This is a genomic window from Amycolatopsis stemonae (genome assembly GCF_054781455.1).
On the sequence record NZ_BAAGUJ010000016.1, the window covers coordinates 56436 to 112856 of the forward strand.

The 56421-nt window shown below is 71.9% G+C and carries 54 protein-coding genes (2 of these 54 running past the window's edge); 38 read left to right on the top strand and 16 right to left on the bottom strand.

The window, feature by feature from the left end; translation table 11 throughout:
- Both ACYVLJ_RS39095 and ACYVLJ_RS39100 read left to right on the top strand, forming a co-directional pair.
- Window positions 1–175: the end of an alpha/beta fold hydrolase gene (locus ACYVLJ_RS39095; protein WP_460442440.1), read on the top strand. Its footprint begins 602 nt before the window's first position; 175 of the gene's 777 nt are visible here — the last part of the coding sequence; its start codon lies beyond the left edge, outside the window; its stop codon occupies window positions 173–175.
- A complete protein-coding gene (locus ACYVLJ_RS39100; protein WP_460442441.1) occupies window positions 172–1266 on the top strand; it encodes a glycosyltransferase in 1095 nt (364 codons plus the stop codon). Before ACYVLJ_RS39095 ends, ACYVLJ_RS39100 begins: the two co-directional genes overlap by 4 nt.
- A 115-nt stretch (window positions 1267–1381) precedes the next feature.
- Here ACYVLJ_RS39100 and ACYVLJ_RS39105 read toward each other — a convergent pair whose 3' ends face one another.
- Complete coding sequence (locus ACYVLJ_RS39105; protein WP_460442442.1) at window positions 1382–2221, bottom strand: ABC transporter permease; 840 nt, start codon at window positions 2219–2221, stop codon at window positions 1382–1384.
- Window positions 2218–3147, bottom strand: a complete 930-nt coding sequence (locus ACYVLJ_RS39110) for a DrrA family ABC transporter ATP-binding protein (protein ID WP_460442443.1) — start codon at window positions 3145–3147, stop codon at window positions 2218–2220. The genes ACYVLJ_RS39105 and ACYVLJ_RS39110 overlap by 4 nt, the downstream gene beginning before the upstream one ends.
- Before the next feature lie 245 nt (window positions 3148–3392).
- Here ACYVLJ_RS39110 and ACYVLJ_RS39115 point away from each other — a divergent pair, with 245 nt between their 5' ends.
- From ACYVLJ_RS39115 to ACYVLJ_RS39175, 13 genes are all read left to right on the top strand, one after another.
- Window positions 3393–4946, top strand: coding sequence for a DUF6801 domain-containing protein (locus ACYVLJ_RS39115; RefSeq protein ID WP_460442444.1), 1554 nt, complete (start codon window positions 3393–3395; stop codon window positions 4944–4946).
- Between the two features lie 112 nt (window positions 4947–5058).
- A complete protein-coding gene (locus ACYVLJ_RS39120; protein ID WP_451967485.1) occupies window positions 5059–5778 on the top strand; it encodes a hypothetical protein in 720 nt (239 codons plus the stop codon).
- A complete protein-coding gene (locus ACYVLJ_RS39125) occupies window positions 5775–6560 on the top strand; it encodes an MlaE family ABC transporter permease (RefSeq protein WP_460442445.1) in 786 nt (261 codons plus the stop codon). Before ACYVLJ_RS39120 ends, ACYVLJ_RS39125 begins: the two co-directional genes overlap by 4 nt.
- Window positions 6561–7376, top strand: coding sequence for an MlaE family ABC transporter permease (locus tag ACYVLJ_RS39130; RefSeq protein ID WP_451967481.1), 816 nt, complete (start codon window positions 6561–6563; stop codon window positions 7374–7376).
- Window positions 7373–8569: an MCE family protein gene (locus ACYVLJ_RS39135; protein ID WP_451967479.1), complete on the top strand. Its 1197-nt coding sequence runs from the start codon at window positions 7373–7375 to the stop codon at window positions 8567–8569. The genes ACYVLJ_RS39130 and ACYVLJ_RS39135 overlap by 4 nt, the downstream gene beginning before the upstream one ends.
- Entirely contained in the window at window positions 8566–9582 is a 1017-nt protein-coding gene (locus ACYVLJ_RS39140) for an Mce/MlaD family protein (RefSeq protein WP_460442446.1), read from the top strand. The genes ACYVLJ_RS39135 and ACYVLJ_RS39140 overlap by 4 nt, the downstream gene beginning before the upstream one ends.
- Window positions 9579–10589, top strand: a complete 1011-nt coding sequence (locus tag ACYVLJ_RS39145; protein ID WP_460442447.1) for an Mce/MlaD family protein — start codon at window positions 9579–9581, stop codon at window positions 10587–10589. Before ACYVLJ_RS39140 ends, ACYVLJ_RS39145 begins: the two co-directional genes overlap by 4 nt.
- Window positions 10589–11587: an Mce/MlaD family protein gene (locus ACYVLJ_RS39150; protein ID WP_460442448.1), complete on the top strand. Its 999-nt coding sequence runs from the start codon at window positions 10589–10591 to the stop codon at window positions 11585–11587. Before ACYVLJ_RS39145 ends, ACYVLJ_RS39150 begins: the two co-directional genes overlap by 1 nt.
- Complete coding sequence (locus tag ACYVLJ_RS39155; RefSeq protein ID WP_460442449.1) at window positions 11584–12555, top strand: Mce/MlaD family protein; 972 nt, start codon at window positions 11584–11586, stop codon at window positions 12553–12555. The genes ACYVLJ_RS39150 and ACYVLJ_RS39155 overlap by 4 nt, the downstream gene beginning before the upstream one ends.
- On the top strand, window positions 12555–13661 hold the full coding sequence (locus tag ACYVLJ_RS39160; RefSeq protein ID WP_460442450.1) for an MlaD family protein: 1107 nt from the start codon (window positions 12555–12557) through the stop codon (window positions 13659–13661). The genes ACYVLJ_RS39155 and ACYVLJ_RS39160 overlap by 1 nt, the downstream gene beginning before the upstream one ends.
- Entirely contained in the window at window positions 13658–14155 is a 498-nt protein-coding gene (locus tag ACYVLJ_RS39165; RefSeq protein WP_460442451.1) for a hypothetical protein, read from the top strand. The genes ACYVLJ_RS39160 and ACYVLJ_RS39165 overlap by 4 nt, the downstream gene beginning before the upstream one ends.
- A complete protein-coding gene (locus ACYVLJ_RS39170; protein ID WP_460442452.1) occupies window positions 14152–14739 on the top strand; it encodes a hypothetical protein in 588 nt (195 codons plus the stop codon). The genes ACYVLJ_RS39165 and ACYVLJ_RS39170 overlap by 4 nt, the downstream gene beginning before the upstream one ends.
- Entirely contained in the window at window positions 14736–19157 is a 4422-nt protein-coding gene (locus ACYVLJ_RS39175) for an acyltransferase domain-containing protein (RefSeq protein WP_460442453.1), read from the top strand. Before ACYVLJ_RS39170 ends, ACYVLJ_RS39175 begins: the two co-directional genes overlap by 4 nt.
- Before the next feature lie 179 nt (window positions 19158–19336).
- Here the strand turns inward: ACYVLJ_RS39175 and ACYVLJ_RS39180 are convergent, their stop codons facing one another.
- From ACYVLJ_RS39180 to ACYVLJ_RS39195, 4 genes are all read right to left on the bottom strand, one after another.
- The gene (locus tag ACYVLJ_RS39180) at window positions 19337–20530 is read right to left on the bottom strand and encodes a PucR family transcriptional regulator (protein ID WP_460442454.1); all 1194 of its coding nucleotides are present in this window, start codon (window positions 20528–20530) and stop codon (window positions 19337–19339) included.
- 24 nt (window positions 20531–20554) lie between these two features.
- Window positions 20555–21745 (bottom strand): helix-turn-helix domain-containing protein, encoded by a 1191-nt coding sequence (locus ACYVLJ_RS39185; RefSeq protein WP_460442525.1) that lies wholly within the window; start codon window positions 21743–21745, stop codon window positions 20555–20557.
- A 382-nt stretch (window positions 21746–22127) separates the two neighbouring features.
- Complete coding sequence (locus ACYVLJ_RS39190; RefSeq protein ID WP_460442455.1) at window positions 22128–23051, bottom strand: alpha/beta fold hydrolase; 924 nt, start codon at window positions 23049–23051, stop codon at window positions 22128–22130.
- A gap of 324 nt (window positions 23052–23375) precedes the next feature.
- Window positions 23376–24584 carry a PucR family transcriptional regulator gene (locus ACYVLJ_RS39195; RefSeq protein ID WP_460442456.1) on the bottom strand — a complete coding sequence of 403 codons (1209 nt, stop codon included), beginning with the start codon at window positions 24582–24584 and terminating at the stop codon, window positions 23376–23378.
- A 224-nt stretch (window positions 24585–24808) separates the two neighbouring features.
- Between ACYVLJ_RS39195 and ACYVLJ_RS39200 the strand changes: the two genes are divergently transcribed.
- Together ACYVLJ_RS39200 and ACYVLJ_RS39205 are read left to right on the top strand one after the other, a co-directional pair.
- Complete coding sequence (locus ACYVLJ_RS39200) at window positions 24809–26014, top strand: CdaR family protein (RefSeq protein ID WP_460442457.1); 1206 nt, start codon at window positions 24809–24811, stop codon at window positions 26012–26014.
- 56 nt (window positions 26015–26070) lie between these two features.
- The gene (locus tag ACYVLJ_RS39205) at window positions 26071–26775 is read left to right on the top strand and encodes a GNAT family N-acetyltransferase (RefSeq protein WP_460442458.1); all 705 of its coding nucleotides are present in this window, start codon (window positions 26071–26073) and stop codon (window positions 26773–26775) included.
- Here the strand turns inward: ACYVLJ_RS39205 and ACYVLJ_RS39210 are convergent.
- Window positions 26665–27198, bottom strand: a complete 534-nt coding sequence (locus ACYVLJ_RS39210; RefSeq protein WP_451967452.1) for a GtrA family protein — start codon at window positions 27196–27198, stop codon at window positions 26665–26667. The two genes, ACYVLJ_RS39205 and ACYVLJ_RS39210, sit on opposite strands and share 111 nt — an antisense overlap.
- Before the next feature lie 40 nt (window positions 27199–27238).
- Between ACYVLJ_RS39210 and ACYVLJ_RS39215 the strand changes: the two genes are divergently transcribed.
- Entirely contained in the window at window positions 27239–27826 is a 588-nt protein-coding gene (locus ACYVLJ_RS39215) for a hypothetical protein (protein WP_460442459.1), read from the top strand.
- Here ACYVLJ_RS39215 and ACYVLJ_RS39220 read toward each other — a convergent pair whose 3' ends face one another.
- Complete coding sequence (locus ACYVLJ_RS39220) at window positions 27827–29011, bottom strand: alpha/beta hydrolase family protein (protein WP_460442460.1); 1185 nt, start codon at window positions 29009–29011, stop codon at window positions 27827–27829.
- Window positions 29008–29571 (bottom strand): hypothetical protein, encoded by a 564-nt coding sequence (locus ACYVLJ_RS39225; RefSeq protein ID WP_451967448.1) that lies wholly within the window; start codon window positions 29569–29571, stop codon window positions 29008–29010. Before ACYVLJ_RS39225 ends, ACYVLJ_RS39220 begins: the two co-directional genes overlap by 4 nt.
- Window positions 29572–29889: 318 nt before the next feature.
- Between ACYVLJ_RS39225 and ACYVLJ_RS39230 the strand changes: the two genes are divergently transcribed.
- The 4 genes from ACYVLJ_RS39230 to ACYVLJ_RS39245 all read left to right on the top strand — a co-directional run bounded on the left by ACYVLJ_RS39230 (window position 29890) and on the right by ACYVLJ_RS39245 (window position 33859).
- Complete coding sequence (locus ACYVLJ_RS39230; protein ID WP_451967446.1) at window positions 29890–31116, top strand: DUF6801 domain-containing protein; 1227 nt, start codon at window positions 29890–29892, stop codon at window positions 31114–31116.
- A gap of 61 nt (window positions 31117–31177) precedes the next feature.
- Complete coding sequence (locus tag ACYVLJ_RS39235; RefSeq protein WP_460442461.1) at window positions 31178–32221, top strand: DUF6801 domain-containing protein; 1044 nt, start codon at window positions 31178–31180, stop codon at window positions 32219–32221.
- 79 nt (window positions 32222–32300) lie between these two features.
- Window positions 32301–32639: a YciI family protein gene (locus ACYVLJ_RS39240; RefSeq protein WP_460442462.1), complete on the top strand. Its 339-nt coding sequence runs from the start codon at window positions 32301–32303 to the stop codon at window positions 32637–32639.
- Window positions 32640–32689: 50 nt separating this feature from the next.
- Window positions 32690–33859: an RNA polymerase sigma factor gene (locus ACYVLJ_RS39245; RefSeq protein ID WP_460442463.1), complete on the top strand. Its 1170-nt coding sequence runs from the start codon at window positions 32690–32692 to the stop codon at window positions 33857–33859.
- Here ACYVLJ_RS39245 and ACYVLJ_RS39250 read toward each other — a convergent pair.
- Window positions 33856–34194, bottom strand: coding sequence for a hypothetical protein (locus tag ACYVLJ_RS39250; protein ID WP_460442464.1), 339 nt, complete (start codon window positions 34192–34194; stop codon window positions 33856–33858). The genes ACYVLJ_RS39245 and ACYVLJ_RS39250 overlap by 4 nt on opposite strands.
- 195 nt (window positions 34195–34389) lie before the next feature.
- Between ACYVLJ_RS39250 and ACYVLJ_RS39255 the strand changes: the two genes are divergently transcribed.
- Genes ACYVLJ_RS39255 through ACYVLJ_RS39275 form a run of 5 tightly spaced genes read left to right on the top strand, consistent with a single transcriptional unit; the run spans window position 34390 to window position 38363 of the window.
- Window positions 34390–35586, top strand: a complete 1197-nt coding sequence (locus ACYVLJ_RS39255) for a PP2C family protein-serine/threonine phosphatase (RefSeq protein WP_451969784.1) — start codon at window positions 34390–34392, stop codon at window positions 35584–35586.
- Window positions 35583–37103, top strand: coding sequence for a sensor histidine kinase (locus tag ACYVLJ_RS39260; RefSeq protein WP_460442465.1), 1521 nt, complete (start codon window positions 35583–35585; stop codon window positions 37101–37103). Before ACYVLJ_RS39255 ends, ACYVLJ_RS39260 begins: the two co-directional genes overlap by 4 nt.
- On the top strand, window positions 37100–37540 hold the full coding sequence (locus ACYVLJ_RS39265) for a response regulator (protein ID WP_451967439.1): 441 nt from the start codon (window positions 37100–37102) through the stop codon (window positions 37538–37540). Before ACYVLJ_RS39260 ends, ACYVLJ_RS39265 begins: the two co-directional genes overlap by 4 nt.
- A 47-nt stretch (window positions 37541–37587) precedes the next feature.
- Window positions 37588–37947 (top strand): STAS domain-containing protein, encoded by a 360-nt coding sequence (locus tag ACYVLJ_RS39270; RefSeq protein WP_451967438.1) that lies wholly within the window; start codon window positions 37588–37590, stop codon window positions 37945–37947.
- Between the two features lie 8 nt (window positions 37948–37955).
- Complete coding sequence (locus tag ACYVLJ_RS39275; RefSeq protein ID WP_460442466.1) at window positions 37956–38363, top strand: ATP-binding protein; 408 nt, start codon at window positions 37956–37958, stop codon at window positions 38361–38363.
- A gap of 58 nt (window positions 38364–38421) precedes the next feature.
- On the opposite strand, the gene ACYVLJ_RS39280 is transcribed toward ACYVLJ_RS39275, so the two are convergent.
- The 5 genes from ACYVLJ_RS39280 to ACYVLJ_RS39300 form a co-directional block, all read right to left on the bottom strand.
- Window positions 38422–40044, bottom strand: coding sequence for a phospholipase C (locus tag ACYVLJ_RS39280; protein ID WP_460442467.1), 1623 nt, complete (start codon window positions 40042–40044; stop codon window positions 38422–38424).
- Between the two features lie 30 nt (window positions 40045–40074).
- Entirely contained in the window at window positions 40075–41232 is a 1158-nt protein-coding gene (locus ACYVLJ_RS39285) for a Dyp-type peroxidase (RefSeq protein WP_460442526.1), read from the bottom strand.
- Between the two features lie 136 nt (window positions 41233–41368).
- Window positions 41369–42526, bottom strand: a complete 1158-nt coding sequence (locus ACYVLJ_RS39290; RefSeq protein ID WP_460442527.1) for an EfeM/EfeO family lipoprotein — start codon at window positions 42524–42526, stop codon at window positions 41369–41371.
- A gap of 205 nt (window positions 42527–42731) precedes the next feature.
- A complete protein-coding gene (locus tag ACYVLJ_RS39295) occupies window positions 42732–43514 on the bottom strand; it encodes an ArsR/SmtB family transcription factor (protein ID WP_460442468.1) in 783 nt (260 codons plus the stop codon).
- 77 nt (window positions 43515–43591) lie between these two features.
- On the bottom strand, window positions 43592–43972 hold the full coding sequence (locus tag ACYVLJ_RS39300; protein ID WP_460442469.1) for a hypothetical protein: 381 nt from the start codon (window positions 43970–43972) through the stop codon (window positions 43592–43594).
- Between ACYVLJ_RS39300 and ACYVLJ_RS39305 the strand changes: the two genes are divergently transcribed.
- The 4 genes from ACYVLJ_RS39305 to ACYVLJ_RS39320 all read left to right on the top strand — a co-directional run bounded on the left by ACYVLJ_RS39305 (window position 43965) and on the right by ACYVLJ_RS39320 (window position 47414).
- Window positions 43965–44198, top strand: a complete 234-nt coding sequence (locus tag ACYVLJ_RS39305; protein ID WP_460442470.1) for a hypothetical protein — start codon at window positions 43965–43967, stop codon at window positions 44196–44198. The two genes, ACYVLJ_RS39300 and ACYVLJ_RS39305, sit on opposite strands and share 8 nt — an antisense overlap.
- Window positions 44199–44324, top strand: a complete 126-nt coding sequence (locus tag ACYVLJ_RS39310; protein ID WP_460442471.1) for a hypothetical protein — start codon at window positions 44199–44201, stop codon at window positions 44322–44324.
- Window positions 44325–44553: 229 nt separating this feature from the next.
- On the top strand, window positions 44554–45345 hold the full coding sequence (locus ACYVLJ_RS39315; protein WP_460442472.1) for a hypothetical protein: 792 nt from the start codon (window positions 44554–44556) through the stop codon (window positions 45343–45345).
- Window positions 45342–47414: a serine/threonine-protein kinase gene (locus tag ACYVLJ_RS39320; RefSeq protein WP_460442473.1), complete on the top strand. Its 2073-nt coding sequence runs from the start codon at window positions 45342–45344 to the stop codon at window positions 47412–47414. The genes ACYVLJ_RS39315 and ACYVLJ_RS39320 overlap by 4 nt, the downstream gene beginning before the upstream one ends.
- On the opposite strand, the gene ACYVLJ_RS39325 is transcribed toward ACYVLJ_RS39320, so the two are convergent.
- The gene (locus ACYVLJ_RS39325) at window positions 47392–47814 is read right to left on the bottom strand and encodes a hypothetical protein (RefSeq protein WP_372664324.1); all 423 of its coding nucleotides are present in this window, start codon (window positions 47812–47814) and stop codon (window positions 47392–47394) included. The genes ACYVLJ_RS39320 and ACYVLJ_RS39325 overlap by 23 nt on opposite strands.
- A gap of 282 nt (window positions 47815–48096) precedes the next feature.
- On the opposite strand from ACYVLJ_RS39325, the gene ACYVLJ_RS39330 reads away from it, so the two are divergent.
- The 7 genes from ACYVLJ_RS39330 to ACYVLJ_RS39360 form a co-directional block, all read left to right on the top strand.
- Complete coding sequence (locus tag ACYVLJ_RS39330; RefSeq protein ID WP_460442474.1) at window positions 48097–48651, top strand: AAA family ATPase; 555 nt, start codon at window positions 48097–48099, stop codon at window positions 48649–48651.
- Between the two features lie 419 nt (window positions 48652–49070).
- Window positions 49071–50840, top strand: coding sequence for a chitinase (locus ACYVLJ_RS39335; protein ID WP_460442475.1), 1770 nt, complete (start codon window positions 49071–49073; stop codon window positions 50838–50840).
- Window positions 50841–50883: 43 nt separating this feature from the next.
- On the top strand, window positions 50884–51621 hold the full coding sequence (locus ACYVLJ_RS39340) for an IclR family transcriptional regulator (RefSeq protein WP_451984189.1): 738 nt from the start codon (window positions 50884–50886) through the stop codon (window positions 51619–51621).
- 69 nt (window positions 51622–51690) lie between these two features.
- Window positions 51691–52842, top strand: coding sequence for a 4-hydroxybenzoate 3-monooxygenase (locus tag ACYVLJ_RS39345; RefSeq protein WP_460442476.1), 1152 nt, complete (start codon window positions 51691–51693; stop codon window positions 52840–52842).
- Between the two features lie 228 nt (window positions 52843–53070).
- Window positions 53071–54690, top strand: a complete 1620-nt coding sequence (locus tag ACYVLJ_RS39350) for an FAD-dependent oxidoreductase (protein WP_460442477.1) — start codon at window positions 53071–53073, stop codon at window positions 54688–54690.
- A gap of 48 nt (window positions 54691–54738) precedes the next feature.
- Complete coding sequence (locus ACYVLJ_RS39355; RefSeq protein WP_451984195.1) at window positions 54739–55794, top strand: LacI family DNA-binding transcriptional regulator; 1056 nt, start codon at window positions 54739–54741, stop codon at window positions 55792–55794.
- 74 nt (window positions 55795–55868) lie between these two features.
- Window positions 55869–56421, top strand: partial view of an ABC transporter substrate-binding protein gene (locus ACYVLJ_RS39360; protein ID WP_460442478.1) — the beginning only. Its footprint extends 737 nt past the window's final position; 553 of the gene's 1290 nt are visible here — the first part of the coding sequence; it begins with the start codon at window positions 55869–55871; the stop codon falls past the right edge of the window.

Here is a 56421-nt window from a genome sequence, read left to right on the forward strand (position 1 = left end):
ACTGTCCATTTTGGGCAGTCACGGCTACCAGGCGGACGACCTCGAAGCGCTGACGTCGTTGCTGCCGCACGGCGAGCTGCACGTGTTCGAAGGCCAGGGGCACTCGGTGCTGGTGGAGCAGCACCGGGAGGTGCGCGAGCTGGTGCTGCGCTGGATCGAACGGCACGCGGCGTGAGGTTCCTGCTGGTCGTGCCGCCGCTGACCGGGCACGTCGCGCCGTTGCGCCGGGTGGCTGCCGTGCTGGCGCGGCGGGGGCATTCCGTGGCCTGGTGCGGGCCGGAGCTGTCCACTTTGGTCTCCGGCCCGGTGTTCTCCTCGGGTCCGTTTTCGCCGGCGCCGCGGCCGCCGGAGCTGCGCGGGTTCGCCGCGCTGAAGTACCTGTGGGAGTCCTACCTGGTCCCGCTGGCCGACGCGATGGTGCCGGGGGTGGCCTCGGCGGTCTCCTCGTTCGCCCCCGACGTGGTCGTCGCGGACCAGCAGGCGATGGCGGGGGCGCTGGTGGCGGCGCGGTGCGGGCTGCCGTGGGCGACGTCGGCGTCGACGTCGACCGAGCTGGCCGATCCCTTGGGCTCACTGCCGAAGATCGCCTCGTGGGTGTCCGGCCTCCAGGCCGGGCTGCGGGCCCGGCACGGCGTCCTGCTGGGTGACCTGCGGTTTTCCCCGCACCTGGTGCTGGCGTTCACGACGCGGGCGCTCGCCGGCGAGTCCCGGCTGGCGGTGCCGGTGTCCTACGTCGGGCCGTCGCTGCCCGAGTCGTCGGGTGAGTGGGCTCCCGCGGACGACCGGCCGCTGGTGGTGGTCACCCTGGGGACGTCGAACGCGTCGGCGGGTGGCCGGTTCTTGGCCGAGAGCGTGGACGCGCTGGCGGGCATGCCGTCCGTGCAGGGGCTCGTCGTGGACCCGTCCGGCGGGCTGGTCAGCGAGAGCGTCGCGCTGGCTCGGCGGATCCCGCAGGTGGCGGCGTTCGCGCACGCCTCGGTGGTCGTCTGCCACGGCGGCCACAACACGGTGTGCGAAGCGTTGTCGGCCGGCGTCCCGCTGGTGGTGGCCCCGATCCGGGACGACCAGTCGATGCTGGCCCAGCAGGTGACCACGGCGTCGGCGGGCGTACGGATCCGCTTCGACCGCGCAAAGGCGGCGGACATCCGCAAGGCGATCGAGTCAGCGGCCGAGTGCCGCGACGGCGCGGCCCGGATCCGCGAGTCGTTCGCCGCGGCCGGAGGCCCCGAGGAGGCCGCAACCCACCTGGAGTCCCTGGCCCTGTGACCAGAGAGGCATCACGTGTGTCTGGAGGGGCATCACGTGTGTCTGGAGGGGCATCACGTGTGTCTGGAGGGGCATCACGGTGATGCCCCTCCAATCACGTGTGATGCCTGCTCAATCACGTGTGATGCCCGTTGCGGAAGGTGTGGGCCGCCAGGGTTGAGCCCGCGACGGCGGCCGCGGCCGCGATCAGCAGGGCCGCGGCCAGGGACCAGCCGATCGGACGGGCCAGGGCCAGGGCGCGGGTCGCGTCGATCGCGTACGTCAGGGGGTTCACCGCCGAGACCGCGCGGACCCACGCCGGCATCGTGTCCAGGGGCATGTACGCGCTCGAGGAGAACATCAGCGGGAACATCACGATGAACGACGCCGCCTGCAGTGTCTCGGCTTTGCGCAGCCACGTCGTGATCGCGACGAACACCCAGCTCAGGCACCAGCCGACCACCAGCGTCAAGACCAGCGCCAGACCCAGGCCGAGCACCCCGCCGGCCGGGCGGAAACCCAGGAAGACCACGCTCGCCAGCGCCGTCACGACCAGCTGGACGCCCAGGCGGGCCGAGTCGGCCAGCGTCCGGGCCACCAGCACCGAGAACAGCGAGATCGGCAGGCAGCGCAGCCGTCCGGTGAAGCCGCCGTAGATCTCCGCCAGCAGGCCCGCGCCCGAGCTCATCGCCGTCGTCATCGCGATGTTGACCAGCGTCGCCGGCACCAGGAAGTTCACGTAACCCTGGTACGCCGCGACCCCCGGCAGCGCCCCGACGCCGCTGAACACCTGGCTGAACAGCAAAAGCAGCACCACCGGCTGCGCCAGTCCGAAGAAGACCAGCCGCCGGTCGCCGAACGCCGTCCGCAGGGACCGGGCCGCCAGCACGCGGACCTGCGTCCAGAACCCCGATTCCGGCCACGCCGCGGGATCGGCGAGCGCGCTCACGGCCGCACGGTGCCGGGCCTGCGTCACGACGCCGTCCGGTGCAGGGAAAGGTAGACGTCGTCGAGCGTCGGCTCGGTCACGGTGAGGTCCCGCAGCGGGGCGCCGGCCGCGTCGAGCGCGCGCACCACCACCGGGATGTCGCCCGGGCCGCTCAGCGGCACCGAGAGCACCAGCCCGGCACGGGCCGCCACGAGCCCGAGGTGGGTCAACGCGTCCGCCGCGCGCCGCAACGCGAGTTCGGTGCCGAAGGCCAGCGCCGCCGTCCGGTTGCCGAGGCGGGCCTTGAGCTGCGCCGGCGTCCCCGACGTCGTGATGTGCCCGAGGCCGAGGACGACGACGTGGTCGGCCAGCCGGTCGGCCTCTTCGAGGTACTGCGTCGTCAGCACGACCGTCGTGCCGCGGGCCGCGAGCCCTTCGACGACCGTCCACAGCCCGGCGCGGCTCACCGGGTCGAGGCCGGTGGTCGGCTCGTCGAGGAACAGCACCTGCGGTGCGCCGACGAGTCCCGCGGCCAGGTCCAGCCGCCGCCGCATGCCGCCGGAGTAGGTGCCGGCGGGCCGGTCGGCCGCGTCCTCGAGCCCGAACGCCGCGATCAGCTCGGCGGCCCGGGCCTGCGCTTGACGCGGCTTCGCGCCCAGCAGCCGGGCGATCAGGACGAGGTTCCCGCGCCCGGACAGCGCGTCGTCGACCGCGGCGAACTGCCCGGTGACGCCGATCCGCCGCCGGACCGCGCGCCCGCGCTGCACGACGTCGTAGCCGCAGACGCGGGCGCTGCCGGCACTCGGCCGGACGCGCGTGCTGAGGATGTCGATCAGGGTGGTCTTCCCGGCGCCGTTGTGGCCGAGGACGGCCAGCACGGTGCCGCGGGCGACGCTGAGGCTGATCCCGGCGAGCGCGGTGACTTCACCGTAGGTTTTCGCGAGATCCGTCACGGCGATGACCGGCTGGTTCATGGTTCCCTCCGTGGAAAAAGGTATCGGGAAGCGGCCGGAAAGAGCAAGAAGATCGCCGCCGTCCGCCGTGCGCGTGACAATTTTCGCGAAGCGGGACCGCACGCGCGTGATAAAGGCTGACCTGCGTCAACTTTCCTGGTGAGGGCGATCCCTCGCGCGTGACAAAGAATTCACGGCCGCTTGTCCGTGTGGAAACACGGAGGTACTTTTCGCAGAAATTCCCCCATTCCCCGAGGTGACGAGCCGTGAGATTTTCGTGGAAGTCGAGAAAGCCCGCCTACGGCCTGGCCGCCGCGACGGTCGCGGGTGTGGCGGCGACCGTGGCGCTGGTCGGGGCGGGGCCGACCCAGGCCGCGCCGGTGAGCCTGACGCTGAACTACAACTGCCCGTTCCCGCTGATCGGCGACCAGGTCCTGGCGGTCAAGATCGACACCAACCTGCCCGACGACGCCGTCGCGGGCGCGTCGTCGACCCCGATCACCTTCGACGTCGACGTCACCGTGCCGGAGACCGCGACCGAGGGCCTGGCGCTCGTCGGAGCGACCTCTTTGGACGGTTCGGCCAAGGCCGCGGCCCAGCTCAAGTACCCGGTCGACAAGACGCTGAACCTGAACCTGCCGTTGACCATCGCCTCGACGCCGGTGCCGCCCTCGGGCGCGTTCCACGTCAAGAGCAGCGGCAAGGCGCCGGCCGTGACGTTCCCGAGCCCCGGCACCGCGTCGGTGACGGTCGGGAACTTCAGCACCACGATGACCCCGCGCACCGCGGCCGGCCAGCCGACCGACCTCGGCACGTTCACCTCGGACTGCGTCGCGGTCCCGGGCCAGAACCAGCAGCTGGGCACGTTCGAGATCAAGCCGGCGGGCGGCACGACGACGCCGACCACCCCCACCACGCCGACGACCCCGACGACTCCCACGACCGAGCCCACGACCCCAACGACGGAACCCACGACTCCGACCACTGAGCCGACGACGCCGACCACGCCGACAACGGAACCCACCACCCCGACCACGGAGCCGACGACTCCGACGACTCCGACGACTCCGACGACGGAGCCGACGACCCCGACCACGGAGCCGACGACCCCGACGACGGAACCCACGACTCCGACGACTCCCACGACGGAGCCCACGACCCCGACCACGGAGCCGACGACTCCGACGACCGAGCCGACCACTCCGACCACCGAGCCCACGACGCCGACCACGCCGACGACGGAGCCGACCACCCCGACGACGCCCACCACCGAACCGACCACGCCGACGACCCAGCCGACCACGCCGCCGGGCGGCATCGAGGTCAAGTACTCGGTCAAGGGCAAGTCGGCGCTCAAGCAGCTGCACGCGACGCTCCCGCTCGGCCCCGGCACGCTCGACGCGAAGCTCGACGCCGCGTCCGGCAGGTTCGGCGCCCAGCTCGCCCTGCCGAAGTCGGACGTGAACTTCCGCGTGCTCGGCTTCATCCCGGCGTCGGCGACCGTGAAGCTCGACCAGGTCGGCGCGATCGACGGCACGCTGACCGGCGGCGCGGTCAAGGCGAACGCGCAGATGGACGTCCAGCTCACCAAGGTCCGCGTGTTCGGCTTCCCGATCCTGACGTCGAACTCGTGCCACACGGTCAGGCCCGCGGCCGTGCCGCTGGTCTCGGCGGCCGGGTTCGACCCGCTCAAGGGCGGCAAGCTGACCGCGACCTACGACATCCCGCGGTTCACCGGCTGCGGCTTCCTGACCGGGCTCATCACCGGCCTCACCTCCGGCCCGGGCAACAAGCTGGAGGTGACCCTCACCAAGAAGTGAACTCGTCACGCGGAAACGCAGACCCGCGTGACAAGAATACGAAAAGCCTTGTGGCGCAACGAGAATCGTCAGTAGCTTCGGAAAGGACCGCTCCCTCGATGAGGTATTTCGGATGCTGACCCGGTTCTCGTTGCCCCTCGTGCTGGTGCTCGCGGCGTTCTCGCTGGGGGCGGCGCAAGCCGCGCCCGGCGAGACGCCGTCCCAGCCCGCCGCGGCGACGGAGATCCCCTTCGGCTTCACCCTCGGCGACGCCCAGCAGCCGACCACGAGCCACGTCGCCAAGCTCGGTTCCGACATCGCCTTCCCGCCGGGCACCTTCGACGGCACCCTCGGCGGGCTCACCAGCACCGTGCCCATCAAGGGGAAGCTGGCCATCCCGCCGGCCGACGGCTACTTCGTCGCGTTCCGGTTCATGGCCACCACGGGCCGGGTCGAGATCGTCCCGGACGGTGACGCGACGGGCACGGCCACGGTGAAGACCGGCAAGGACACCAACTGCAAGGCCACGCAGACGAACATCTGCGCCGACACCGACGTCACCGCGAAGGTGTTCATCAAGCTGTCGGACGTCGCAGTGGACGGCAAGGCCCTGGACGTCGGAAGCGACTGCCGAACGGCGCAGCCCGCCGCGGTGACCATCAAGGCCCTGGTGCCGATTTCGCTGCCGGCCCCGCCGGTGAAGGTGACCTCCACCTTCACCACGCCGTCGTTCGCCGGGTGCGTCGGTCACGAAGACGTCAGCCGGCTGCTGACCGGGCTCGTTTCGGGGCCGGGCAACACGTTCGTTTCGAACCTCACCCTGCGGTGCTTCAGCAGCGGGTGCACGGCATGACGGTCCAGGTGCAGCAGCGGGCCGCGAACGGCCTCCGCGAATTCGGCCGCATGTGCGCCATGGGCCTCGACATCGTCCTCGCGATGGCCCGCCGCCCGTACCAGGTTCGCGAGTTCGTCCAGCAGTTCTGGTTCATCGCCAGCGTGTCCATCACGCCGGCGATCCTCGTCTCGATCCCGTTCGGCGCGGTGATTTCGCTGCAGCTCGGCTCGCTCACCAGCCAGATCGGCGCCCAGCAGTTCAACGGCGCGGCGAGCGTGCTGGCCGTCGTGCAGCAGGCGAGCCCGATCGTGACGACGCTGATCATCGCGGGCGCCGGCGGCAGCGCGATCTGCGCCGACCTCGGCGCACGCAGCATCCGCGAGGAGATCGACGCGATGGAGGTGCTCGGCGTCTCGCCGATCCACCGGCTGATCGTGCCCCGCGTGCAGGCCGCCGTCGGCGTGTCCGTGCTGCTGAACGGCCTGGTCAGCGTGGTCGGCGTGCTCGGCGGCTACTTCTTCAACGTGATCATCCAGGGTGGGACGCCGGGTGCGTACCTGGCCAGCTTCAACGCACTCGCGCAGCTGCCCGACCTCGTCGTCAGCTCGGTGAAGGCGGTGATCTTCGGCTACCTCGCCGGGGTCGTCGCCTCCTACCGCGGCCTCAACCCCAAGGGCGGGCCGAAGGGCGTCGGCGACGTCGTCAACCAGTCCGTCGTCATCACCTTCCTGCTGCTGTTCTTCGTCAACACCGTGCTGACCGCGCTGTACCTGCAGCTCGTCCCCGCGAAGGGAACCTGAGTGGCCATCCTCGGCAAACCCGGCGACCGGCTGTTCGACCTCGGCGACCAGCTGCTCTTCTACGTCCGCGCGCTCGCGGCGATCCCGCTGGCGGTGACCCGCTACTTCCGCGAGGTGGTGCGGCTGCTGGCCGAGGTGACGTTCGGCAGCGGCGCGCTCGCGGTGATCGGCGGCACCATCGGCGTGATGGTCGGGCTGTGCGTGTTCACCGGCGTCACCGTGGGCCTGCAGGGCTTCAGCGCGCTGAACCAGATCAACATCTCGGCCATGACGGGCTTCCTCACCGCGTACTTCAACACGCGCGAGATCGCGCCGCTCGTCGCCGGGCTCGCCCTTTCGTCCACTGTGGGCAGTGGGTTCACCGCGCAGCTCGGCGCGATGCGGATCTCCGAAGAGATCGACGCGCTCGAAGTCATGGCCGTGCGGAGCATGCCGTACCTGGTCACCACGCGGATCGTCGCCGGGTTCATCGCGATCATCCCGTTGTACGTCATCGGGTTGCTGATCTCCTACCTCGGCTCGCGGCTGACCACGGTCGTCTTCTTCGGACAGTCCGGCGGCACCTACGACCACTACTTCACGCTGTTCCTGCCGCCGGGTGACGTCCTGTGGTCGTTCGGCAAGGTGCTCGTCTTCAGCGTCGGCGTGATCCTGACGCACTGCTTCTACGGCTACCGCGCGTCCGGCGGGCCGGCCGGGGTCGGGGTCGCGGTCGGCCGGGCCGTGCGGACGTCGATCGTGCTGATCAGCGTGCTCGACCTGTTCCTGTCGCTGGCCATCTGGGGTGCGACGACGACGGTGAAGGTGTCCGGATGAGCCGGCTGCGGACACAGCTCGCCGGGGTCGCGTTCCTCGGCGTGCTGGTGCTGCTCGGCTACCTCGCCGTGGCGATCTACGACAAGGACTTCGACGACTCCGAGCTGGTGACGCTGCGGGCGGACCGGGTCGGCAACCAGCTCGCGCCGACCGCCGAGGTCAAGGTCAAGGGCGTGCCGTTCGGGGAGGTGCGGGCGGTGCGCAGCTCGGGCACGGGTGCCGAGATCGACCTGGCCCTCGACCCGGCGAAGATCGGGATGCTGCCCGAGAACGTCTCCGCGCGGCTGCTGCCGAAGACGGTGTTCGGCGAACGGTACGTCAACCTCGTGCTGCCGGACCGTCCACAGGGGACGCTCCGGGCCGGGGACGTGATCGGGCAGGACCGCTCGGCGAACGCGATCGAGCTGGAACGCGTCCTCGGCGACCTGCTGCCCCTGCTGCGCGCGGTCCAGCCGCAGAAGCTGAACAGCTCGCTCGGCGCGATTTCGCAGGCCCTCGACAACCGCGGCGAGCCGATCGGCGACAGCATCGTCAAGCTGCAGGACCTGCTGGCCCAGGTGAACCCGCTGATGCCGCAGTTCAAAGCGGACATCACCGGCCTGGCGAACGCGGCCGACGTCTACACGACCGCCGCGCCGGACATCCTGCAGGCGCTGACCGACCTGTCGACCACGGCGAAGACCATTGTGGACACCCGGGCGGACCTCGACAACCTCTACACGAGTGTCACGAGTGCCACCGGGCACCTGAACGACTTCCTCCGCAAGAACAAGGACAACATCATCGGCGTCTCCGTCGAAAGCCGTCCGTCGCTGGAGCTGCTGGCGAAGTACTCGCCGGAGTTCCCCTGCCTGTTCGACGCGGTGAACCGGCTCAAGCCGCTGATGGAGAAGGCCCTCGGCAAGGGCACGAACGAGCCGGGCCTGCACGTGACGCTCACCGTGCAGGACCCGCGCGCCAAGTACGTGCCCGGCCGCGACAACCCGCGGTACGACGCCACCGGCGGCCCCAAGTGCTACGGCGGCGGAGCGGCGGCACCGGGGGCGACCGACGGCGACCTCGGCCCGGCGAACTCACCGGGGGAACGGCAGCTCGTCGCCGAGGTGCTGAAGCCGACGCTCGGGGACGTGCCGGACTGGAGCAGTGTCCTGATCGGACCGGCGTTGCGCGGAACGGAGGTGACCGTCCGATGAGGAGCGTCACGGGCCCCGCGATCAAGGGGCTGATCTTCTTCGTGGTCACGGCCGTCGCCACCGGGGTCCTGGCGATCACGATCGCCAACTCGAGCGTCGGCGCGACCATCGGGTACACGGCCCGCTTCACCGACGCGACGTCCGTCAACCCCGGCGACGAGGTTCGCATGGCCGGCGTCCGGATCGGCCAGGTCGACGACGTGCACGTCGTCGAACACCGGCTGGCCGACGTCGCGTTCTCCGTCGACCGCACGCACCGGCTGACGGCGTCGGCCTCGGTCACCATCCGCTACCGCAACCTCGTCGGGCAGCGGTACCTCTCGGTCGACCCGGGCGCCACCGACACGTCGCCGACCCTCGCCGAGGGGGCGCAGATCCCCTTGGAACGGACCAGGCCGGCGCTCGACCTCACCGCGTTGTTCAACGGCTTCAAGCCGCTCTTCCAGGCGCTGTCGCCCACCGACGTCAACCAGCTGTCGTTCGAGATCATCCAGGTCCTGCAGGGCGAGGGCAGCACGATCGAAAGCCTGTTGCAGCACACGGCTTCGCTGACGTCCACATTGGCCGGCAAGGACGCCGTGATCGGCCAGGTGATCGGCAACCTCAACACCGTCCTCGACACCGTGAACGCCCAGGGCGACCAGTTCGACGCGCTCGTCGACACGACGTCGCAGCTGGTCACCGGCCTGGCCGCGGACGCGAAGCCGATCGGGCAGGCGATCGGCGGTCTCGGCGAGCTGACCACGGCGACGGCCGGTCTGCTGCAGGACGGGCGTCAGCCGCTCAAGGACAGCATCACCGCGCTCGGCGACCTGTCGAAGAACCTGGCCGACAACACCCCGGTGTTCCAGCAGTTCATCGACAACCTGCCGAAGAAGCTCGACCGCATCGGCACGCTCTTCTCCTACGGCTCGTGGGCCAACTTCTACCTGTGCTCGGTCGACACCGACGCGAAACCGGCGCCGGGCGGCCCGCCGCCGGGTATCCCCGTCACGGCTGCGAGGTGCCGGTGAAACCGCCCCGCATCAAGCCGTTCCGCAGCCGCAACCCGATCGCCGTCGGGGCGGTGACGGCGCTGGTCATGGCGCTCGTCGGCAGCGCGACGTTCTTCTCCGACGACCTGCCGATCATCGGCGGCGGCACGACGTACAGGGCGGAGTTCCACGAGGCCGCCGGCCTCAAGCCGAACGACGAAGTCCGCGTCGCCGGAGTGAAGGTCGGCGAGGTCAACGACGTCCGGCTGGCCGGTGACCACGTCGAGGTGCTGTTCCGGGTCAAGGACACCTGGGTCGGCAACCGGACGACGGCGGCGATCAAGATCAAGACGCTGCTCGGCCAGAAGAACCTCGTGCTCGACCCGGTCGGCAACGCCGAGCTGAACCCGGACCAGCCGATCCCGGTCGAGCGGACGAGCTCGCCCTACGACGTCACCGAGGTGTTCAACGACCTGGCCAGCACGGTCGGGGCGATCGACACGAACCAGCTCGCGCAGGCGTTCCGGGTGCTGTCGGACACGCTCGGCGCGTCGGCGCCGCAGGACGTGCGCACCGCGTTCGACGGCATCGCCGCCTTGTCGCAAACGCTTGCGTCCCGGGACGACGAGCTCGTGAAGCTGTTCCAGAACACCAACCAAGTGTCCAAGACGCTCGGCGAACGCTCCGACCAGATCCAGGCGCTGATCCGCGACGGGAACACGCTGCTCACCGAACTCAACGCCCGCAAGGACGCCATCGCGAAGCTGTTCACCGGCATCAAGGACCTGGCGATCCAGCTGCGCGGGCTCGTCGCCGACAACCAGAAGACACTCGGCCCGGCGCTCGACCAGCTCGACCGCGTCGCCACCGTGCTGCAGCAGAACCAGGGGAAGCTGGAGGACAGCCTGCGCCTGGCCGGCCCGTTCTACCGGTTGCTCGGCAACGCCGTCGGCAACGGCCGGTGGATCGACACCTACATCTGCGGGCTCATCCCCACCGGCACCACGCCGGGCAGCTGCCTGCCGCCCAAGAACGGGGGACGCTGATGGCGCACCAGCTCATCGACCTGGGAGCCCGGGCACGACGGCGCACGCGGATGCGAGCCCTCACCCTCGGCGTACTTCTCGCACTGGTCGTCTCGGCCGCTTGGCCCGTGGTCACCGCACCCGCCGAACGCACGCTGACCGCGTACTTCGCCGCCGCCGTGGGGATCTACCCGAACTCCGACGTCCGGGTGCTGGGTGTCGCCATCGGGTCGGTGTCCGAAGTGGAGCCGAACGGCACCGACGTCAAGGTGACCATGACCTTGCGGCCCGACGTCCAGCTCCCGGCCGACGCCGGGGCCGTCGTCATCACCCCGAGCCTGGTCGCCGACCGGTACGTGCAGCTCACGCCCGTCTACCGCGGTGGGCCGCGGCTGGCCGACGGCGCGTCGATCCCGCGGGAGCGCACCGCGACGCCGGTCGAGGTCGACGACCTGCTGCACAGCCTGAACCAGCTGATGACGGCGCTCGGCCCGCAGGGCGCCAACAAGGACGGCGCGGTCAGCGAGGTGCTGACCAAGTCGGCCGAGTACCTGAACGGAAACGGGCAGACCATCGGCACGGCGATCAAGAACCTCGGCGAGTTCGCCCGGGCGGCAAGCGACTCGAAGGACGACCTGTTCAGCTCGGTCGACAACATCAGCAAGTTCACCGCGATGCTCGCCGCGAACGACGGGCAGGTGAAGCAGGCCATCTCGCAGATCGCGTCGCTGAGCAAGGTTCTCGCCGACCAGCGCGACCAGTTCTCCGGCGCGCTGACCGAGCTGACCCAGGCGCTGGGCGTCGTGCAGGGCTTCATCAAGGACAACCGCGGCAAGGTCCAGTCCGATGTGGACAAGCTCGTCGGCGTCACCAAGGTGCTGGTCGACCAGAAGGACTCGCTTTCCGAGGCCCTCCAAGCCGCCCCGAACGCCCTGACGAACCTCCTCGGCGCCTACGACCAGGCCAACGGGACCATCGACGGCCGCGGCAACCTCCTCGAGTTCGCGGAGCCGAAATGAAGTCCCTGGTCAAGTTCGCCGCGGTGGTGACCCTCGCGCTGGTCACCACCGGCTGCGGCCGCGGCGTGAGCGTCTACGACATCCCGCTGCCCGGCGGCGCCGCGCTCGGCGACCACCCGATCCACGTCACCGCGAGCTTCACCAACGTGCTCGACCTGGTGCCGCAGTCCGGGGTCAAGGTCAACGACGTCCCGGTCGGGCAGGTCGTCAAGGTCGAACTGGCACCGGACGGGCACAGCGCGCTCGTCGACCTGCTCGTCAACGGCGACGTCGACCTGCCGGGCAACGCCGTCGCGCGGCTGCGGCAGGCGAGCATCCTCGGCGAGAAGTTCGTCGAACTGGCCCCGCCGGACGACGCGACGCCGTCGGGCCGGCTGCTCGACGGCGCGAACATCCCGCTCGACCGGTCCACGCTGACCCCGGAGATCGAGGAAGTCTTCGGCGCGCTTTCGTTGCTGCTCAACGGCGGTGGGGTGGCGCAGGTCCAGAACATCAGCCACCAGCTCAATGCCGCCCTCGGCGGCCGCGAAACCGCGGCCCGCAGCCTGCTGTCCAGTTTGGACGCCTTCGTGAAGGGGCTCGACGGGCACCGCACGGAGATCACGCGGGCCATCGAGAGCGTCAACAAGCTGGCGCAGACGCTGAACGCGCACACCGGCCAGATCACCACGACGCTCAACGGCCTCACCCCCGGCATCAGCGTCCTCGACCAGCAGAAGGAAGCCCTGGTCGGGATGCTCAAGTCGCTCGACGGCCTGACGTCGGTCGCCGTCGACACGGTGAACCGGAGCAAGGACGACCTCGTCGCCGACCTCAAGGCGCTCGAACCCCTGCTCCGGCGGCTGGCCGACTCCGGCGACAAGCTGCCGAAGGCCATGGAGATGATCTTCACCTTCCCGTTCGCGGACGCCGCGCTCGACACCATCCGCGGCGACTACCTCAACGGCTTCCTCAAGGTGGGGCACTGATGCTGACCCGGTTCGTGCGCGTGCAGGTGACGATCTTCGTCGTCATCGCCGTGGTCGGCGTCGCGTACGTCGGCGCGACGTACGCGGGTCTCGACAAAGTTTTCTTCGACCGCGGCTACACCGTGACGGCCCAGTTCCCGACCGGTGGCGGCATCTTCACCAACGCCGAGGTGACCTACCGCGGGGTGCCGATCGGCCGCGTCGGCGAGCTGCGGCTGACCCCCGCCGGGATGGAGGCCGACCTCGAGATCGACTCCGGCACGGCGCCCGTCCCGGCCGACACCGAAGCCGTCGTCGCCGACCGCTCGGCCGTCGGCGAGCAGTACGTCGACCTGCGGCCGCGTACCGACGGCGGGCCGAAGCTGCACGACGGGTCGGTGATCACGCAGGCCGACACGAAGATCCCGTTGCCGGTCGACGTCGTTTTGTCGACAGTGGACACCTTCGCCGACTCGGTGCCGAAGCCGGCGCTGCGCACGGTCGTCGACGAGCTGTACAACGCGACGTCCGACGCCGGCCCGGCGCTGGACCAGCTCGTCGGCCGCGGCATCGAGTTCGTGCAGGCCGCGAGCGCGCACGTCGCGCCGCTGACCCGGTTCGTCACCGACGCGCACGTCGTGCTCGACACCCAGGTGCAGCAGGCCGGCGCGATCCGCAGCTTCGGCGCGAACGCGAAGCTGCTCGCCTCGACGCTGAAGCAGTCCGACGGCGACCTGCGGACCCTCATCCCCGCCGTGCCCGCCGCGGCGAACGAGGTCGGCGCGCTGATCCGCGACTCCGGCCCGCAGCTGGGCGTCCTGCTGGCCAACCTCCTCACCACGGCAGACGTCCTCGAGGCCCGCCAGGACGGGCTCCGGCAGCTGCTGATCACCGCGCCGCAGGCGGTCGCCGCGGGCACCGCGGTGGTGCGGCCGGACGGCGCGCACTTCGGGCTGTCGCTGACCTTCTTCGACCCACCGCCGTGCACCACCGGATACACGACGCCCTACCGCGACGGCCTCGACACCTCGGTCCGCCCGCTGAACACGGCCGCGCGCTGCGCGTTGCCGAAGGGTGACCCGACGGGCGTCAAGGGCTCGCAGAACGCACCAGGAGGACGGCCGTGAGAATCGTCGCGTGGCTGGCCGCGGTCGTGGCGACCGCCGCGGCCGGGTGGTCCGGGTTCACGTGGTGGCAGGCGGCACACGACGACGGCGTCGCGCGGGCCGTGGTCCGGGAGGAAGCCCTGCGGGCGGGGCGAACTGCCGTAGCCGGACTGACCACTTTGGACTACCACCGGGCGGCGCCGGGGTACCAGCGCTGGCTGGATCTCTCCGGTGGCGCCCTGCACGACGAGCTGGCCGCGGACCGTCAGGGCAGTCTCGACCGGATCGCGCAGGCGAAGACCGTCACCACCGGCAAGGTGACCGACGCGGCGGTGACCGAAGTGGACACCGGCGCGGGCACCGCGAAGCTGATCGCTTCGGTCGAGCTCGTGGTGACACCGGACGGCGGGGACGCCGTGACCAAGCGCAACCGCTTCCAGGCCGACCTGACGCGCGGGCCGGACGGCTGGCACGTCACCGGCCTCGGCCAGGTCCCGACCGGGGAGGCACCGTGACCGTTCCGACGAAGAAACGCCTGGTGAAGGTCGCGGGCCGGCACCACGAACCGGCACCCGAGCCGGCAGAAGACCCGCCGGCGAAGCCGAACCGCCGAGCGCGGTGGGTGCCCGCGTTGATCGTCGTGGTGATGGCGGGGCTCGCCGTGTGGTTCACGCTCGAGGCGCGGGCCACCAACGCCGTCGTCGCGCACAACACGGCGCTCTCGGACGTCGCGGGCACGGCGGAGGCCGGGAAGCAGATCAGCGCGGCCCTCGGCACGCTCTTCTCCTACCGCTACGACCAGCCGGCGAAGAACGAACAGGCCGCGAAGGACCTGCTCACGGGCCCCGCGCTCGCGCAGTACGACCAGCTCTTCGGCCAGGTCCGCAAGCTGGCGGCCGACCAGAAGCTCGTGGTGACGTCGAGCGCCGTCGCGTCCGGGGTGAAACTGCTCGACGGCGACCGCGCGGCGCTGCTGGTGTTCCTCGACCAGACCGGCACGAGGGGCGACGGGCAGCACAGCACCGGCGCCGCCCAGCTGAGCGTCACGGCCGAACGCGTCGCGGGGAAGTGGCGCGTGACCGGGATGTCCGCCGCGTGAACGACCCCGCGGAGCTCCGGCGGTGGCTCACCGAGCGGCTCGCCGGCCTCGCCGGGGTCGCGCCGGAGGTCGTCGACGCCGGGGTCCCGATCGCCGAGCTGGGCCTGTCGTCCCGGGACGCGGTGACCGTCGCGGCCGAGCTCGGCGAGCTGCTCGGCCGCGAGCCCGACCTCGGCCTGCTCGGGCGGTACCCGTCGATCGCCGCGCTGGTCGCGGCCCTGGCCCCGCCGGTCGCCCGGCCCGCGGAGCCGGTCGCGGTGCTCGGCGTCGGCGGCCGCCCCGAAGTGGCCGGCCCGGGCGCGTTCGACGCCGAGTTCTTCGGGGTCGGCCCGGCCGAGGCCGCGGCGATGGACCCGCGGCTGCGGATCCTCCTGGAGACGACGTGGGCCGCGCTCGAACACGCCGGCCTCCCGCCGGGCACGCTGCGCGGCAGCCGCACCGGCGTCTTCGCCGGCATCACCGGCCCCGCGTGGTTCGCGACCGGGCCGGGCATCGCCGACGGGGTGGCCGAGCGGTTCGACCTGCGCGGTCCGAGCCTGACCCTCGACGCGTCCGCGCTGGCGGCCGTGCACCAGGCCGTCCGCGCGCTGGCCGCGGGCGAGGCCGACCTGGTGCTGGCCGCCGGGGCGCACGTGATGTTCACGCCACCATCCGACGGCGAGGGGTGCGGCGTGGTGGTCCTCAAGCGGCTCGCCGACGCCCGGCGGGACGGCGACCGCGTGCTCGCCGTGGTCCGGGACAGCGCGATCGGCCGTTCGGCCGCACTCGGCCCGCGGGACTCCATCGACGTGAGCGGATCCGGTGCTGCGCAGGAGATCTTGGGCCTGATCGAAGTGGTGCGGTCGCTCTGGCACGACCGGCTGCCCTCGGGGATCGCGTGCGCCCGCGGCACGAACGCGCACGTCGTGCTCGAGGGGTGGCCGAAGCCCCTCGCCGCCACGCCCGGCTCGCGGTGGAACGGCCGGCCGCAGATCTTCACGGTGTCGGCCCGGTCGGAAACCGCGTTGCGCCGCCGCGCCGGCGATCTGGCGGACTGGCTGGCCGCGCCGGGACGCGGCACCGCGCCGGGCGACCTCGCGGCGACGCTCGCCCGGCGGCGCGACCAGCTGCCGTTGCGGGCCGCGGTGGTGACGTCGTCCCGCGGGGCGCTGATCGCGGGTCTGCGTGCGATGGCCGAAGGTGGGACCACAGTGGACGTTGTGCGCGGTACGGCCGGGCGCGGGCTGCCGCGCCCGGTCTTCGTCTTCCCGGGGTACGGCTCGCAGTGGCCGGCGATGGGCCGGCGGATGCTGGGCGCCGAGCCGGAGTTCCGGGCGGCGGTGGCCGCGCTGGAGCCGGTGTTCCTGGCCAAGGCCGGGTTTTCGCTGCGGGGCGCGTTGCGCCGGCCGCTCGGCGATCCCGCCGTGGTGGCGCCGCTGGTGTTCGGCCTGCAGGTCGCGCTGGCGGAGTGGTGGCGTGCGCACGGCGTCGAGCCCGCCGCCGTGGTCGGCCACTCCTCGGGGGTGGTCGCGGCCGCCGTCGTCGCGGGCGTGCTGGACGTCGGCGCGGGGCTCGACATCGTCGTCGGGGCGAAGCCGCCGCCGTTCCGCGCCCGGCCGCCCGCGGTTGCCTGGTACTCGAGCGGGCTCGACGACCCCCGTGCGGTGCCGGACTTCGACGCGGACTACCGGATTCTTCCGCCGGACCGGCCGGCGGCCCTCGCCGAAGCCATCGCCGCGGCGGTGGCCGACGGGTACCGGTGGTTCGTCGAGATCTCGCCGCACCCGATCGCGCTCCCGGTGGCCGAGCGGACCGGGGTTCGGACGCTGGCCACGCTCAGCCGTCGTGACGGTGAAGAAAACGCTTTCGCACGCTCGCTCGCCGAGCTGCACGTCGCCGGGCACCCGGCGGCCCTCGACCGGCGATACCCGGAGGCGCCCGTGCTCGACCTGCCACCCCCGCCGTGGGAGCGCCGGACGTTCCACCCGCCGCGGCGGGCCGTCGCCCATCCGCTGCTGGGCACGCGCGTCGAGGTGCCGGAGGAAGACCGGTCGCTGTGGCAGGCGGCGATCGCGCCGGACGCGCCCGAGTGCCACCGGGTGGACGGCGTGCCGGTGTTCCCGGCGACCGGGTTTCTCGAACTGGTCCTCGCCGGGGCGCGGGAGGTGCTGGGCACCGGCCGCGTCCGGGTCGACGGGCTCGAGGTGCACCGGTCCCTCGTGGTCACCGGGGAAACGGTGCTCAGCACGGAGATCCGTGCCGACGGCGCCGCCGTGGTGCGCGCGAAGGCGGGCGCGGCGTGGGTGCGTCACGCGACGGCCTGGGTGGCCGCGGACACCGATCCCGCGCCTTCCGCGCTGCCTGAGGGGGCTGCGCTCGAAGTGCCTTTCGAGCCCGGCTATGCGTTGCCCCCGGCGCTGGCGGACGCCTGTCTGGAAGTCCTCAATGGACGGTCACCAACGGGGTTCGGCCGGGTCCGGTTGCTCGGCGATCCGCGTCTCGGCGTGCGCTGCCTGACGGACGGTGTCAGGGCGGTGCAGCTCGTCGCCGCGGACGGCGAGGTCGTCGTGGACTTCGGCGACGTCCGTGCTCAGGCCCCCGGTGGCGGTCCGCCCGCCGGGTTCGCGACGAGCTGGCCCGAGGTGCCGCTGCCGCCGGGCCCGCCGGGGGAACCGGGTTCTTGGCTGCTGCTCACCGACGAACACCCGGCCGCGCTCGGCCGGGCCGTCGCGCTGGCGCTGGCCCTGGCCGAAGCCGGGGACGAAGCGCTTTCGCTGCCGCAGGACGACCTCGACGAGCTGCCGGGGTTCCTGGCCGGGCGGGCGGTCCGCGGTGTCGTCTTCCTCACCGGGGCACCGCACGCGTACCACGACCCCGAGGACGCCCAGGACCTGTTGCTGTCCGTGCTTTCGGTCGTCGCGCGGCTCGGCTCCGGCGTCCGGTTCCACCTCGTCACGCAGTCGAGCGGCGAGCCGGGGCTGGTGTTCCTGCGCGGCCTCGTGCGGGTGCTCGCCTTCGACCGGCCGGATCTGCGGGCGAGCCTCGTCGACTGCGACGCTCGGTCCGATGTGGACGTTCTCGTGCGCGAGCTGCGTTCGGACGCGCCGGACGACGAAGTCCGCTGGCGCCACGACGTCCGGTACGCGGCGCGGCTGGAGCGCGTCCCGCTCGTCGACGGGGTTTCCGCCGGGCCCGGTGCGTACGTGATCACCGGTGCGCTCGGGTTGTCCACCGCGCGCTGGCTGGCGGACAACGGCGCGACGCGGATCGTCCTCCTGGGCGGTGGTGTCGAACTGTCCGAAGTGGACGTCGTGTCCGTTGCCGGGGACATCGCCGAGCCCGGCGTCGCGGAGCGGCTCGTCGCCGCGGCGACCGCGGACGGCCTGCCGCTGCGGGGAATCGTGCACGCGGCCGACGACAGCGGGTCGTTCTGGCGCGCCAAGGTCCTCGGCGCGCGCCGGCTGCACGAGGCGACTTCGGACGTGCTGCCGGACTGGTGGCTGTTGTACTCCTCGGCGGCGGCGTTGCTCGGCGCGCCCGGGCGGACGGCCGACGCCGTCGCGAACGCGTGGCTGGACGCGTTCGCCGCGTGGCGGCGGTCGCGGGGCCTGCCCGCGACGTCGGTGAACTGGGGCGCGGACGTCGTGGTGGACGCCTTGCCCGCGGTGCTGGCGGCGGACCGGCCGTCGGTCGGCGTCGCGCGGCTGGACGTCGCGGCCCTCCCGGACCGGCCGTTCTTCTCGTCGCTGCCCCCACGGCGGCTCGCGGACGTCTTCGCCGAGGTGCTCGGCCGCGCGGTGCCCCCGGACGTGCCGTTGATCGAGCTGGGCCTGGACTCCCTGACGGCGTCACGTGCCCGGGCCGCGGCCGAGCGCGAACTGGGCGTCGTGCTGCCGGTGCCGTTGCTGCTGCGCGGCGCGAGCCTGGCCGACCTGACGGGGCCGTCACTGCGGGTCTTGCGTTCGGGCGACGGCGCGCCGCTGGTGGTGTTCGGCGAGCCCGGGGCGTACCGGCCGCTGCTGGACCTGCTGGGCGGGATCCCTTGCTACGGCGTCGAAGCAGCCGACCCGGCTTTGTGCGTTCCGTTGCTGCGTGAGGGGTTGCCGTCCGGGCCGTACCGGCTGGCCGGCTGGGCGTCGGGCGGACGGCTGGCGTTCGAGACCGCACAGCGCCTGACGGCGCTCGGCGAGCGGGTCGAGGTCGTGCTGCTCGTCGACCCGGATCCGCCGGCCGACGCCTCGCCGTACGCGGGCCGCGTCGTGCTGTTCCCCGCCTCCGCGGTCCACCCGGCCTGGATGTCGTCCTGCCCGGACCTGCACGTCGAGCCCGTCCCAGGCGACCACCGGTCCATGCTGGACCTACCGCACGTCGAGGTGCTGGCCAGGCACGTCGCGGCCGAACTCGCCGGCCGCACCACCCCCGGCCCCACCCCGGTCTGACCGTGATGCCCTCCCAATCACACGTGGTGCCCTCCCAATCACACGTGGTGCCCCTCTGATCACGTGAGATGCCCCTCGCCGCACACCGGCCCGCGGTGCGGGAACGGGCATCACTCGTGATTGGAGAGGCATCACGTGTGATTGAAGGGGCATCACGTGTGATTGAAGGGTCGACACGGTCAGGTCAGGGTGGCGCGGAGGGCCAGGATCATCTCGAAGCGGTCGTCCGGGTCACGGAGGTGGTCCGCGAAGAGGGTTTCCAGCTCTTGGGCCCGGGCCCGGACGGTCTGGGGGTGGATCGCCAGGCGGTCCGCGACCTCGCGGACGTTGCCGCACGTCTCCAGCCAGGCCAGCAGCGTGCCCGCCAGGCGGTTGTACTGCTTCGGGGTCAACGCCGTCAGCGGGCCCAGGCGGCGGCGGGACACCTCCGTCGCCAGGAACGGCTCCTTGCGCAGCCAGAGCGTGGCGAGGTGGTCTTCGCACCAGGTCAGGGGCTCGTCCGGGAGGACGTCGGCCACCAGGCGCAACGTTTCCTGCGCCGTCGCCAGCGAACGGGCCGCCTGGCGTGGCGGCACCGGCGGGCCGACCACCGCCCGGTGTCCCGCCAAGGCCGTGGCCAGCGACGAACGCTCGGCGGGCGCCGGCAGCAGCAGCCGCGGGGTCCCGTCTTCGAAGTCCTCCAGCGCACCCAGCCCCGTGACGTCCGCCTGCCCGTCCAGCGCCACCGCCACCACCCGGTGCGGCAACGGCCAGTCCGCGGCCGTCGCGGCTTCCTGGACCGTCCGGGACGGGGACGGCGGGTCCGCCAGCAGCAGGTCCAGCAGTCGACGGCGACGCCGTTCCAGCGCGCCCGCGGCCCGGGCCTGCGCGGCCGCGTGCCCTTCGATCGACAACGCCGACAGTTCGTCGATGTAGGCGAAGATGGCCTCGGCCAGCAGGCACAGGGTCGCCGACGGCACGCCCGCCCGCGTCCCCACCTCGGCCATCCGCCGCCACGTGACGCGCGCGCCGACCCGGTAGGCCGCCTGCAGCACGTCGAGGTTGCGACCCTGCGCGAGCTCGTGGACCCCCAGCCCGACGAACACCTTCCGCCGCGAGTCCGGGATCGGCCCGGACGCGGCGATCCGGTCGATGAACTGCAGGATCGCCGCCTGCACGCCCGCCCGCAGCGCCTTGCCGAACGCGCCGTCGAGCGGCCGCGCGTAGTCCGGGATGGTCCGCTGGATCTCGCGCAGCACCTCGTCGGCGACGTCCAGCATCCGCGGCCGGAACACCGCGGCCAGCTCGCGGGGGAGCAGGGCCCACAACTGGCCCGGCCGGCCGTCGCCGCCCAGCATCGGCCCGAAGGCCGTTTCGACGGGTGCTCCCGTCATCGCCCACCTCATCGTCGAGTCGGGTCAGGAGCCGAGCAGAGCCTCCGCGCGCAGCGCGATCTCCATGTCGAGCCGGTCGTCGGCGTTGTTGAGCCGGTCGCCGAACAGGTCGACGAGCTGGTGCATCCGGTACCGCACGGTCTGCGGGTGCACCTTGAGCTTCTTCGCGATTTCGGGCGCGCTGCCGCGGGACTGCAGCCAGATCAGCAGTGTCTCGCCGAGCCGCGCGCGCTGCTTCGGCGTGAGGTCGCGGAACGGCTCCAGGCTGCGCATGCACAGTTCGCGCACCAGGAACTCGTCCGAGAGCAGCCACAGCGTGGACAGGTGGTCGGTGCAGCGCGTCAGGGCCGCGTCCGGCAGGACGCCGCGCTGGACGAGCTTCAACGTCCGGCGCGCCCACAGCAGTGACCGCGGCGCGTCGGTGAGCCGCACGGTCGGGCCGATCACCGCGCGCCAGCCCTGCAGCCGCTCGGTGAGGTTCTTCAGGTGCTTCTCCGGGTCGCCGGTGACCAGGCACGGCTCGCCGCCTTCGAGGTCGACGAGGACGTCGGAGTGCAGGTCCGGCGCGGCGAGGCTGTGCTGGTCGGCGCGGGGTTCGAGGGCGACGACCGTGACCTCCGACGGCAGCGTCCACTGCGCGGTCGCGGCCTGCGCGGTGATGGTCTGCGGGGCGGACGGCGGGTCGGCGAGGAGCAGTTCGAGCAACCGTCTCCGGCGCCGCGCCCGGGTGCCCGCGGCGCGGGTCTGCGCCGCCGTGTAGCCCTCGATCGAGAGGGCGGAGATCTCGTCGACGTAGGCGAAGATCGCTTCGGCGCTGGTGCACAGCATGTCCGCGCCGAGGCCCGCGGCCTGGCCGAACTCCGAGATGTGCCGCCACGCGACGCGCCCGCCGACCCGGTAGGCCGTCTGCAGGCAGTCGAGGCTGCGGCCCTCGTTGAACTCGATCTTGCCGAGGTTGCGGAACACGGTCGTCCACGTCTCGAGCGGCACGGCACCGGGCGTGCCGACACTGTCGAGGCACTGGATGATCGCCTGCCGGACACCCTGCGTGATGATGTGCCCGAACGCGCCTTCGAGCGGCTGGCGGTATTCGGGCACCGCGCGCTGGACTTCCTGCAGGATGGCCCTGGCCAGCGGGTCGACCCGCGGCTTGAAGCGGATCGCCAGCTCGCGCGGCAGCGACGCCCACAGCCCGATGGCGCCGGAAGCGCGCACGGGCCGGGGCTCGCCGGAGGTCCGCTGGGCCGGCGGGTAAGCGGTCCGGGGCCGGTCGGCCGACACGGACTGCTGCCGGTAGGCCGGTCCGGAAGAACGTTCGCCGGGGGTGGGCCGGACCACGCGCTGGGCGGGGCCGGCGAACCCGGTGTCCACGTCGGTCATGTGTTTTATCCTTGCTGGCAACAAAACCGGCCTCTTCGTCGTCGAAGCCGGTCCGGATTTTGTGGCTCAGGCAACATAATTTCGCGCGAACGGCACTGTCAACGGGTTCTCAACTGACTTTGCGGTAACCCGTCCGGTCTACACCCGAACGGGTGGAAGGGCGCGACGTCAGGTGACACTTCCGTCGGGACGGGATGGTGTGCGGGTGACAACTTTTTCAAGGGGCCTGATTCGCGGTCATCAGGCGTGCGACGACGTCGTCGAGCGTCAGCCGCGCAGGCTCGGTCCCCCGGACGAACTCGTTCAGCAGCAGGCAGAAACCGTCCGGGTCCGCCACGTGTGGAAAGTGTTTCACGTTCTCCCGGACGGTCAAGCGGCCGTTCGGCAGCAGCCCGGCCGTCCGCCGCCCGTGGGTCACCGGGATGAGCGGGTCGCGCGCGCCCCAGACCAGCAGCGTCGGCACGGCTTCGGCCAGGTAGAGCTTCTCCACGGCGCTCGCGCGCTGGCCGCGCAGGTCGATCAGGCCGCGCGCGATGGCCAGGAACGCCCGCCGCCGCGCCGGGTCGGCCAGCGAGCCGAAATGCCGGGCCAGTTCCCGTGTTTCAGCGTTCAACGACCCGCCGAGCCGCCGGCCGAGCCGGGCCGCGGCCCGCGCGATCGCGAGCGTCACGCGGTTCACCGCGCACGCGAGCACGGCCCGGGCGCCCGGCAGCGCCGTCGCGCGCAGCACCACGCTCACCTCCGGGCCCAGCCCGGCGCTGGCGACCAGGACGAGACGATCGCACATTTCCGGGAACTGGTAGGCGAACTGCATCGCGATCCCGCCGCCGAGCGAGTGGCCGACGACGGTCGCGTGCCGCACGCCGGACACCGCCAGCACGTCCCGCACGATGCTCGCCATCGCTCCGAGACCGTAGTCCGCGCGCGGCGCCTCGGACTCGCCGTGGCCGGGGAGGTCCAGGGCCAGCACGCGCCGGCCGAGCGCGTCGCACCGGCGCAGCACCGGCTTCCAGGTCTCCGCGCTGCCCGCGATCCCGTGCAGCAGCACGACCGCTTCGTCGCCCGCACCTGTCGACGGCGTGTGCTCGTGCAGCCGGATCCGGCGGCCGTGCAGCGTCAGGGTGTGTGTCTCGAGGGTCATCGGCCGCCTTTCTCGCGGACCTGAAAATAGGGCATCCGACTGCTCGCGCCCGCTGTGTCGAACGCCACTGTGCGTCAATTCGGCTCGTGCATGACAAGAACGCCGCCGGAAAGGCGGTCTCGCATGCGGGTTTCCGCGATTAATCGGTAATGCCTCTCGACATTCCCCGGGCGGGGCGGGTATTCCTCGAACATGGCCGCAATGACGCACCGGACGCGCTGATGTCCTGCCGCGCGAGTTTCTCCGTCTCCTCCGGAGCGCCCGGCGTGCGCCGTCCGTGGCGGCGTCTGCTGCCGATGCCGGTGCGGGCGCTCGACCGCCTGGTCAGCGCTCCCGATCACCGTCCGGCCGGTGCGCGCGCATCAGCCGCTGAGCCCGCAGCGCCAGCTGCATCCCCAACCGGTCGTCGGCGTCCTTGAGGCGGTCGCCGAAGAGCTCCTCGAGCTGCCGCAGCCGGTTGCGCACGGTCTGCGGGTGCACGCCGAGGCGCTGCGCGATCTCCGGCGCCCCGCCGCGCGTCTCCAGCCAGGCCAGCAGCGTTTCGCCCAGCCGCTCGCGCTGCTTCTCGCTGAGGGACGCGAACGGGTCGAGGCTTTGGCGGGCCAGCTCGGCGGCCAGGAAGTCCTCCGCGAGCAGCCAGAGCGTGGCCAGGTGGTCGCGGCACCAGATGAGCGGGCCGGGGACGTCCGGCCCGGACAGCAGCAGGGCGCGGCGGGCGGTGCGCAGCGCGGCCGGCGCGTCGGCCAGCGGCACGGTCGGGGACACCGCGGCCCGCCAGCCGTCGAGCTTGGCCTCCAGGGGAGCCAGGTCGGCGTCGGGATCGCGGGTCAGCAGGTGCGGCTCGGGGCCGTCGAGGTCGGCGAGGACGCCGTCGCCGAGCAGGTCGGCCGGGAAGTCGGCGGCGTCGGGGCCGCGTTCGAGGGCGACCATCGCGGCGGTCTCCGGCAGCGGCCAGCCCGCGCCGCCGGCCAGCTCGGCGATGCTGCTCGCGGCGCCTTCGGGGGCCTGCACGATCAGCTCCAGCAGCCTCCGCCGACGGACCGGGACCGCGCCTTCGGCGTCCGCCTGGGCCTGTTGGTAGCCCTCGATCGCGGTGGCGCACAGCTCGTCGACGTAGGCGAAGATGGCCTCGGCGGCGACCGAGATGACGGCCGGGTCGACCCCCGCGGCGACGACGCCGGGGTGCATCGCCCGCCAGGCCACCCGGGCCCCGACGGTGGCGCTGTCCTGCAGCGCGTCGAGGGTGCGGCCCTCCTCGAACTCGATGCGGCCGCGCCCGCGGTAGAAGTCGACCCAGTGCTCGTGGGACAGGGCCGGGTCGCCCATCGAGTCGACGCAGTGCTGCACGGCGTACTCGACGCTGCGGACCAGGACCTTGCCGAACACGCCCTTGAGCGGCTGGCCGTAGGCCGGGACCGTGCGCTGGACCTCCTGGATCATCGAGGCCGCGGCGTGCCCGACGTGCGGGCGCAGGCCGGCGCCGAGCGCGCGCGGCAGCGAGGCCAGCAGGCGGAAGCTGCGGTACTCGACCACGAATCCCCCTTCTCACGTCCCGGAGGGGACGAGCGTATCCGAACCGGGCGGTGTCCTTACCCGGATGTGTCACTGAAAAATCAACGACGAGTTCCCGGGGTTCCCTGAAAGAGTGACACGAACACATCCTTTTGACACGGACGGGTACGAGTTCTACGCTCCGTGGCAGATGGTGGGGGCCATTTCCGAGGTGTCAATTCCCTGGGCGGAGGACCGAATTCCCCATGCGCGGTTCCGCTGCTTCCGACGGCTCGGTGTGGGCGAGGCTCCCCCACGAGCTCGGCGACGCCGTGCGCCCGCGGATCCCGGAGATCGCGCGGGCCTGCATCGACGGCATCGCCCGCGAGATTCCGGAATATTCCGCGATTTTCGGTCCCGGACCCGAGCGCGTCGCCGCGATCGAGCAGGCGCGGCGCGGCATCGAGCGGGACATCGACCGCGTCGGCACGCCCGCGATGTGGCAGGCCGACCGGCTGGCCGAGTTCCGCGGGCACGGGCGCCAGGCCTTCCACAGTGGTCTGAGCCGCGAAGCGGTGCAGGCGGCCGTGCGCGTGTCGAGCCGGGTGACGTGGCGCTGGATCGCCGACATCGCCCGCGAAGCCGGCCTGTCCGGCGACGTCCTGTACGGCGCGGCGGAGGGGATGTTCGCCGACGTCGAGACGTCGATGGCGGCGGTCGCCGAGGGCTACCGCGCGGCTGAGGCGGCGATGTCCGGCACGGGCGAACGGCACCGCCGCCTGCTGCACGCCCTCCTCAGCGGCCGCACACCGGCCGAAGTGGACGGTCTCGTCGCGGCGTCCGGGCTGCGCGTGCCTGCCCAGGTGGCCGCGGTGGCGTTCCGCGCGCTGCCGGGCGCGCCGGAGTTCCCGCCGGGCCTGCTGCCGGACCACGTCCCGGCCGACCCGGCGGGCGACCCGCCGGCCGCGCTGACGTCCGCCCCGGACGTGGACCTGGCGGAGCTGGCCGCCCTCCCGGCGGGCTGGACGGCGGCGGTCGGGCCCCTGGTCCCGCTGGCCTCGGCGCCGGAGTCGTTCCGCGTCGCCCGCCGCGCGGTCGACCTGGCCGCGCGAGGACTCCTGGACGTCCCGGGCCCGGTCGTCTGGTGCCGCGACCACCTGACGACGCTGCTCCTGCTGGCGGACGAGTTCCTCGTCGAGCAACTGGCGTCGACGACGCTCGCACCGCTGGCCGGCCTTTCGGACCGGCGGCGGGAGCAGCTGGCCGAGACGTTGCTGGCCCTGGTCCAGACCCGCGGCAGCGCGCCCGAGCTGGGGCGGCTGCTGGACCTGCACCCGCAGACGATCCGGGCCCGGCTGAAGAAACTGGGCGAGCTGTTCGGGGCGCGCTTGGACGACCCGGGCGAGCGGCTGCGGCTGGAGCTGGCGTTGCTGGCGGAACGGGCGCTGCCTGCCGTGGCCGGTCGTGAGTGAGAAAGCCGCCGGATCGGCTCTGGAGGGAGGGCCAGAGCCGTCCTAGGCTGCCCGGCATGACCGGATTGCTCACCGAGCGGCTGCGGCAGGCTGCCGACAACGCCGTCGCGATGTGGACCGCTCTCGGGCGGGCCCGGGGTGACCGCGTTCTCGAACGGCCCGGCTTCACCGCGATCGACGGCCGGCGGTTCCGGATCATGGTGCGGTCCGCGAACCCGGGCGACGCCGCCGTCGACGAGCTGACCGAGCTCGCGCGGCTGCGGCGGCTCGACGGCCGGACCGTCGTCGTCGAGGATGCGTTCCGGACGCTCGACCTGACCGATCTCGGGATGAGCGCGCGGCAGCTGCCCGTCATGGTGCGCGAGCCCGCGCCCGTGCCGGACGAGCCCACGGTCACCCGCGTGCGGACGCCCGCCGAGCTGGCGCGGGCCGAGGACGTCATCGTCCACGGCTTCCCGCTCGAGGAGTACCAGCCGGCCGAACCCGGGACGGTCTTCCCGCCTGGGCTGCCCGCCCAGGCCTTCTTCCGCCGGGGAGACGAAGGTGCTTGCCTCACCATGGCCCACGGCGGTGTCGGCGGCGTCTACTGGGTCACGACGATGCCCGAGTACCGCTCGCAGGGCGTCGGCCGCGCCCTGATGCACGCCGTCCTACGGCACTTCGACGACCGTCCCGTCACGCTGACCGCTTCCCGGTCCGGGAAGCCGCTCTACGACAAGCTCGGGTTCACCACTCTGGGGGACGCCGACTGGTGGCGTTGACCGCGGGAACACCCACCGCCGGTAGCCGTACCAGCGGAACGCCGTACCGGACAAAGTGCCCAGCACCATCCCGGCGACGAAGTCCGCGACCTCCTGGACGAAGTACGTCACGTGCGGTGTCTCGAGCCCCAGCGCGTACCGCGAGAGGAGCGGCGGCACCAGGTTGACGGCCACCGCGCCCGCGTTGACCACGAAGAACAGCCCGGCCTCGCGCAGCCGCCGGTGTCCGCCGCGGCCGGCGAACGACCAGCGTCGCGACAGCAGGTACGCGAACGCCGTCGACGCCACCGTCGCGAGGAAAAGCGCAGTTACCGGTTTCTCCCGCAACACGGTGAGCTTCAGGCTGTAGTCGCCCAGTAGGGTGACCCCGTACGCGGCCAGGCCGACGACGGCGAAGCGGAGCAGCTCTCGCGGCTCGGGCATGGTTCCTCCGGGGTGACGCCGACAGGGTGGAGGTCTTTCGATGGCACGCAAGGGCGGGGAGGGCGAGATCCCCTCGGTCGCCGAGCTGGTGAACCTTTCGGAAACGAGGCCGCTGGTCATCCGCGGCGAACTCGACGCGAAGCTCGCCGAGGAACCCGCACCCGAACCCCAGCCCGACCCGCTCGCCATCCTCGACGCCGAGTTGGCCGCCCCCGAACCCGACGAGCGCCCGCGCGAGGCCCCGCCCGCCGACCGCTCGCGCCGCGCCTACCCGTACGTCTTCGGCGCCGGCGCGGCCGTCGCGCTCGGCCTGGCCGCCGTCGTGCTGTTCCAGCCCCAGCAGGTCGGCGGGTCGGCCGTCCCGCCGCCCGGGGCGAGCGTCCCGGCCGCGCCGCCGCCCTCGAGCGAGGGGGTGGAGACGATGAGCGCGTCCGCCGCGCCGCCGCCGATGACCGCCCAGGTGCGCGACTCCCCGGTCCGGACCACGAGCGCGCCCGCCGCCGCGGGGCGCAAACCCGCGCACCCCACGACGGCGGCGCCGCCGGCCCAGGACGAGTGGCAGCAGTACGTCAGCTCGGTGATCAGCTCGTGGCAGCAGCAGCACCCGCACGGCCGGCCGAACCGCTGATCAGCAGCTCGCCGTCGCCGGCTTCCCGGCGATCCGGTCCTTGACGAACGCCAAGACGTCCGCGTTGCCGGTGTAGACCAGCGTGATGTGGTCGGTGTCGTAGGTCTTCCACGTCTGGGCCACCCCGGCCGCGCAGTACGCCTTGTGCAGGCTGTCGGCCTGCGCGAACTGCACCAGCTGGTCGCCGGTGGCGTGGTAGAGGAACACCGGCACCTTCGGCGGGCTGCCGCCGAGCTTGTTCTCGTTGAGCCGGGCGACCCACGCGGGCTTGATGTAGCCCGGGCTCGTCGTGTAGTCCGCGATCTTCTGGTTCGCGTACGTCGTGAGCAGCTCGAACGTGCACGCGCTCTGCTTCATCTCCGCCAGCTTCGCGCGGCCGTTGTCGCTGAGGAACGAGTCGAGCTGCAGCTCCGGGTAGGCCTGGTCGAGGCCGAGGAGTGCGTAGGCGAAGACGCCGAACCCGAACTTCCCGTCGAGCTGCAGCGTCACCTGGACGAGGTCGGCGGGGACGCCGCCGGCCGCGATCCCGACGAGGTTCAGTTCGGGCGCGTACGCCGGCTGCAGCTCCCCGGCCCACGCCGCGGCGCCGCCGCCCTGCGAGTAGCCGCGGAAGACGACCTTGGCCGTCGAAGACAGCCCGGCCGCGGCCAGGCGCTGGGCCGCGCGGACCGCGTCGATCACCGCCGGGCCTTCCGACCGGCCCACGACGTACGTCGTCTTCGGCGTGCTCTGGTAGCCCTCGTAGTCCGGGACGGTCACCGCGTAGCCCGCGTCGAGCAGGTCGTCGAGGCCCGGCTGTTCGTAGAACGCGCCGATGTCGATCATCTTCGACGGCGTGCAGCCGAACGCCGGGCCGTGCGTGCCGGGCGCGAACGCGACGATCGGGGCGGTCGCGCGGTTCGCGGTCTTCGGCACCAGCACGGTTCCGGTGACGGCGTCGGGCTGCCCGAGGGCGTTCGTGGACAGGTACATCACCTGCCACGCGTCGACGGAGTCCTTGCGCGGTCCCGCTTTCGACGGCCGCCAGCGGAGGACGTCGCCCGGCTTGCCCGCGGGCAGCGGCGACGGCGGCGTGTAGAAGGAGTCGTCGGCCGGGCCGGGCGCCGGGTCCGCGGCCGCCACCGGGGCGGCGAGCGCCACGGCCAGCACCGACGCCACGAGCAGGGCGAGCGCGCGGCGCGTCACGAGCCCGTCCCGTAGACGCGTTTGCAGGTCGCGGACTCGCTGAAGGCCAGGTTCAGCTCGGGGTTGGCCTTGAGGTCCTTGATCGGGCCTTCGGGATCGCTGAGCTGGCCCATGGTGGTGTCGGCCTCGGAAATCACCTGCCGCAGGCTGGGCTGGTCGGTCACCTTCGCCTGCTGCATCCTGGTTTTCGTCTCGGCGAGCTTGGTCTTCGTCTCGGTCAGGTTGCCGGTCGCCTTGTCCACAGCGGACTGTCCATCCGGGACGGGCGGGACGCCGGCGGTGCGCAGGCCGCCCGCCATGTCGTCGAGGGCCGACCCCAGGCGGCCGAGGAAGTCGACCATCGCGTCCCGGGTCTTCACCGGGTCGGCGTCGTCGACGGCGGGCGGCTGAGACAGCTTCGCCGAGCCCGCGGCGACCCCGGTGCACACCTTGTCGACCCAGGCGAGCGCGGCGGGGTCGGCGTGCCGGCCCGGGTCGGCCGGGGCGTCCGACCCGCAGGCGGCACACGACAGAAGTGCGGCCGCCGCCATTGCGAGCACCGCGCTGTGCATTCTTTTCATGAGTTTCGAAGCTACGCGGAGCGGTCGCGGACGAGCAAGAAGAGAATGGCCGGTTGGCACGTGCGTCAACATTGTGCGGTGTGGATTTGTCACGCTCGTCAGCGCTTCGGCGATGCCTTTGTGCTGGGGAAACCTTCCCCTGCCTGCTAGGAACCCGGGCCGGGTGACGTGCTGGGGTGACAATTTGCGGAGCAGGCGTTGCCTTTTCACTGAAAGCCCTTGATCGGCGCCGTCCGCGCTCGTTAGCTTACGGTCCGGTCGCGATTCTCGAATAGCGCGGGCCGTTTCGTATCACTGTTGATACACGGAAGGACCATCGTGAGTCACCCAAGAGGCAAGAAGAAGACGGTCGCGGCCGCCGCGGCCGTGGGCGCGGTGGGGCTCGTCGCCACCGCGCTGGTCGTCGGCGCGCAGGCCAGCGCCGCCGACCCGATCTCGCTGACCCTGAACTACCACTGCACGCTGCCGCTGGTGGGGTCCCAGTCGCTGAAGGTGGTGATCAACACCGACCTGCCGACCACGGTGAACACCGGCCAGCCGACCGGCGCGTTCGACATCAAGGCCGTGTCGACCATCAACGCGGACACCGTCGCGGGCCTGAGCCTGATCGGCGCCACGACGATCGAGGGCACCGCGACGGCCGCCGCGACCGTGGCCGCGCCGAGCCTCAACCTGCCGGTCAACGTCCCGATCACGCTGGACAAGACGAACATCCCGGCGTCGGGCGAGCTGAACATCAACGCGTCGGGCAAGACGCCGTCGCTGACGTTCACCCAGGCCGGCCAGGCGAAGATCACCGTCGGCGACCTGCAGCTCAAGGTCACCCCGCGCAAGGCCGACGGCTCGGTCACCGGCATCACGCCGGACGGCACGATCGACGCGCCCTGCACGCAGGACGCGGGCCAGAACAACACCCTGGCCACGATCACGATCGCCGGTGGCGGCGGGACGACCCCGCCCACCACCACGCCGCCCACGACGACACCCCCGACCACCACGCCGCCGACGACCACCCCGCCCACCACGACCCCGCCGGGCGGCGGCATCAAGTACTCCTTCGGCATCACCGGGTCGACGTCGCTGAAGTCGCTCGGCAGCACCGCGCCGATCTCCGGCTCGTTCGACGCCGACGTGGACCTGGCCGCGAAGAAGTTCACCGGCACCCTGCAGCTGAACCCGACGCACACCGACTTCAAGCTGTTCGGCTTCATCCAGGGCAGCTCGGACGTCAAGGTCGTGCCGAACGGCCCGCAGACCGGTGAGCTGGTGGGCACCGGCTTCAAGGCGCACATCAAGTTCGACACGTTCCTCACCACGGTCAACCTGTTCGGCATCCCGATCAGCACCGACCCGAAGTGCGGCACGGTCAGCTCTTCGACCAGCGAGATGACCACCGGTCCCGACTTCGACCTGCTCAAGGGCGGCAAGCTGTCGGGCACCTACTCGCTGTCCGCGCTGCAGAACTGCGGCTCGTTCAACGACATCATCAGCGCCTTCGCCAAGAGCGACGGCAACACGCTGGACCTCGTGCTCGCCAAGAAGTGACCCGAACTGCCGGCCCCCGTCGCGCCGCGGCGGGGGCCGGTGCCACGAGAAGGGACTGCCCGTGCGGATCGCCCGGTCACTGCTCGCCGCCTGCGTGCTCGCGCTCGCCGTCGTCACGCCCGCCCAGGCGTCGACGCCGGTCGCCAAGGAGCTGAGCTTCACCTGCCCGTTCCCGTTGATCGGCCTGCAGCAGCTGGACGTCGAGGTGAAGGCGTCGTTCGAGGTGCCGTCCGCGCCGGGCGGCACGTTCACGACCTCGGACCTCGCGGTCGCGGTGACCGTGCCGGACAAGTCCACCCGCGGCTTGGCCCTGGTCGGCGCGGCGAGCATCGAGGGGACGGCGTCCGCAGGGGTGACGCTGACCAACGGGCCGCTGACGCTGCCGTTGAACCTGCCGTTGACCGTGGCCAGGACGGCGGTGCCGCAGTCGGGCCCGTTCACCACGAACGCGTCCGGCTCGGTGCCGCCGGTGCAGCTGCCGAACGCGGGCAAGACGACCCTGACGATCGGCGGCTTCAGCGCCCGGCTCACGCCGAAGAAGGCCGACGGCTCGTTCACCGGGCTCGGCTCCTTCACCTCGGACTGCACCCTCGACCCGGGCCAGGACCCGGTGCTGCTGAGCTTCGACCTCGGCGCGTCCTCGCGCGACTACGGCGTTTCCGGGACCACGACCCTGAAAGCGCTCGGGGCGAGCGCGCCGGTCACCGGGTCGTTCACCGGGTTCAGCCCGGCGTTCGACCGGACGCGGGCGGAGTTCAAGGTCTTCGGGTTCGTCCCCGGGACGGCCGACCTGCGGTTCAGCCCGGACGGCCCGCAGACCGGCGAGATCGCCGGTGACAGCTTCGTGGCGCACGCGAAGCTGGCGTTGGCGTTGCCGCAGGTGACGTTGTTCGGGCTGCCGGTCGCGGACGCGGGCTGCCGGGCGAGCGCGTCGATCCCGGTCGACCTGCGTTCCGGCACCGGCTTCACCCCGGCGACGGGCGGGCCGGTGACCGGCACCTACGCGATCCCGGCGCTGGCGGACTGCGGTGCGTTCACGCCGTACCTCGGCTCGCTGGTCCAGGGGGCGGGCAACACGTTCGTGCTGACGCTGACCCCGCGCTGACGGAAGTTCTCCGCTGTTGTCGATTTCGCCGGTCCTCGCGTGACGGGGTAGGAAAGGACCACGACCGAGAGGACCGACCATGGCGCAGTACGCGGTGCTGATCTACGAGCGAGTGCCCGCCGAAGACCTGCCGAAGGAGATCATGGACCGGCACCTCGGCCTGCCGGACCGGATCGCCGGGCTGGGCGGCAAGGTGACCGCGGGGCTGGCCCTGCAGCCGAACGAGACGGCCACCGCGATCCGCGGGGACCTGGTGACCGACGGGCCGTTCGTGGAGACCAAGGAGGTCCTGGCCGGGGTGTACCTGCTCGAAGCCCGCGACCTCGACCACGCGCTGGCCTGCGCGAAGCTCACGCTGGTCGTCGAAGGCGGGGTCGAAGTCCGGCCGCTGGTCGACTTCCAGGTGGTGCCGGGCTGACGTCCGCCGCCGACGCCGTCGCCGAAGCGCACCGTCGCGAGTGGGCCTACGTGCTCGCCGCGACGGTGCGGGTGACGCGCGACCTCGACGAGGCCGAAGAGGCCGTCCAGGACGCCTACCTCCAAGCGCTCGAGCGCTGGGAAAGCGACGGCGTCCCGGACCGGCCCGGCGCGTGGCTGACCACGGTCGCGCGCCGCAGCGCGCTCAACGGCGTCCGGCACCGGGAAGTGCTGCGGCGCAAGCTGCCGCTGCTCGTCGAGCCGGCCGTCGCCGAGCCGCCCGAGCCCGCCGGGCCGATCCCGGATGACCGGCTCCGGCTCGTGTTCACCTGCTGCCACCCGGCGCTCGCGCAGGAGGCCCAGATCGCGCTGACGCTGCGGCTGGTGTGCGGCGTCGCGACCGCCGACATCGCGCACGCCTTCCTGGTGCCCGAGCCGACGATGGCCGCCCGGATCACCCGCGCCAAGAAGAAGATCACCGCCGCGCGGATCCCGTACGCGGTGCCTTCGGCCGGCGAGCTGCCCGCGCGCGTCTCCGTCGTGCTGACCGTGCTGCACCTGCTCTACTCGGCCGGGCACACCGCGCCGTCCGGCGGCGACCTGGTGCGCGACGAGCTGACCGGGCGCGCGCTGGACCTCGCGCGGATGCTGCGGACCCTGCTGCCCGCCGACACCGAGGTCGCCGGGCTGCTCGCGCTCCTGCTCGTCCAGCAGGCCCGGCGCGCCACCCGCACCGACGACGCCGGGCGGCTGCTGCGCCTGGCGGACCAGGACCGCTCCCGCTGGGACCGCGAGCTGGTCGCCGAGGCCGACCGGCTCGTCGTCGAGGCGCTGAAGGGCGGCCCGCCCGGGCGGTTCGGCGTGCAGGCCGCCATCGCCGCCCTGCACGCGCAGGCCCCGAGCTACGCCGACACGGACTGGCCGCAGATCCTGGCCCTCTACGACGTGCTGCTGCACCTCTGGCCGTCGCCGGTGGTGGCCCTCAACCGCGCTGTCGCGTTGTCGATGGTGGACGGGCCCGAGGCGGCGCTGGCCGAGATCGCCCGCCTGGAGGACGGCGGCCGGCTCGCCGGGTACCGCTACCTGCCCGCCACCAAGGCCGACCTCCTGCACCGCCTCGGCCGTGACGCCGAAGCGGCGGAGGCGTACCGGGCCGCGCTCGCGCTGGCCGGCAACGCCGTCGAGCAGGAGTTCCTGGCCGCCCGGCTCGGCGGGGCCTAGAACATCAGGACGTACCCGGCGAGCGAAAGGACCAGCGCGGCCAGGAAGAACCCGCCGTGCAGCCCGGCGCCCAGGGCGAAGTCCGCGACCAGTTGCACGACCAGGTCCGCGATGCCGAGGACCCCGACGACCGCCAGCGTCGTCCGGGCGCCCCTCACACCGCGGTGGAGGCCGTAGACGAGCAACGCCCACAACCCGGCGCCGAGGACGTACACGAGCACGGCCACGGGAAGCGGGACGGCGGCCTCGACGGGCGTCCGGCGGCCGCCCAGGAGCGAGCCGGCGAACCAGCACGCCGTGGCGCCCCACCAGGCGAAAGCGGCGCGCGGGGACATGGCGGCAGCCTAGGTCCGGGCGATCGGGTTCCGGCACGGTCACGACCCGAACCGTTACCCGCCCGGTGTCACACCGGAGTGCTATAAAACGCTACCTCCGTGGGACCGGTTTCACGGCCGTAGGCGGCCGCCTCCGGTGCCGCTAGGGTGATCGTCTGGATGTGCTGGCCGAAGGCAGCCGAACGGGAGACGCCGGTGACCGCCGCGCACGACTCATCGTGGGATCCCGGCACCCGCTTGCGCGTGCTGCTGGTGGAGGACGACGACGGCGACGCGCTGCTGGTCGAGGAGATGCTGGCCGACACGTCGGTGCCCTTCTCGCTCGAGCGCGTCGAAACGCTCGCCGCCGCGCTGGCCGGCCCGCTCACGGCCGACTGCGTCGTGCTCGACCTCCAGCTGCCCGACGCGATGGGCCTGAGCGGGCTGACGAAGCTCGGCCAGCACGCGCCCGGCGTCGCGATCGTCGTGCTGACCGGCGGGCACGACCAGGCCACCGGCGTCGCCGCGGTCGCCGCCGGCGCGCAGGACTACCTCGTCAAGGACCAGGTCGACGGGCCGCTGCTGGTCAAGGCGCTGCGCTTCGCGCGCGAACGCAAGCGCGCCGAGCAGGTCGAGCAGCAGTTCCTGCAGCAGCAGCTGCTGGCGCGGGAGAACGCGCGGCTGGAACGCGGCCTGCTGCCCGTTCCGCTGCTGCGCGACCCGCACCTCGACCTGGCCTCCCGCTACCGCCCGGGCCGCAACGGCTCCCTGCTGGGCGGCGACTTCTACGACGCCATCGAGCTCGCCGACGGCACCGTGCACATGATGATCGGCGACGTCTGCGGCCACGGCCCGGACGAGGCCGCGCTCGGCGTCGCGCTGCGGATCGCGTGGCGTTCCCTCGTGATGGCCGGCCTGCCGATGCCGGACGTGCTGAGCATGGTCGAGCGGGTCCTCGTGCACGAGCGGATCGAGCCGCTGTTCGCCACCGTCTGCATGGTCGTCGTCGCGCCGGACCGAAGATCCCTGCGGCTGTCGCTGGCCGGGCACCTCCCGCCCTTGCTCTTGACGGCGGGCGACGGGCACCTGCTCTCCGGGACGCTCCTCGGCGTCCCGCTCGGCGTCGTCGAGGGCACGAAGTGGGAGTCCCTCGAAGTGCCGCTGGAACCGGGCTGGTCCCTGCTGCTCTACACCGACGGCGTGTTCGAAGGCCGCGTCGGTGCCGGGTCCGAGCGGCTCGGCCACGAGCGGATGGCCGCGCTGGTGCTCGAAATCCGGCACCGGAGCGGCCTCGACGGCACGGAGCTGCTCGACGAGCTGATCGCCCGCGCCGAACGGCTCAACTCCGGCCCGCTCGACGACGACGTCGCACTCGCCCTGCTCAGCCACGACCCGGGGGAGCGCACGCGATGACCGCCGACGAGCGCGGCTGGCCGGTCCGCCGCTGGCTCACCCTGCTCGCGCTGACCGAGGCGGTGCTGCTGCTCGCGGCCCTCGCGGGCGGCGGGATCGCGATGAACAACCTCACCGACGCCCGCAACCGCCTGCTCGACGTCATCGGCGGGCAGCGGCTCGCCGCCATCCAGCTGTCGACGGCCCTGCTGAACCAGGAGACCGGCGTCCGCGGCTACCAGCTCGGCCGGCAGCCGGAGTTCCTGACCCCGTACACCGACGGCGTCCGCTCGCAGGCCGACGCCGTCGCCCAGCTGCAGCGGCTCGGGGCCACGCCGGGCACGCAGATCGGCGACGACCTCGACCGCGTGCAGCAGGCCGCGAAGGCCTGGCAGGTCACGGTCGCGCCCACCATCACCCCGGGCGCGCCCCCGGTCACCGCGGCGCAGGCCGACCGCAGCCGGACCCAGTTCGACGCGGTCCGCGGCGCCCTCGACGCGCAGGCCGCGCACCTGGTGACGCTGCGCAACGAGGGCCGGGCCGACCTGGACGGCGCGGCGAACTTCCTGACCGCGATGCTGGTGGCCGTCGGCGTGCTGATCCTGCTGCTGTTCGCGGTGCTGTTCCTGGGGCTGCGCCACGTCATCACCCGGCCGATCCTGCGGCTGGCCGGCGAGGTCCGGCAGGTCGCCGACGAAGACGTCCACCGCCCGGTGCACGGGACCGGGCCGCGCGAGATCGCCCAGCTCGGCACCGACGTCGAGGCCATGCGGCAGCGGATCCTGGACGAGGTCGCCGAGCTGGAGCGGGCGCACGCGATGCTGGACCGGCGCACGCGCGAGCTGGAGCGGTCCAACGCCGACCTGGAGCAGTTCGCGTACGTCGCGTCGCACGACCTTCAGGAGCCGCTGCGCAAGGTGGCGAGTTTCTGCCAGCTGCTCCAGCGGCGCTATTCGGGCCTGCTCGACGAGCGCGGCGAGCAGTACATCGAGTACGCCGTCGACGGCGCGAAACGGATGCAGGTCCTGATCAACGACCTCCTGGCGTTTTCGCGGGTCGGCCGCAACCCCGGCAAGCACGTCGTGGTCGAGGCGGGCCGGCTGGTCGACGACGCGCTCGCGAACCTCGAGGTCGCGCTCTCGCTGAGCGGCGGCAAGGTGGAGCGCGGAGACCTGCCCGAGGTGCGCGTCGAGCAGGCGCTGATGACGGCGGTGTTCCAGAACCTGATCGGCAACGCGCTGAAGTTCAAGGGCGAGACTCCGCCGGAGGTGCGCGTCACCGCCGAGCGCGACGGCGACGACTGGGTGTTCTCCGTGTCGGACAACGGGATCGGCATCGACGCGGAGTACGCCGAACGGGTCTTCGCCCTGTTCCAGCGGCTGCACACGCGCAGCGCGTACCCGGGCACCGGGATCGGCCTGGCCCTGTGCCGCCGGATCGTCGAGTACCACGGCGGCCGGATCTGGCTCGACACCGAGGCCGCGGGCACCACGTTCCGCTTCACCCTGCCGGCCGCCGAGGATAATGGGGACGCATGACGCAGGCGCCTGAACCCATCGACATCCTGCTCGTCGAGGACGATCCCGGCGACGTGCTGATGACCCGGGAAGCGTTCGAGCACCACAAGATCCGCAACGCGCTGCACGTCGCGAGCGACGGCGTGGAGGCCCTCCGGTTCCTCAACCGCGAGGCGCCCTTCGAAGCGGCGCCACGGCCCGGGCTGATCCTGCTCGACCTCAACCTGCCCCGCAAGGACGGCCGGGAGGTGCTCGCGGACATCAAGCAGGACCCGGACCTGCGCACGATCCCGGTGGTCGTGCTGACGACGTCCGAGGCGGAGGAGGACATCGTGCGCAGCTACGACCTGCACGCCAACGCCTACGTCACCAAGCCGGTCGACTTCGAGAAGTTCGTCGAGGTCGTCCGGAAGATCGACGACTTCTGGGTGACCGTCGTCAAGCTGCCGTACCGGTAGGCGCCGTCGATGGCGTGGCGGCGGGGATTGCGGCACGATAAGAGGCCGTGACCTCTTCATCGCGGGATCTTCCCGCCGTCGAGCTGGCGGTCACGCTCGACCGGCGGGACAAGGCGGCCGTGCTGCGCGTGGCGGGGGAGATCGACCTGCTGAGCGCGCCGGAGTTCGAGGAAGTCGTCGACGCGGTGCTGGCCGGCGGGCCGGAAACGCTGGTGGTGGACCTGCGCGAGGTGACGTTCTTCTGCTCGGCGGGCCTGCAGGTGCTGGCGGCGGCGCACCGGCGGCTGCCCGAACGCGGGCTGCGCGTGGTGAGCGACTCGCCGGTGACGTCGGGACCGCTGAAGACCACCGGGCTCGACACGTGGATCACCGTCCACGCGACGGTCGACGAAGCGCTCGGCCGGTGACGCCCCCGATGCCGGAACCGGTGTTCACGTGCCACGGGGTGCAGGCTTCGCCGGAAGCCCTGCGCCGGCTCCGGCACGAGCTGATGGCGTGGGTCGTCGCGGTGGGCGTCGACGCGGCGCGGGCCCAGGACATCGTCCTGGCGAGCTACGAAGCGCTGGCCAACGTGGCCGACCACGCGTACGACGGGGCCGGGCCCGGGGTGGTCGACCTGGACGCCTCGGCGTTCCCGGACCGGGTGGAGGTCGTCATCCGCGACCACGGCACGTGGCGGACCCCGGTGGTGGACCCGCGCCCGGTTTCGTTGCGGGGGCGCGGATTGCTGCTGCTGCGGGCGAGTGCCGACCGGGCGGACATCTCGTCCGGCGAGTCCGGGACCGTGGTCACGCTGGCCTGGGACCTGGCGCCGGTGTCGTGAGTGGTCAGGGCGGTTGGAGCCGCCCTGACCAGTCACGACGAGCCGCGGCTGACCCGGGTCAGCGGTGCACGACCGCGCCCGTCTTCGGGTCGAGCGTGACCTTCTTGGCCTGCGGCCACCAGAAGTCGAACATCCCGTTCAGCGAACCCGCGCGGGTGTCGAACGACGAGTCACCGATCCGGCCGGTGAACCAGTTGTCCTCGATGAACTTCAGCACCGAGGTCTGGTCCGTCAGCGAGTGGTCGACGTGGTTCACCTTGGCGTACGGCGAAACCACCAGCAGCGGCAGCCGCGGGCCGTAGCCGCAGCGGTCGGCGTAGCCGCCGAGGGACGCCGGCTTGCCGGTGCAGACCGCCTGGTCCTGCGCGGCGTCCTGCGAGCCGTTGACGATCTTCGACGCCTGGTGGTCGTACCAGCCGTCGGAGTCGTCGTAGGCCAGCACGATCGCCGTGGACTTCCACTCCGGGGACTGCTGGATCTTGTTGATCTCGCTGACCACGAACTGCTGCTCGTCCAGCGGGTCCGAGTAGCCGGCGTGGCCGTCCTGGTACTCCGGCGCCTTCAGGAAGCTCACCGCGGGCATCGAGCCGGCGCGCAGCGCGTCGTCGAAGTCCGAGGTGTCGTACTGGTGGTTGGCCCGGTCGGTCTGGCCGATCGCCTGCACCGACGACGGCGCGAGGTGCTTCGGGTTCGCCGTCGACTGGTAGTACTGGAACGGCTCGTGGTGCGGGCTGTAGTCGACCGCCGCGTTGCCGCCGACGTTGGTGTGCTTCTGGCCGCAGACCGCGAAGCCGTTGGCCGAGCCGGTCGGCCGGAAGCCGCCCTGGAACCAGCCCCAGGTGACGTGGCGCTGGTTGAGCAGGTCACCGACGTTCTTGCCGCTCAGCGTGGCCAGGTTGTCGGTGCTCGTGTGGTTCTTGTCCGAGCAGTCGTCCCACGCCGGGTCCGGGTCGTTGATGACCGTGCCGACGCCGTGCGCGTCCGGGGACACCACGGCGTAGGAGTCGGTGGTCGGCTCGTGCGTCACCGAGGTGACCGCCTGGGCGCCGTGCGTCTGGCCCGAGATCAGGTTCAGCGCACCCGGGGTCGACGGGCCGAACACCGTGTTGAACGAGTTGTCGTTCAGCGCGTAGTTCTGCGCGTAGTTCCACATGCCGGTGACGGTGTTGCCGTCGTAGTAGTCCATCACCAGGCCGGGCTCGCCGAACAGCACCGGCTGGCCGGTGCACTTGTCGGTCTCGGTCTTCTCGACGAACTTGTCCATCTTGCCGCCGTTGAAGGCGGCCTGCTCCGCGCCGTAGTTGTGGTTCTGGTCGCAGGTCAGCGCCTGCTCGTGCGTGAGCCGCTTCGGGTCGTACGCGTTCGGGTTGTCCGTCAGCAGCTTCTTGTCGAGGCCGTTGACCTTCGGCGTGTTGCGCGCGGCCTGGAACGGCGTGCCGTCGGTGTTGGCCGCGTTCGGGTACGTGCCGAAGTAGTGGTCGAACGAGATGTTCTCGCCGAAGATGACCACGACGTGCTTGATCGGCGTCGAGGTCGGGATCCAGTGCGCGGGGAACAGGTTCAGGGGCTGGGCTTCCGCGGTCGTCGCGGCGGAACCGGTGACGACGGCGAGTGCGGCCACCGAAGCGAGTGCTCCGGCGCCCAGCAGGCCGCGCCGTCGCCGGCGGGTTCTCTTGTCCACAGTGGATTCCTTTCGTGGTGGGACGTTCAGTCAGGTGAGCAGGGAGCGCCCGAAGTGGTCCTCCGGGCCGGTGACGCCCGGCAGCGCGAAGAAGTAGCCGCCGCCGAACGGGGAGATGTAGTCGGTCAGGGGTTCGTCGGCCAGCCGCGTCTGGACCGCCTCGAACTGGCGCTCGAGGTCCTGCTGGTAGCAGACGAAGATCAGGCCCATGTCGAGGTTGCCGTTGGTGTCGATGCCGCGGTCGTAGTTCACCGCGCGGCGCAGGATCCGGCTGGCGTCGGTTTCCGGCGTGCGCGGGTTGGCCTTCCGGATGTGGCTGGTCAGCGGGATGACGGTGCCGATCGGGTCGTCGGCGTACCGGGGGACGTCGGTCTCGGCGGTGCCGTCGAGCGGCGCGCCGGTGTCGCGCCGGCGGCCGAACATGTTCTCCTGCTCGGCGAGCGAGACCCGGTCCCAGAACTCGACGAGCATCCGGATCAGCCGGACCACCTGGTAGCTGCCGCCGGCCGCCCACGCGGGTTCGCCCGCTGCGGACGTCCACACGAGACGGTCGAAGTCGGCTTCCTCCGGGTTGGCGGTGCCGTCCTTGAAGCCCATCAGGTTCCGCGGGGTCCCTTCGGGACGCGGCGGGGAGCTGAAGCCGTTGAGCTTCCAGCGCAGCTGCATGCCGCCGCGGGTGGCGCGGGCGATGTCGCGCAGCGCGTGCAGCACGGTGTCGGTCGAGTTCGCGGACAGCGTGAGGCTCAGGTCGCCGTGGCACTGCGCGGGGTCGAGGGCGTCGTTCGGGAACGTCTTCATCGGCTTGAGCTTGGCGGGCTTGAGCTTCGCGAGCCCGTACCGGTCGTCGAACAGCGACGAGCCGACGCCGAGGACCACGCCGAGGTCGCCCCCGGGCACGACCGGCCCGAGCACGCCGGAATCGGCGGGCGGCGCGGTGATCCCGAGCGCGGCGGGTGCGCCGCCCCCGGTGAGGAACCGCGTCCGGTCGGTGATTTCGCGGAAGAGGTCGGTGAGCTCGCTCTTCGACGCGGCGACGACGTCGAACGACGCGACGATCGTCTGCGTCGGCGGCTTCCGCAGGATGGCGGCCTGGTTCCTGCCGTGGAAGGCCACGGGCGCCGTGCTGTCGGTGACGGCGGCGGACGCGCCGAGCCCGGCCCCGGCGGCCACGGTCAGGCCCGCGCCCATCGCGGCCCGGCGGAGGAAGGAGCGACGCGGCAGGCCGGCCGGGTGCGGTACGGGACAACGGGATTCGCCGGTCACGAGAGCCTCCCCGGCCGGTTCGTCGCGGCACCTCGCGGCGCGGTCCTGGGAAGCCCGGCCCTCACGAAACCCTCCTCGGCTCGGCGATGGCGGCGATCGGCGCCAGCAGCTCGGTCAGCTCGCTCACGTCGGCGTTCAGCTTCTGCCGGTCGTTTTGCGACAGCTGCGCCAGCGGGGTCCAGCTGCCGTCGGGTCGCTTCGCGGCGTCCAAAGCGGACTGCGTGCGCGTCAGCCAGCTGTCCACCTTGGACAGATCGGGGTACCGCGGCGCGAGCAGCGGGCGCAGCACGTCCAGCACCGCGCGGGTGCCGTCGAGGTTGGCGCGGGCCGTCGCCAGGGTGGTGCCGCTGCCGTAGTCGGTGCGGCCCGTCAGCTCGAACTGCAGCGTGTTCTCCATGATCTCGTGCGCGCGCAGGCCGAGGTCGTTGCCGTCGACCTGGCTGTCGCCGAAGGACTTCCGCAACGCCTGGGCGTCGGTGTCGAGCTGGTCGGCGACCCCGCCGAGCGCGCCCATGTCCTCGTTGTGCCACAGGCCCTGCTCGAGGCGGTGGAAGCCGGTGAAGCCCGGGTCGGACGTGCCGCCGGGGAGGCCGTCGGCGGTGCCGTTGAGCGCGCCGTCGGAGTCACCGAACGCGTCGTACGCCGCGCCGAGGCGCTCGTACGTCAGGTGTGCCGTCAGCCAGGCCGTCTCGCTCGCCGCGCGGTCGCCGCCGTGGACGGCGTTCTTCAGCGCGCCCGTGTTCGCCACCAGCTCGTCCAGCCCCGCCGTGACGTGCTGCTGGTAGGTCTTGAGCGGCCCGAGCAGGTCGTTGTGCGTCACCGGCGCGACGCCCGGGCCGGTCCGCTCGGCGCCGCCGCTGACCTGCACGGCCGGCCCGACGATCGCGCTGGCGTCCTCGGGCAGGCAGCGGAACGCGTAGCTGCCGTTGCCGAGGTTGACCTGCAGCGGCCGGGTGGTCGCCGCGCCGAGGCCCTCGACCTCGCCGTAGATCACGCCGGTCGCCGGGTCGATCAGGTCGACCTCGGCCGTCACGGACCCGGTGTTGTGCAGGCGGAACGTCTGCGGCCCCGGCTTCGGGTCCGACCAGCCGGTGCCGCACGCCGAGCGCGACACGGCGATCTCGGGGTCACCGGCGGACGCGCTGTCCGGCCAGAACGCGACGACGGCTCCCGCCGCGGCGGCCACGACCACGGCCGCCACGATCCAGCGGGTACGCACTGACCCCGGCACGCACACTCTCCCCGTCACTCGATCGGACCATCACCGATCACGGATTATGCGAGCCTAGCCGCCGGAAATCCGCATCGGATGGCGACGATCGGCGGGAATTCACCTGGACTTCAGCCGGTCGCTCACGAAAGAGGGATGAATCAGACGTTTCCCTGTGTCAGTTCTGTCCGGTTGGGACGGTTGGTCCGGTTGGTCACGCCGCGGGCAGCGGGGATCCGGTCTCCAGCAGGGTCTTCAGGCTGGAGAGCAGCGCGGGCCAGCCCTGGCTGCACATCTCGAGGGTGGTGCTGCCGGGGTCGAAGCCGTCGTGCAGCACGGTCAGCTTCACCGCGTCCCCGTGCGGTTCGAGCGTGAAAGTGACCTTCGAACGGCTTTCCTGCTGCAGTTTCGCGAGGGTTTCCGCGTCGACGCCGTTTCCGTCCGCCCATTCCTGGGTGAAGGTGTGCCAGGTGTAGGAAAGGCGGCGGAACGGGTCGGATTCGAGGACGACCTGGTCGGGGTGGCTCGTTTTCGCGCCGCTTTCCGCCCAGGTCATCGGCGCGCCTTTGTGCCAGTCGGTTTCGAACTCGACGCCCCAGTACTGGCGGGTGAACGCCGGTTCGGTAAGCGCTTGCCAGAGTTTTTCGGGCGTCGTGCTGATGTAGGTGGTGTACGCGAATTCGTTCATCGGAGTGGACTCCAGGGCTCGTTTGAGATCGGCGAGCGCGCCGGCCCGCCGGCGGTCGTAGCGGGTCATCCAGCGCTCGGCGATCGCGTTGATCGGCGCGGCGTCGAGGTGGTGCAGCTTTTCGCGGCCGTGCCAGGTCGTCGTGACGAGCCCGGCCGCCTCGAGCACGGCCAGGTGCTTGCTCACCGACTGGCGGGCCATGTCCAGGCCCGCGCACAGTTCGCGCAGGGTCTGCCCGTTGCGCTCGTTGAGCACGTCCAGCAGTTGTCGCCGGCTGGGGTCGGCCAGTGCCTTGAACGCCTCGTCCATCGCGCCTTCCCATGACATGCAGCCGTTTGGCTGCCTATGCACGATAGGCAGCCAAACGGCTGCATGTCAACCGGGGATCACCGGAAGCGGATCACCGTGATGCCCGCGAGCACGAAGAACACCAGGACGACCAGCGTGCTCGTCTGCCCGCCGGACGACCGCGTCACGACCTGGTCGACGGTCCCGGTCAGCCGCACCCCGCACTCGGCGACGACGGTGTGCCGCCCGGCCTCGATCCGGGTGAACTCGACCGGCGCGGTGAAGGCACCGGACGCGTCGGTGTAGGCGGAGCCGACCTCCGCGCCGTCGGCGGTCAGGGTGACCATCCGGCTCGGCTCGCAGCCCTTCCCGGAAGCGGAGAGTTCGTCGCCGGGCTGGACGCTCGGCCGGTCGAGCACCAGTTCCCCCGGCTTGGGCTCGGTGCTGGTGGTGGCCGGGGTGCCGGGTGGGGTGGACACGGGAGTGGTGGACGCCGGCGGCGTGGTCGTGGTGCTCGGCGGGCTGGTGGTCGTGCGGGGCGGGGTCGTGGTGGTGCCGGGCCGGGTCGGCGTGGTGGTCACGACGGGCGGCGTGGTCGTCGGCGGCGGCGGGGTCGTGGTGGTGACCCCGGTGACGGTGAACCGGCTGCTCGCGGTGAGCGGCTGCTTGGTCCGCGCGTTGGTGCACGTGCCGGTGACCGGGTAGGTGCCGGGCTGGGCCCCCGCGGGCACCGTGGCCGCGACCGTGCCGCTGGTCTGCTGGAGGGTCGCGTTCGCCGTCCACATCGGCGTCCCGTTCCAGGAGAAAGTGATCGCCGTGCCGCACGGGTAGAAATTCCAGGAAATGGTGAAAGAACTCCCGGCCTGTCCGCTCGACGGTTTCAAACCAACCGTTGAGGTGTATTGTGCGTTGGCGTTACCCGCGAAGGCCAGAAGGAGCGTCGCTCCCGCCGCCGCTGCCAAAAACAGGCGAACCACGAATCGCATTGGGACGTCCCTCCCCGGTGTGTGCTCGCTGTAGCATTCCGGACCAGTCGGATAACGCAAGTAGGGGATGCCCAATGGGACGTGTCATCGCGGCGGGGGTTGCGTTGGGTTTGTGCGCGGTGGTGCTGGGCGCGCCACCGGCGTCGGCGGCGGATTCCGGCTCGCTCGGCGTGCAGGTCGCCATCGACCGGCAGCCGATCGCGGACGCGACCGTCCCGATCGATCCGGCCAAGCAGGTCGAGCTGCGGGTCGTGGCCACCAACTCGGGCACCGCGCTGGTGCGGGTGCGCAGCGTGCGGCTCTCCGGCGTCGCGCTCGCCCTCACTTTCTTCGCCTACGACACGACAGCGCCGTTCGACGTGCCCGCGCGGGGCTCGGTCACCCGGACGTTCGTGCTCGACCTCGGCGACCTCGCCGGGCAGGCGACCGGGCTGCTGCCGTCGTCGGTCGAGCTGCTCGACGCCCAGCGCGGCACGCTCGGCGAAGCGACGACCGTCGCGGACGTCCGCGGTTCCTTCTGGTCGGTCTACGGCGTCTTCGGCCTGGCGATGCTCGTGCTCACGGTGCTCGCCTGGCTGACCGCGCTGCTCGCGCTGGCGCGGCACCGGCTGGCGCCCAACCGCTGGCGCCGCGGCCTGCGGTTCCTGCCCGCCGGGTTCGGGACCGGGCTGGTCGCGGTCATCTCGCTGTCCGTCCTGCGGCTGGTGCCGCCGGAGCCGGCGATCGAGATCCCGGTGGTCCTCGGTGCCGCGGCGATCGCGTTCCTGCTCGGCTACCTCACGCCGCACCCGGCGCCGCCGGCCGTCACCAGGAGTGACGAGACCGTGCGGATGGCTGTCCCCTCCACGCAGGAATTCACCCGATGAGCGCACCGGCCGAGCTGGTCGCCGCGCTGCCGCAGTACGACATCGGGGCGGAGATCGGCGAAGGCGGCATGGGGGTCGTCTTCGCGGGCGTGCACCGGTCGCTGGGGCGCAGCGTCGCGATCAAGCAGCTGCCCTGGGACGTGCTCAACCACCAGACGAGCAGCGAGCTGTTCGACCGCGAGGCCCGCGTGCTGGCCAGCCTCGACCACCCGCACATCGTGCCGGTGTACGACTACGTCCGCACGGGCCGCGAGCACCTGCTGGTGATGGAACGGCTCGACGGCGGCACCGTGCACAGCCGTTTCCACGGCGACGGCCTCAGCGGCGAGCAGTCCTGCGCGATCGGCCTGGCGATGCTCGCCGGGCTGCACGCGGCGCACCGGGCGGGCGTGCTGCACCTCGACGTCAAGCCGCGGAACCTGCTGTTCAACCTGCAGGGCGTGGTGAAGGTGGCCGACTTCGGGATCGCGCGGGTGATCAGCGAGGGCGCCACGCTCGTCACGCACGGCGGCGAGATCCTCGGCACCCCGGCGTACATCGCGCCGGAGCAGGCGATGGGCAACGCCCTGAGCCCCGCGGCCGATGTCTACGCGGCCGGTACGGTGCTGTACGAGCTGCTGTCCGGCCAGCTGCCGTTCGACAACACACGGGGCGCGATCAGCATGATGCGCCAGCACATGTTCACCGACCCGCGCCCGATTTCCGGCGTGCCGATGCCGATCGCCGGAGTGATCATGCGCGGCTTGGCGCGCGAACTCGACTCGCGCTACCGCGAAGCGGAGTCGTTCGCGGCCGACCTGGCCGCGGCCGCGACGGCGGTGTACGGCCCGGGCTGGCTCGAACGTTCGGGCGTGCCGGTGCTGCACCTGACGCCCCGGGTGATCGCGGGCCTCAACTCGGCGACCGCACCGGCCCCGCCGGAGGAGGCCCGGACGCGCCCGGTCCAGCGACCGTCCGGCCCGAACGCGACGCTGGTCGCGCCGAGCGGCGCGGCGGACACCGCAGGCCCGGGCGGCTGGGGTGTGGGCTCACCCGGAGTTGCGGGCGGGGGTGCGGCTGGCGGCGGTGCCGGGGCCGGTGTGGTGGGCGGTGGTCCGGATTCCGCTTGGCCGGGCGGCGGTGCGGGGGTCGGCGTTGCGGGCGGGGGTGCGGCTGGCGGTGGTGCCGGGGCCGGTGGTCCGAATTCTGGCTGGCCGGGGGCCGGTATGGCGGGCGGTGGTCCGGATTCCGCTTGGCCAGGCGGCGGTGCGAGAGCCGGTGCGGCGAGTGGCGGCTGGGGCTCCGGCGCCGATGCGGCCGGCGGCGGCCCGGGTTCCGGCTGGGCCGGTGACGGTTCCGGCCCGCTCGACCCCGCGTCCCACCAAGCGCGCGGCTCGGCGGCCGTCCTGTGGCTGCGGCTCGCCGCGGGGGCGGCCGCGATCGTGCTCGTCGTGCTCGCGCTGCTCAACCCGGCGCGGCTGCCGCACCCGGCGTCGTCCGCGCTGAACCTCGGGGGCTCGCCCGTGTCGTCGCCGGTGGAGGTGGACCTGAGCAAGCCGCTGATCTTGACCGGCGCCGGGAACCCGGGGCACGTCGCGCTTTCGCTGTCCGCGGCCGGCATCCCGCTCGGCTCGGCCGAAACCGACGCGAAACCGGCCGGCAACGGCTTCACCGCGCAGCTCACCCTGCCCGCGCTCGCGCGGTGGATCGTCGGCGGTGCCGTCACCGCGACGGTGCGAACCGGCACCGACACCCGGACCTTCACCCTGCTCACCAGCCAGCACCCGCTGGCCAGCGCGATGGGCGCGGGCAGTCTCATCCTGGCGCTGTTCGCGCTCGCCTACCTCGAGTCCGGGCTGCGGACGATCCGCAACGGCCACCCCTGGCGCGGCGCGTTGGTCGGCGCGCCCGTGCTGGGGCTGCTGTTCGGCGCGGTGGTCTGGTTGTGCGTTTCGGTGCTGCGCGTGCACGAGCCGTCGCCGGGGTTCGGCGCCGGGTGTGCGGTGGCCGGCGCGGTCGCGGCCGGGCTCGTCGTCGCGGCGGCGCGGCGCCGGGCGTCCACTGTGGTCAGTCGACCATCCGGACGGTGACATGCGGGCTGTAGCTCTTGCGCCGGCTCCACCCGGTTTCGGCGCAGAGGCTCAGCTGGATCGCGCGGTCGGCGGGCGCCCAGTAGCCGGTGCGGACGAAGTAGCCCTCCATCGTGTTCAGCGCGCCGAGGCGCTTGCGGGCGGAGCACATCTCCCAGCCCCACTGGCGTCCGGACTTCTCGACGCCGTTGCGCCGCACGGACAGGCACGGGTTGCCGACGGCGCGGATGTCGGCGTCGCCCTCGGTGACGTAGACGACGCCGTCGATCTTGTAGAACCGGTTGTTGTCGAGCAGCGAGACCTGCCCGGAGAGCGTGACCCCGACCCGGCCGCCTTCGTCGCCGGTGAGCGTCCAATCGAGACAGAATTCCTGGACCGGGAGTTCCAGCGACTGGGTCATGACTCGTTCCCCTTGTTCTCACTGTGCGTCCCTTTCAGAAGATAGGGAAAATCCGGACGCCGGGAAGAGGTGCGGACGATCTTCACCCGAAGGGTTCCCGGGCGTTGGATGCCTTGCGGTGCATGGGTTTTCAGGCGACCGGGTGACGTCGGGCACGTGAGGTGAGCACGGCTGCTCTTTCGGGGTGGTGTCCGCCGCACGGACGGGTCCCGTTCGATCCCGGTCACGCTGAGTGAGCTGAAGGTAAAGGAACCATTACCTTTGTCAGGACGTTGGCAGGGCATGAGCGAGCCCACTGTCATCGAACTCGGGCCACGCGACATGCTCGTCGTGGCGGGCCTGCCCGGAGCGGGCAAGACGACGATGCTCCGCCACGCGGCGCCGGGCCTCCCGGTGCTGGACTCCGACGAGGTCCGTGCCCGCCTGGCGGCGGCGGTCCCGCGGGTGCCGTACCGCTGCTACCGGCCGGTGGTCCACGCGTGGCACCGGGCGCGAGTGGTCGGCCGCGCGTTGTCGGCGGCCGGGCCACTGGTGGTCCACGAGCCGTCGACGCGCGCTTCGACCCGCGCGCTGCTGGCCTTGGTGGGCGTGGTGAGCGGCCGCCCGGTCCGGCTGTTGTTCCTGGACGTGCCGGCGTCGCAGGCGCTGGCCGGCCAGCGCAGCCGCGGCCGCGTGGTGCGGCCGCGGTCGTTCGCCCGCCACGTCCGGCGGGTGGGCAAGTGGCGGGAGGAGTTGCTCGCTTCTCGGGTGCCGACGGGGTGGCGGAGCGTGCAGGTGATCGACCGCGCCCGGGCGGGCCGCACGCGGGTGGTGGCCAAGCGGCTGGTCGCCTGCTGAGATCGGCCCCGGGCGGGCGGCGAAAGCCTGGCTCGCCGGGCCGCCGAGACTTGCACGGCGATCTGCCGGAGGCTGTCGAAGCTGCGGGCGGCGAAGGCGCTGAGGCTGGCACGGGTCGCCGAGGTCTGCACGGCGGTCTGCCGGAGGCTGTCGAAGCTGCGGGCGGCGAAGGCGCTGAGGCTGGCACGGGTCGCCGAGGCCTGCACGGCGATCTGCCGGAGGCTGTCGAAGCTGCGGGCGGCGAAGGCGCCGAGGCTGGCACGGTCGCCGGTCGAAGGCGGGCCCGCCGAGGCTCGGCCTGTCCGTCACCGCCAGTGGATGCGGCAGGTGCACCACGGCCGTCCATCACTCTCAGTTGGTCTGGACATTTTACATATTGGTCTAGACAATAAGAGGTCTCTCCCCGACTGGAGGACCCGATGAGGCGTTCCAGACTGTCCGCAACCCTCGCCGCCGTTGTGCTGGCGCTCTCCGGTCTGGTGGCCGGGACGCCCGCGCAGGCCGCCAACCTCCTCGCCAACCCCGGCTTCGAAGCCGGCTCGCTCTCCGGCTGGACCTGCGCCAACGCCACCACCGTCAGCACCCCCGTGCACGGCGGCAGCTACGCCCTCGCCGGAACGCCCGTCGGGGCCGGCTACGCCCAGTGCTCGCAGACCGTGTCCGTTCAGCCGAACACCACCTACACCGTGTCCGCCTGGGTGCGCGGGAACCCCGTCTACCTCGGGATCACCGGCGGTGCCTCGACCTGGTCCGGCAACTCCGGCGCCTACAACCAGCTCAGCCTCACCTTCACCACCGGCAGCCAGACCTCCGCCCAGCTCTACCTCCACGGCTGGTACGGCGCCGGCACCTACTACGCCGACGACGTCGTCCTCGACGGGCCCGGCGGCAGCACCCCCGGCACCCCCGGCGCGCCCGGGACCCCGGCGACCGGCGGCGTCACGACCAACTCCATCGCCCTGACCTGGGGCGCGAGCGCCGGGACCGTCACCGGGTACCGCGTCTACGAAGGCAGCACCGTCGTCGCGACGACCAGCGGGACCAGCGCCACCGTCAGCGGCCTGGGCGCCTGCACGACCCACAGCTACGCCGTCGCCGCCTACAACGGCGCCGGTGAATCCCCGAAGAGCGCGACCGCCAGCGCCACCACCACCGGCTGCGTCGACACCGGCCTGCCGAAACACGCGCTCATCGGCTACCAGCACGCCAGCTTCGCGAACGGCTCCGGCTACATCCGGATGGCGGACGTCCCGGCCGCCTGGGACATCATCGACCTCGCGTTCGGCGAGCCGACGTCCGTCACCTCGGGGGACATCCGCTTCAATCGCTGCTCCGCCACCGAATGCCCGAACGTCGAGAGCGACGCCGACTTCGTCGCCGCGATCAAGGCGAAGCAGGCGCAGGGCAAGAAGGTCCTCATCTCCATCGGCGGCCAGAACGGCCAGGTCCAGCTGACGACGACCGCCGCGCGCGACAAGTTCGTCAGCTCCGTCTCGGCGATCATCGACAAGTGGGGCCTCGACGGCCTCGACGTCGACTTCGAAGGCCACTCGCTGTCGCTCAACGCCGGGGACAACGACTTCCGCAACCCGACCACGCCGGTGATCGTCAACCTGATCTCCGCGCTGAAGTCGCTCAAGGCCAAGTACGGCTCGGGGTTCGTCCTCACGATGGCGCCGGAGACGTTCTTCGTGCAGGTCGGCTACCAGTTCTACGGCGGCACGAGCGCCGGTGACGCGCGGACCGGCGCGTACCTGCCGGTGATCCACGCGCTGCGGGACTCGCTGACCGTGCTGCACGTCCAGGACTACAACTCCGGTCCGGTCATGGGCCTTGACAACCAGTACCACACCATGGGCGGCGCGGACTTCCACATCGCGATGACCGACATGCTCAAGGCCGGCTTCACCGTGGCGAACACCGGGCAGTTCTTCCCCGGGCTGCGGCCGGACCAGATCGCGATCGGCCTGCCCGCGGCGGTCAGCGCCGGCAACGGCTACACCTCGCCCGCGGACGTCCAGACGGCGGTGAACTGCCTGGTCAAGGGCAGCGGCTGCGGCTCGTACACGCTGCGCGGCGGCACGTCGCCGGCGCTGCGCGGGCTGATGACGTGGTCGATCAACTGGGACAGGTACTACAACTGGGAGTTCCAGAACAGCCACGAGCCGTTCCTGAACTCGCTGCCGTGACGCCGGGCGGTGTGCCCCGCCCCGGTGGGGCACACTGCCTGACGTGGTGAAACGCGACTCCGTGCTGACGCGCGTCGTCCGGATCTTCGAGACGTTCGAACCGGACGCGCCCGCGCTGCGCGTCACCGACATCGCGCGGCGCGCCGGCCTGCACGTCGCGACGGCGTCGCGGCTGGTCGAAGAGCTGGTCGGGCACGGCTGGCTGCGGCGCGACCCCGATCGGAGGGTTCGAGTGGGTGTCCGGCTGTGGGAGCTCGCGTCGCGCGCGTCGCCGACGCTCGGGCTGCGCGAGGCGGCGCTGCCGTTCATGGAGGACCTGCACGCCGTCGTCGGGCACCACACGCAGCTCGCCGTGCTGGAGGACCGCGAGGTGCTGTTCGTCGAGCGGCTTTCCGCGCCCGGCGCGGTCGTCAACGTGACGCGGGTGGCCGGGCGGCTGCCGCTGCACGCGTCGTCGTCCGGGCTCGTGCTGCTCGCCCACGCGCCCGCCGACCTGCAGGAACAGGTCCTCGCGGGCCCGCTCGGCGCGTTCCGCCGGACCACGCTGACCGATCCGGCGCGGCTGCGGCGGTTCCTCGCCGACGTCCGGCGTGACGGCTACGCGTACTGCGCCGGCTTCATCGACGAGGAGACGACCGGGATCGCCGTGCCGCTGCGGGGGCCGGGCGGCCGGGTCGTCGCGGCGCTGTCGGTGATCGTGCCCAACGACCGCAACGCGCGGATGCAGATCCCGGCGCTGCGCGCGGCGGCGCGGGGAATCTCGCGGACGCTCTCTCACTGAACGAGAATGTCGTAGAGTGCGGCCCGGTGGGAGGCCCATGCTCGGGCTCTCCGCGTGAAAGGACGTTCCGTGCGCACCCAGGTCGTCATCGTCGGCGCCGGCCCGGCCGGGCTGCTGCTGTCCCACCTGCTCGGGCTCGAAGGCATCGACTCGGTGCTCGTCGAGCGGCAGACCGCCGAGTACGTCCAGGCGCGGATCCGCGCCGGCATGCTCGAGGCGGGCACGGTCGAGCTGCTGCGCTCGGCGGGCCTCGGGACCCGGCTCGACGTCGAAGGCATGGAGCACCGCGGGATCCACCTGCAGTGGCCGGGGGAGCGTCACCACCTGGACTTCGTCGACCTCGTCGGCCGGTCGGTGACCATCTACGGGCAGACCGAGGTGACCAAGGATCTGATGGCGGCGCGGGAAAAGGCGGGCCGCCCGGCGTTCTACTCGGCGTCGGACGTCACCCTGCACGACGTCACGGGCTCGCCACACGTGACCTTTGTGGACTCTTCGGGGGCGGCTCGGCGGGTCGACGCCGACGTCGTCGTCGGGTGCGACGGGTTCCACGGGCCGAGCCGCTCGTCGATCCCCGCGCCGCAGCTCTGGGAGCGGACGTACCCGTTCGCGTGGCTGGGCGTGCTGGCCGACGTCGCGCCGTCGGCGGACGAGCTGATCTACGCCTGGCACCCGGACGGCTTCGCGATGCACAGCATGCGGTCGCCGCACGTGAGCCGGTTCTACCTGCAGGTCGCGCCGGACGAGGACATCGCCGAGTGGAGCGACGACCGGATCTGGACGGCGCTCTCGACGCGTCTCGCCCACTCGGGCTGGACGCTCGAGACGGGCACGATCACGGAGAAGAGCGTCCTGCCGATGCGGAGCTTCGTCGCGACGCCGATGCGGCACGGAAACCTTTACCTGGCCGGGGATGCGGCGCACATCGTGCCGCCGACGGGCGCGAAGGGCCTGAACCTCGCGGTCGCCGACGTCTCCCTGCTGGCGCGCGCGTTGACGGCGTCGTTCCGCGGCGACGACCGGCTCGCGGAGGCCTATTCGGAGACGGCGTTGAAGCGCGTCTGGCGGTGCACGCACTTCTCGTGGTGGATGACGTCGATGCTGCACCGCCACGGCGACGACTTCGACGCCCAGCTCCAGCTCTCCCAGCTCAGCCGCACCGCGAGTTCGACGGCCGCGAAGACCGAACTGGCCGACAACTACGCAGGCCTGCCCCTGTAACCCCGTGACGGGAGGGGCATCACGCGTGATCAGAGAGGCATCACGCGTGTCTGGAGGGGCATCACCTGTGATTGGCGGGGCATCAGCGTGATGCCCCGCCAATCACGGGTGATGCCTGCTCAATCACGGGTGATGCCTCTTCGTGCACGAGTCTGGGCTTGACGTCTTGGCCTCGTGCGGCGCACCATACCCGCGTAGTAATTCGAATTATCACTGCGGGAAGGCTTTATGAGGGAACTGGACACGGAGATTCTGGTGGTCGGCGGGGGGCTGGGCGGGGTGGCCGCCGCGCTGGCCGCGGCGTCGCGCGGCCGTCGGGTCGTGCTCACCGAGGAGACCGGCTGGGTCGGCGGGCAGCTGACCGCCCAGGCCGTGCCGCCGGACGAAAACCCCTGGATCGAACGGTTCGGGTCCACCCGCACCTACCGCGACCTGCGCGCGGGCATCCGCGACCACTACCGCCGGCACTACCCGCTGCGCGCCGAAGCCGCGAAGCACCCGGAGCTGAACCCCGGCGCGGGGCGGGTCAGCAAGCTCTGCCACGAACCCCGGGTCGCCTTGGCCGTCCTCGAGGCCATGCTCGCGCCGCACGTCAGTGCCGGGCGGATCGACGTCCTCCGCCACCACCGCCCGGTCGGGGCGCACACCACCGGCGACCGCGTCGACGCCGTGACGCTCGAGAACGGCGAAGACCGCGTCACCGTCAAGGCCCGGTACGTCCTCGACGCCACCGAGAACGGCGACCTCCTGCCGCTCACCGGCACCGAACACGTCACCGGCGCCGAATCCCGGGCAGAGCACGGCGAACCGAACGCCCCCGAGCAGGCCGACCCCGCCAACCTCCAGGGCATCACGTACTGCTTCGCGGTTTCCCACCACGAAGGCGAAAACCACGTCATCGACAAGCCGGAGACCTACGGCTTCTGGCGCGACTACCAGCCGGACTTCTGGCCCGGCCCGCTGCTCGGCTTCGTCGCGCCCGACCCCCGGACGCTCGAGCCGGTCAAACGCACCTTCGTCCCGAACCCGCCGGGCGACCCGCTCGCCGTGAGCGCCGACCAGAGCGCCGACGCCGGTGACAAGGAACTCTGGGCCTTCCGCCGCATCCTCGCCCGCAACCTCCACACCGACGGCGCCTTCGACTCCGACATCACCCTGGTCAACTGGCCCCTCAACGACTACTGGCTCAAGCCGGCGCTGACCATCCCCGGCCACACGACCGAGGCGGACGTCGCGAAAGCGCACGAAGAAGCCAAGCAGCTCAGCCTGTCCGTGCTGTACTGGCTGCAGACCGAGGCGCCCCGCGCGGACGGCGGCACCGGCTTCCCCGGCCTCCGGCTGCGCCCCGACGTCACCGGCACGAAGGACGGCCTCGCGAAATCGGCGTACGTGCGCGAAGCGAGGCGCATCAAGGCCGTCACGACCGTCACCGAGCACGACGTCTCGGCGGAGATCCTCGGCGTCGACGGCCGGGTGCGGCGGGAGGACGCCGTCGGCGTCGGGAGCTACCGGATCGACCTGCACCCGTCGACCGCCGGCGACAACTACATCGACGTCGCCAGCGTGCCGTACGAGATCCCGCTGGGTGCCCTGCTGCCGATCAGCAAGACCAATCTTCTGCCCGCGGGCAAGAACATCGGCACCACGCACATCACGAACGGCTGCTTCCGGCTGCACCCCGTGGAGTGGAACATCGGCGAGGTCGCCGGGCTGCTCGCCGCGTTCGCGCTCGGCGAGGGTGCCGGGCCGCGAGACGTCAAAACCGACAGCAGGCTCTTCGAGGACTTCGCGCGTGTGCTGGACGCCGCCGGGGTGGAACGCCGGTGGCCGGAAGTGCGGGGGTACTGATCGTGCTGCCGGTAAGGTCCCGGACAGTCGCGCGGGAGGGAGTCACGGATGACCGCGGGTTCGGGCCGCGTCACGCAGGCCCAGGTGGCACGCCTGGCCGGCGTCTCGCAGGCCGTCGTGTCGATGGTGCTGAACGGCTCCGACAGCCTGCGCATCACGCCGGAGACCCGCGACCGCGTGCAGCAGGTGCTCCGCGAAACCGGGTACACCGTGGACATCATGGGCCGGCGCCTGCGCGGCGGGTCCAACCAGATCCTCGGCGTGTTCACCTACGAGTCGGTGTTCCCGTCCGGGGTGGCCGACTTCTACCGGCCGTTCCTGCTCGGCATCGAGGAGGAGGCCGAGGCGCAGGGGTTCGACCTGCTGCTGTTCACCAGCGGTGGCCGCCGCGACGGGCGCCGCCGGATCTACGAGGCGGGCACGAACCGGCTCCGCATCGCCGACGGCTCGATCCTGCTCGGCCGCCACAACGACCCGCAGGAGCTCGCGCAGCTCGTCGAGGAGCAGTTCCCGTTCGTGTTCGTCGGCCGCCGCGAGTCGCCGACCGGGCCGATCAGCTACGTCGGCGCGGACTACGTCGCGGCCACCCGTGAGGTCCACGAGTGGCTGTGGGGGCTCGGGCACCGCCGGATCGGGCTGCTCAGCGTGACCGAGGAGAACGAGCCGACGCTCGACCGCCGCGCCGGGTACGAAGCCGCGGCGCGCCGGCACCGCCGGACGCCGCTGGTGTTCCTGGAGGAAGACCCGGCCGTCGCGCTGCGACAGGCACGCGAAGAAGGTGTCACGGCGTTGCTCGTCGAGAGTTCGGCGATGGCGGACGCCATCCTGGCCTGCGCGCACGAGCTCGGCTTGGGCGTGCCCGAAGACCTGTCCATCGTGGTGCTCGGGGACGCCGACCCGTCGCAGCAGCCGCACGCGCACGCCGTGCCGAGCACCGGCACGGACTGGTCGATGTTCCGCATCCCGCGCCACGAAATGGGCGGGCACGCCGTGCGCGTGCTCGTCGGGCTGCTGAAGAACCCCAAGCCCCGCCAACTGCTCCTGCCGTGCACGATCCACGAGGGCGCCACCACGGCGAGACCCTCCACACCAGACTCCCGCTGAGGCCCGAGCGGCCTGTTGACAGCACTGGCGTCGGCACTTACCGTCGCTGATAATTCGAATAACCAGGAGGCATCGTGGCCTACCGGAGAATCCGGCTGCTCGCCGCGGCCCTGTCCGCCGTCGCACTGGCCTCGACGGCGTGCTCGGGCGGCGCCGGCGACGACAAGGACATCGCCCTGCGCATGACCGTCTGGACGACGGACAAGAACCAGCTCGCCCTCTTCGACTCCATCGCCGCCGAGTACCGAGCGGCGCACCCGGAGGTCACGTCGGTCAAGTTCGACGTCGTCCCGGGGGACACCAGTGCCTACTCGGCCGCGCTCACCACCCAGCTCTCCGGCGGCAACCCGCCCGACCTGGCGTGGATCCTCGAGCGCGACGCGCCGGACTTCGTCCAATCCGGAGCGCTCACGAACCTCAAGCCCACTTTGGACGCTGCCGCCGGGTACAACGCGGGCGAACTGGTGCCGTCCGCGACCAAGCTGTGGACCAAGGACGACGGCCTGTACGCCTACCCGTTCTCGACCTCGCCGTTCGGCATGTTCTACAACAAGAACCTGTTGACCCAGGCCGGGATCACCGAAACGCCGGACCAGCTGCTCGCGAGCGGACGGTGGACATGGGACG

Coding starts and splice junctions, on each gene's coding strand:
- ACYVLJ_RS39320 (WP_460442473.1), top strand. CDS start 45,342: ATGAGCGCACCGGCCGAGCTGGTCGCCGCGCTGCCGCAGTACGACATC.
- ACYVLJ_RS39260 (WP_460442465.1), top strand. CDS start 35,583: ATGACCGCCGACGAGCGCGGCTGGCCGGTCCGCCGCTGGCTCACCCTG.
- ACYVLJ_RS39155 (WP_460442449.1), top strand. CDS start 11,584: ATGAAGTCCCTGGTCAAGTTCGCCGCGGTGGTGACCCTCGCGCTGGTC.
- ACYVLJ_RS39205 (WP_460442458.1), top strand. CDS start 26,071: ATGACCGGATTGCTCACCGAGCGGCTGCGGCAGGCTGCCGACAACGCC.
- ACYVLJ_RS39325 (WP_372664324.1), bottom strand. CDS start 47,814: ATGACCCAGTCGCTGGAACTCCCGGTCCAGGAATTCTGTCTCGATTGG.
- ACYVLJ_RS39285 (WP_460442526.1), bottom strand. CDS start 41,232: ATGGGCGCGGGCCTGACCGTGGCCGCCGGGGCCGGGCTCGGCGCGTCC.
- ACYVLJ_RS39275 (WP_460442466.1), top strand. CDS start 37,956: ATGCCGGAACCGGTGTTCACGTGCCACGGGGTGCAGGCTTCGCCGGAA.
- ACYVLJ_RS39180 (WP_460442454.1), bottom strand. CDS start 20,530: ATGACGGGAGCACCCGTCGAAACGGCCTTCGGGCCGATGCTGGGCGGC.
- ACYVLJ_RS39110 (WP_460442443.1), bottom strand. CDS start 3,147: ATGAACCAGCCGGTCATCGCCGTGACGGATCTCGCGAAAACCTACGGT.
- ACYVLJ_RS39125 (WP_460442445.1), top strand. CDS start 5,775: ATGACGGTCCAGGTGCAGCAGCGGGCCGCGAACGGCCTCCGCGAATTC.
- ACYVLJ_RS39200 (WP_460442457.1), top strand. CDS start 24,809: ATGCGCGGTTCCGCTGCTTCCGACGGCTCGGTGTGGGCGAGGCTCCCC.
- ACYVLJ_RS39150 (WP_460442448.1), top strand. CDS start 10,589: ATGGCGCACCAGCTCATCGACCTGGGAGCCCGGGCACGACGGCGCACG.
- ACYVLJ_RS39215 (WP_460442459.1), top strand. CDS start 27,239: ATGGCACGCAAGGGCGGGGAGGGCGAGATCCCCTCGGTCGCCGAGCTG.
- ACYVLJ_RS39190 (WP_460442455.1), bottom strand. CDS start 23,051: ATGACCCTCGAGACACACACCCTGACGCTGCACGGCCGCCGGATCCGG.
- ACYVLJ_RS39225 (WP_451967448.1), bottom strand. CDS start 29,571: ATGAAAAGAATGCACAGCGCGGTGCTCGCAATGGCGGCGGCCGCACTT.
- ACYVLJ_RS39350 (WP_460442477.1), top strand. CDS start 53,071: ATGAGGGAACTGGACACGGAGATTCTGGTGGTCGGCGGGGGGCTGGGC.
- ACYVLJ_RS39295 (WP_460442468.1), bottom strand. CDS start 43,514: ATGGACGAGGCGTTCAAGGCACTGGCCGACCCCAGCCGGCGACAACTG.
- ACYVLJ_RS39355 (WP_451984195.1), top strand. CDS start 54,739: ATGACCGCGGGTTCGGGCCGCGTCACGCAGGCCCAGGTGGCACGCCTG.
- ACYVLJ_RS39250 (WP_460442464.1), bottom strand. CDS start 34,194: ATGTCCCCGCGCGCCGCTTTCGCCTGGTGGGGCGCCACGGCGTGCTGG.
- ACYVLJ_RS39160 (WP_460442450.1), top strand. CDS start 12,555: ATGCTGACCCGGTTCGTGCGCGTGCAGGTGACGATCTTCGTCGTCATC.
- ACYVLJ_RS39265 (WP_451967439.1), top strand. CDS start 37,100: ATGACGCAGGCGCCTGAACCCATCGACATCCTGCTCGTCGAGGACGAT.
- ACYVLJ_RS39240 (WP_460442462.1), top strand. CDS start 32,301: ATGGCGCAGTACGCGGTGCTGATCTACGAGCGAGTGCCCGCCGAAGAC.
- ACYVLJ_RS39315 (WP_460442472.1), top strand. CDS start 44,554: ATGGGACGTGTCATCGCGGCGGGGGTTGCGTTGGGTTTGTGCGCGGTG.
- ACYVLJ_RS39210 (WP_451967452.1), bottom strand. CDS start 27,198: ATGCCCGAGCCGCGAGAGCTGCTCCGCTTCGCCGTCGTCGGCCTGGCC.
- ACYVLJ_RS39335 (WP_460442475.1), top strand. CDS start 49,071: ATGAGGCGTTCCAGACTGTCCGCAACCCTCGCCGCCGTTGTGCTGGCG.
- ACYVLJ_RS39120 (WP_451967485.1), top strand. CDS start 5,059: ATGCTGACCCGGTTCTCGTTGCCCCTCGTGCTGGTGCTCGCGGCGTTC.
- ACYVLJ_RS39140 (WP_460442446.1), top strand. CDS start 8,566: ATGAGGAGCGTCACGGGCCCCGCGATCAAGGGGCTGATCTTCTTCGTG.
- ACYVLJ_RS39135 (WP_451967479.1), top strand. CDS start 7,373: ATGAGCCGGCTGCGGACACAGCTCGCCGGGGTCGCGTTCCTCGGCGTG.
- ACYVLJ_RS39330 (WP_460442474.1), top strand. CDS start 48,097: ATGAGCGAGCCCACTGTCATCGAACTCGGGCCACGCGACATGCTCGTC.